We start from the raw sequence: 57,671 nt of genomic DNA, 5'->3' as shown, positions 1-57,671 counted from the left end.
CGATCGCCGGCGCCATACTCAACACCCGCGACCGGTTCGCCGCGCCGATGTGGGCCCCCGTGCTGAACAACGTCGTGGTCATCGTCGTCGCCGTGCTGTACCTCTTCGCCAGTGACGCGGGTGGCGACATCGACGCGGTGACCTCCGGCGACCTCGCGCTGCTCGGCATCGGCACCACGGCCGGCATCGTCGTGCAGTCGATCGTGCTGATCATCGCGGTGCACCGGGTGGGCTTCCGCTTCGTGCCGCGGCTCGGTCTGCGGCAGGCCAGGCTCGGCGAGATGGGCCGGGCCGGGGTGTGGACCCTGGCGTTCGTGCTGATCAACCAGGTCAGCTTCGTGATCATCACCAACCTCGCCACCGGCGCCGTCGGCAAGGCGGCCGCACAAGGCGCGGGAGACGTCGCCGGCATCGCGTCCTACAGCTACGCGTTCCAGCTCTTCCAGCTTCCCTATGGCATCATCGCCGTCTCGGTGATCACCGCGATGCTTCCCCGCATGAGCCGCCACGTGCACGACGGACGACCTGAGGCCGTCGCCGAGGAGTTCGCCTCCGGCGTGCGGCTGGTCTCCTCGGTCATCGTGCCGGCCGGTCTGCTGCTGATGGTGCTCGGCCCCGCCGTCACGGTGCTGATCTTCGGACACGGCAGCACGTCGGTGCCGCAGGCCATCGACATCGGCAACGTGCTCCAGGTGTTCGGTCTGGCGCTGGTGCCGTTCTCCGTCTACCAGTTGCTGCTGCGCGTCTTCTACGCCTTCGGCGACACCCGGACCCCCGCGCTGATCGCGCTCGGCAACCTCGCGGTGAGCGCCACCGTGAGCTTCGTCCTCTATCTCACGCTGCCTCCTGATCTCATCGTCATGGGGCTGGCGCTGGCGTTCACCGCCGCGTACGGCTGCGGCGCCGTGGCCGCGTGGATCCTCGCCGCGCGCAAGCTCGGCACTGGTCTCGGCGGCCGCGCGGTCGGCACCGCGCTCGCGCGCATGTACGTCGCGGCCGTCCCCGCGGCGGCCGTCGCGCTCGCCGCGCTGTGGGTGACGACGGAACTGGCGGGTATCAGCCCTCTGAGCTCCGCCGTCATGCTGGTGGCGGGAGGAGCGGCAGGTGGGCTGCTGTACCTTCTCATCTCACACCGCATGAGAATCGCGGAGATCAGTTCGATCATTGGACTTGTGGCGGGGCGGGTAGGCCGCTAGTCATAAGTAACCCGGAAGTCCGCTTCGCCGCGTTCAAACGGCAACACGGACCGGAGCCGCCGCGGACTACGATGGTGCCCGGTGCACGAGACGACCGGCATCCACCGGCCGACTAAGATCAGGAGGGGCGTGGGGGTATTCACCCGGACATCGCCCGCGACCAGGGAGAGGACCACCTCATGAGCGCCCCGGCCGTGGAGCCCGGCGGCCGCCTGGCCGACCGGTTCCGCCTGGAGGACCGCGTCAGCGAGTCGGCTGGCGCCACGCTGTGGAAGGCCATCGACGAGGTCCTCGCGCGACCCGTCTCCGTCCTGACGCTTTCGCAGGAGTTCCCGCGCGTCGCCGAGGTCGTGACCGCCGCGCGCGGCGCGAGCCGTCTCAACGACCCCCGCCTCACCCAGGTCTTCGACGCCACCGAGGAGAACGGCCAGGCGTACGTCGTCAGTGAATGGGTGACCGGCGAGACCCTGACCGATCTCGTCTCGTCGGGCCCGATGGCCCCCGAGCGTGCCGCCGCACTGGTGGCCGAGGCCGCCGAGGCGGTGGCGCACGCGCACGAGTCCGGCCTGTCCCACCTGTGCCTGACCCCCGACCGCCTCATCTGGACCGCCGGCGGCACCGTGAAGCTGCTCGGCCTCGCGGTCGACGCCACGTTGCGCGAGGTCGAGAGCGACGACGCCTCCCGTGAGGACGCCGAGGGCCTCGGCCGGTTGCTGTACACCGCGCTGACCGGCCACTGGCCCGGCGAAGGCGACACCGGCCTTCCCGCGGCGCCTAGGGACGACGGCAAGGTCTGCACACCGCGTCAGGTGCGCGCCGGGGTTCCCGGGTTCCTCGACGCCATCACCTGCCGCGCGCTGTTCCAGGAGCCGCGCCGCGGGCTGCCGCCGCTGTCCTCCCCCGCCGCCGTGGCCGAGGCCCTGGCCGAGGTGCCGCGACCGGCCCCCGTGCCGGTGTCGGCGATGCCGCCGGCGCTCAGCCTGCGCTCCGAGGCCCCCGACGATCTCGACGACCGCCGTCCGCCGCGGCCCCAGGCCCCACCGCGGCCTGCCGAACACGGCGGTCACGGCGCGCACGGCGGCCACGGTGGTCATGCCAGGCCGCGATCCTCCGGCGGTCCGCTCGGCCGCGCCGTGGTGGCGATCGTCATCCTGCTGCTCATCGCGGCGGTCGGTCTCGGCGCGTGGACGCTCGGCCGCAGCCTCGGCAAGCGCACGCCGCCTCCCGTCGCGTCCGCCACGCCGTCGTCCGAGGCCACCCCCGAGATCGTCGCGGTGAAGCCTTCCAGCGCCACCGGTTTCGACCCGCTCGGCGACGACCGCTCCGAGCACCCTGAGCTGGCCCGCCTCGCCGTCGACGGCAAGGGGTCCACCGAGTGGCACACCACCTCCTACCAGAGCGCGGAGCTCGGCAGGCTCAAGGAAGGCGTCGGCCTGCTGCTCGACATGGGCAAGGAGACCGCCATCTCCGATGTGGTCGTCTCGCTCGGCGACGCGCCGGGAGCCACGATCGAGCTGCGGGTCGGTGACGCCGCCGACCTCGGCGCGCTCCGCAAGGCCGCCAAGCAGGACAACGCCTCCGGCACGGTGACCCTCACGCCGGAGAAATCCGTCAGCGGTCAGTACGTTTTGATCTGGTTTACGCGCCTTCCAGCCTTTGAAGGGAAGTTTCGTGGCACCATCTATGACGTAGTCGTGCACTCTCCCGGACCGGCATAACAGGAACACACGTTGTGAACCCTCCTCCCGATAGTCCACCGGCGGTCGAGCACGCCGCACGGTCGGCGTTGACCGACGCCGACCTGCTGACGAGCCATATCGACGGCGATCCCCACGCTTTCAGCGAGATCGTCCGCCGCCACCGTGACCGCATGTGGGCGGTCGCCCTGCGCACGCTCGGTGATCCCGACGAGGCCGCCGACGCCGTGCAGGACGCCTTCGTCTCCGCTTATCGCAAGGCGGAGAGCTTCCGGGGCGACGCGGCTGTCACCACCTGGCTGCACCGCATCGTGGTCAACGCCTGCCTTGACCGCATGCGGCGCAAATCGATCCGTCCCGTGGCCGACGACGAGCTCGTCGAGGCCGCGGAACGGGACACCCCCATCCCCGACCAGACCGGGGACCGGGACGTCTCCATGGAGGTCTCGGCCGCGCTCAAGCTGCTGCCTCCCGACCAGCGGGCCGCACTGGTGCTGGTCGACATGATGGGCTATTCGGTCGAGGACGCCGCGCAGGTGCTCGGCGTACCCGCCGGCACGGTCAAGAGCCGGTGCGCGCGGGGCCGCGGCAAACTCGCGCCGATTCTTTCGCATCTACGGAACCGTTCCGACCTGAGTCGCGTCTCATCCCCCGAAGGGAGCAGAACTTCGTGACGGGTGATACGCACTACGACTTCGAGGTCCTGGCCGAGCTGGCCGAGGGTCTCCTCGACGTCACCACAGCGGCGCGGGTACGCGAGCATCTCGCGGTCTGCGACTCCTGTGGGGAAAGCCTCGCCGAGCTGGCGGCGGTCCGTGAGGTTCTCGCGGCCGTGCCGGTTCCCGCGATGCCGATGGGTGTCGCGTTGCGCATCGACAAGGCTCTGGCCGCCGAGTCCGAGTCCAGGACGGCGAGAGGCGGGCTACGGCTCGACGAGGCGCCTGACTGGGACCGCATCATGAGCGACTCCCCCTGGGAGACCGTTCCCGCGGCGACCGCGCCGGAGCCGGTGCTCACGCCGGCCCGGAGCTTGCAGTCGGTTCCGCAGGCACGTCCGGTTCCCGCCGCCGTGGCCATGGCCCCGGCCGCCACGGTGCCCCCGCAGGCGGGTCCTCCTCCGGGGACCACGCCGTTCGGCGTGGTGACCGACGACGGCTCTGTCGTGCCGGCAAGGAGCAGGCCGAGGAAGGCCTCCCGGCGGCGCGCCTGGCTCATGCCGGTGGCGGCGAGCGCCGCGGCGGCCGCCGTGATCGGCTCGGTCGGCTTGGGAAGCCTGCTGTCGGCGTCCGGGGAGAAGCCCTCGGGGCCCTCTGTGGCGCTGCCCGCGCCGGTCGCCTCCACGCCGGAGCGCGACCCGTATCAGGGCCCCGGTCGTGGTCTGTCGAGCGTCGACGACGGACCGACCCGCAACTACGCCATAGGCAAGAGCGACTTCAACTACTCCGACGCCGTGCTCGACGGCCCGCTGGCGACATACGTCGGCGCGACCGGCCCGGGTTCCGGCGGCGTCACCGCGGTGGACACCGGAGTGGAGAGCTGCGTGTCGCGGATCGCCGCTCAGGTGGGCCGCAAGCTCGGCGTCACCAAGGCGCCGAACCCGATCGGCGTGGACCAGGGCCTCTACCAGGGCAACGAAGCCACCGTGATCACCTTCTGGAAGGACCGCTTCCGTAACTCCGTCTGGGTGTACGTGGTGGACGGCAACTGCGCGGCCCTGCGCAAGCCCGCGGTGGGACGCTGGCAGTAGGTTCCCTCATCGGCTCGTCCGAAGCCCCCGGTGGTCCGTTCACCGGGGGCTTCTCCATTTCCGTCGCGTGGTCCGTCGCGGGATCCGTCACGAGGTCGGCGGCGGGGCCGCGGTGGCCGTGGCGGGTCGCGGCTCCGGCGGGAATCCCGGACGCCTAGGATCTGTTGACGCCACTGGCACCCTAGGAAATCGGAGTCGAGGCAGGCGCCGGCGCCCTGGAAGGGGGCCGGCCGGGCGACGGCCGCGGCAGGAAGGCGACAGCGTGAGCGACGTCCGTAATGTGATCATCATCGGGTCGGGACCCGCGGGGTACACGGCCGCGGTGTACGCGGCACGCGCCGATCTCAACCCGCTCGTGTTCGAAGGGTCCGTCACCGCGGGCGGCGCCCTGATGAACACCACCGAGGTGGAGAACTTCCCCGGCTTCCCCGACGGCATCCTCGGCCCGGAGCTGATGGACAACTTCCGCAAGCAGGCGGAGCGCTTCGGCGCCGAGTTGCTCGCCGACGACGTGGTCGAGGTCGACCTGCGGCAGAACCCCAAGGTCGTCAAGACCGTGACCGACACCTACCTGGCCCACACGGTGATCGTCGCGACGGGCTCGGGGTACCGCGAGCTCGGCCTTCCCGACGAGAAGCGCCTGTCGGGACGCGGAGTGTCCTGGTGTGCCACCTGTGACGGTTTCTTCTTCCGCGACCAGGACATCGCGGTCGTCGGCGGCGGCGACACCGCCATGGAGGAGGCCACCTTCCTCAGCCGGTTCGCGCGTTCCGTCACGGTGGTCCACCGCAGGGACGAGCTGCGTGCCAGCAAGATCATGCAGGATCGTGCGTTCGCCAACGAGAAGATCCGCTTCGCCTGGGACTCCGCCGTCACGGCCGTCCACGGTGACACCAAGGTCAGCGGCCTGACGCTGCGCAACCTGAAGACCGGCGAGGAGTCCGAGCTGCCGGTCACCGGTCTGTTCGTCGCCATCGGCCACGACCCGCGCAGCGAGCTGTTCAAGGGCCAGCTCGACCTCGACGACGAGGGCTACATCAAGGTCGAGGCCCCGACCACACGGACCAACATCGACGGGGTCTTCGCCTGTGGCGACGTCGTCGACCACACCTACCGCCAGGCGATCACCGCAGCGGGTACCGGGTGCTCGGCGTCCTTGGACGCCGAACGCTGGCTCGCGGACCACACCAGTTGACAAGGGGAACAACGTGAGCGAGATCAAGGCAGTGACCGACGCGACCTTCGACGCCGAGGTCCTCAAGAGCGACAAGCCGGTCCTGGTGGACTTCTGGGCCGAATGGTGTGGTCCCTGCCGTCAAGTGGCCCCCGTCCTGGCGGAGATCGCCAAGGAGCACGGCGACAAGCTGACCATCGTCAAGCTGAACGTCGACGAGAATCCGTCCGTTCCGCGCGATTACGGGGTACTCCAGATCCCCACGATGAACGTCTACAAGGGTGGAGAGGTCGTGAAGCAGATCATCGGCGCCAAGCCGAAGGCCATGCTGCTCCGCGAACTCGAAGGCGTCATCTAAGCCTGTTCTCCGACACGGGCCCGAAAAGCCCCCTGCTCGACGGCAGGGGCCCCGGGGTCACATGTGCGGTGACAAGGCCGGACGCCCCTGCGGCCGGGTGATCCGGCCGTACCACCGCCTCCCGGCGGCACCCACCCAGCGGAGCCCCCCGCGCCACCGGCGCGAGGGGCTCTGTGCGTTCCTCAGTGGCCGTTACCGGCGTGACGGTTGTGCCTGGAGGGGCACAGGCGGCGCTGAGCGCCTCTCAGACGGGACGAAGTGCACGTTCGGGGGTCATGGAACCCAGGAGTCGTTCCAGGGCCACTTCGACGTCCTCACGCCACGAGGCGGCCGTCTTCAGTTCCAGTCGCAGCCGCGGGAAGCGCAGATGCGGACGTACCGTCTTGAAACCAACGGCAAGCAGATACTCGGCGGGGAGCACGCAGCCCGGCTGCTCCCACTTCAGGTCGCCGAAGGCCTCGATGGCCCGCACCCCACGGCGCGTCAGGTCCTTGGCCACCCCCTGGACGAGCGTGCGGCCGAGCCCGCCGCCGGAGAACTCCGGGATGATGTGCGCCGTCATGAGCAGCACGGCGTCCGCGCTCACGGGTGACGTGGGGAAGGCCACCGAACGGGGGACGTACAGCGGTGGTGCGTACAGCACGAAACCAGCCGGGACCCCGTCGACGTAACAGATCTTCCCGCAACTGCCCCATTCGAGCAGCGTCGCGGAGATCCACGCCTCTTTCTCCAGCCCCGGATCCCCCGCCTGCTGGGCCCGCTCGCCGCTGACCGGGTCGAGCTCCCAGAAGACGCACCGGCGGCAGCGGCGCGGCAGATCGTCAAGGTTGTCCAACGTGACATTCACCAGCCGGCGCGACACCCCGGGCCCCCCATCCTTGCGAGACGGACGCGAGTTCACGGCAGAAAAGCGCACGAACTACGGCGTCTCCAAAGTGGCATGGTAGCCGAGTGACCCCCTGTTGCCGCGCTTACTCACGACGGACATGCGTGCCATGCCTGCCCTCCAGAGCGGCGATCGGCCCCCGCCACTCCGCCCCTTTCATGGTGAGAATTACCAAATGGGGTAGAGGCTGCTGCCGTACTCTGGTGTCTCGCAACGTCGATTCGACATCACTCACCACATCGCCAGGAGGTGGACCGTGACGCAAGAGCCGGATCACGGTCGGAGGACCGCGGCCCAAGGGTCGCGCATCGACGCCTACATCGACCGGTACGCCGCACGTGCCACCGGGATGGTCGCCTCCGAGATCCGAGCTCTCTTCGCCGTCGCGTCCCGCCCCGAGGTGGTCTCGCTGGCCGGCGGCATGCCGTACGTCACCGCTCTCCCCCTGGACACCGTCGGCGAGCTGGTCGCCGACCTCGTGGCCCAGCGTGGCACCGTCGCGCTGCAGTACGGCTCCGGCCAGGGCGACCCCCATCTGCGCGAGCAGATCTGCGAGGTCATGCGCCTGGAGGGCATCGACGCCGGCCCCGACGACGTCGTGGTCACCGTGGGGTCGCAGCAGGCGCTCGACCTCATCACCCGCATCTTCATCGACCCCGGTGACGTCGTGCTCGCCGAGGGTCCTTCCTACGTCGGCGCGCTCGGCACGTTCGCCGCCTACCAGGCGTCCGTGGTGCACGTCCCGATGGACGACCAGGGGCTGATCCCCGAGTCGCTCACCGAGACCCTGACGGCGCTCGCCGCCGCCGGCCGCCGCGTCAAATTCCTCTACACGGTGCCGACCTTCCAGAACCCCGCCGGCGTCACCCTCACCCTGGAGCGCCGCCGCCAGGTGCTGGAGATCTGCCGCCGCGCCGGCGTGCTCGTGGTGGAGGACAACCCCTACGGCCTGCTCGGTTTCGACGGCGAGCCCATGCGCGCGCTGCGGGCCGAGGACGCCGACAACGTCGTCTACCTCGGGTCGTTCTCCAAGACCCTCGCCCCCGGCTTCCGGGTCGGCTGGGCCCTGGCGCCGCACCCGATCAAGGACAAGCTCGTGCTGGCCATGGAGTCCGCGGTGCTGTCCCACTCCAGCTTCACGCAGCTCGCCGTGGGCCGATACCTGGAGACCCAGCCGTGGCGCGAGCAGATCAAGTCGTTCTGTGAGCTGTACCGCGAGCGCCGCGACGCTCAGCTCAACGCGCTGACGGCGCTCATGCCCCCCGGCTGCCACTGGACCCGCCCCGCCGGCGGCTTCTTCGTGTGGATGACGCTGCCGGAAGGGCTCGACTCCAAGGCGCTCCTGCCGCGTGCCGTGGCCGAGCGGGTCGCGTTCGTCCCCGGCACCGGGTTCTACGCCGACGGCTCAGGGGCCACCGCCATGCGGCTGTCCTACTGCTATCCCGAGCCCGACCGCATCCGCGAAGGCGTGCGGCGGCTCGCCGGGGTGATCCAGCAGGAACTCGTGATGCGCGACACGTTCGGCACCGGGTCGATGCGTCCCGGCCCCGGCGTCGACACACCGGGTCCGGATCTAGCCTGAAAATGTAATACGCTGCGGAAGCTCTGGCGGCCTGTCACGCGGGCCGCCACGAGCGGGTCCGACGACGCCAGAAAGGTCCTCCATGCTCGAACTCGGCCACGTACTGGTGCTGGCGGGCGGCCTGTCGTACGAGCGTGAGGTCTCCTTGCGCTCGGGCCGGCGGGTGTGCGAGGTGCTCAAGGCCGACGGGATCGACGTGGAGACGCGCGACACCGACGCCGCACTGGTGCCCGCGGTGCTCGCCGACCCGCCGGACGTCGTGTTCGTCACCCTGCACGGCGGCAGCGGCGAGGACGGCGCCATCCGCTCCGTGCTCGAACTCCTCCAGGTGCCCTACGTCGGGGCCGCGCCGGACGCGTGCCGCGTCGCGTACGACAAGCCGACCGCCAAGACCGTCGTGCGCTCCGTCGGGGTCCGCACCCCGGACGCCGTCGTGCTTCCCAAGGAGACCTTCCACGACCTCGGCGCCACCGCGGTACTTGGCCGCATCGTGGAGCGGCTCGGGCTGCCGCTGTTCGTCAAGCCGTGCCGTGGCGGGTCCGCGCTCGGCGGGTCCATCGTCCGCAAGGCCGAGGAACTGCCGGCCGCCATGGTGGGCTGCTTCGCCTACGGCGACACCGCGCTGATCGAGAAGTACATCGAAGGCGTCGAGGTCGCGGTGTCGGTGGTCGACCTCGGGGACGGCCCGGTCGCGCTTCCCCCCGTCGAGATCGTCGCCGACGAAGGCGTCTACGACTACTCGGCCCGCTACACCGCCGGTCACACCGAGTTCTTCGCTCCGGCCCGCCTGCGTCCCGAGGTCGCCGACGCGTGCGCGCGTCTCGCCGTGACCGCGCACACCGCTCTCGGCCTGCGGGACATCTCCCGCACCGACATCATCGTGGACGGCGAAGGCGAGCCGTACTTCCTGGAGGTCAACGTCGCACCCGGCATGACGGAGACCTCGTTGTTCCCGATGGCCGCCGCCGCGGCCGGCGAGGACCTCGGCGCCTTGTGCCGCGGCCTCCTGCTCGCCGCGCTGCGCCGCCGCTGACGTCCTCCGCCGCGGTTCCCCGGCCGAGCGGGGCATCGCGAGCAGGCGTAGCCTGTGCTGGTGATCGAATCCCGCTACGCCAAGAGCTTCGCCAGCGACAACCACGCGGGTGTGCATCCGGCTGTCATGGAGGCCATCACGGCGGCCAACACCGGTGACGCTCCCGCTTACGGCGACGACGAGTGGACCGCCGCTCTGGACGACCGGATCCGCGCCGAGTTCGGCGCGCACGCGTCCGGCTTCGTGGTGCTCAACGGCACCGGCGCCAACATGATCTCGCTCAGCATGATGCTCACCCGCCGGTACGAGGCGATCATCTGTCCGGAGACCGCGCACATCGCCACCCACGAGACCGGCGCCTCGGAACGCGTTCTCGGCGCCAAGCTGATCACCGTACCGGCCCCCGACGGCAAGCTCACCCCCGGCGACGTGACGAGCCGGCTCGACGTCCGCGGGAACATCAGCTACGTCCAGCCCAAGGTCGTCTCCATCTCCGAGGTGACCGAGCTCGGCACCTGCTACACCCCCGACGAGATCGCGTCCCTGGCTCAGGCGGCGCACGACAACGACATGCTTCTGCACGTGGACGGCGCTCGCCTGGCCAACGCCGCCGCCTATCTGGGCTGTTCTCTGCGCGCTCTCACCACCGACGCCGGGGTGGACGTGGTCAGCTTCGGCGGCTCCAAGAACGGCGGCCTGCTCGGCGAAGCGGTGATAACCCTTCGTCCCGAACTGGCCGAGGCTGCACCGTACCTTCGCCGCCAGACCCTGCAACTGGGCTCCAAGATGCGGTACATCTCGGCCCAGCTGACGACTCTGCTCACCGACGAGCTCTGGCTGAGGAACGCCGGCCACGCCAACGCGATGGCCCGCCGCCTGGCCGCCGCCGTGAGCGACCTCCCCGGCCTGGACATCCAGTACCCCGTGGAGTCCAACGCCGTCTTCGCCGCTCTCCCCCTGGAAGCGATCACCGCGCTGCAGTCCCGCTTCCTGTTCCATGTCTGGGAGGGCAGTGTCGTCCGCTGGATGACGAGCTTCAACACGTCCCCGGACGACGTGGACACGTTCGCTCGCGCGATCCACGACACCTTGAAGCCCTGAACCAGCCCTCCCCGTTTCACGTGAAACAAGGCCCTGGCACGCGGCGACCCACGTCTCGGTTTCACGTGAAACAGCAGGGCCATGCGCAGTACCGCGTCAAGGAACCGACCCACTACGGTCACCGTCCATGAGAACCCTCATCGTGGGTGGCAGCGGATTCCTCGGCGGCGAACTCGTCCGCCGATCCACCGCGGCAGGCCATGTGGTGACCGCGACCTACCTGACGCGACCAGGACCGGAGCCGGAGGTGACCTGGCGGCCGCTGGACGTCCGCGACCGTACGGCCGTCGCCGCGCTGGTCGGCGAGATCCGCCCTGATGTCGTCGTCAATGCGGCCTATCGCCAGACCGACTGGCTGACGACGGCCACCGGTCCCGGTCACCTGGCGGTCGCGACGTCCGCGACCGGCGCACGCCTCGTGCACGTGTCCACCGACGCGGTCTTCTCCGGCAAGGCGGTCACCTACACCGAGGATCGCGTACCGGACCCGGTGTCCCCGTACGGCGCGGCGAAAGCAGCCGCAGAGGTGGCCGTACGTCTGGCCGACCCGGCGGCCGTGATCGCACGGACGTCCCTGATCATCGGGAACGGCGACTCCCCGCAGGAGACCCTCGTACGCTCACTCGCCGCAGACCCCACACGAGGCGTCCTGTTCACCGACGACGTACGCTGCCCCGTGCACGTCGGCGACCTGGCCGCGGCCCTCCTGGAGCTCGCGGGCTCCGAGCGCGACGGAATCCATCATGTCGCCGGGCCTGACGCGATGAGCAGATACGAGCTCGGCCGCCTTGTCGCGGTCCGCGACGGCCTGGACCCCGACCGTCTGCCTTCCGGACGGCGTGCCGGCACCGATCTGCTCGGGCCGCTCGATGTGCGACTCGACTGCGCCTCGACACAGAGGCATCTGGCGACAAGGTTGCGTGGCGCCAGGGAGTTCCTGAAGTGATGTGCGGCCCTTGGTCCGTCGTCTGAGCCGACCCGCCACCGGGGGCACGCGTCGAAGTCGGGTCACCCTCACCCTGCCGGCGGCACGACCGCTGAACCCCGCTCGGACGAATCCGGCGGCTCCGCACGGGCAGACGCAGCATGGCGATGGACGAAATCAGTGCCAAGGAGGGACGAGGTGTCCGACGGACCAGGGACTTCGACCGGCGATCCGTTCGGTGGCCGGTTCCCCACCAGCCACGAACGCATGACAGGAGTGCCGTGGGACGCGTCGTACCACGACGGCCCGCCTCCCTGGGACATCGGCCGGCCGCAGCAGGCTGTCGTACGCCTGGCGTCAAGAGGTGCGTTCTCCGGTTCGGTGCTGGACGTCGGGTGCGGCACCGGTGAGCACGCTCTGCACATCGCTTCGCTGGGCCTGCCCGTCGTGGGTGTCGACGTGGCGGGAACGGCGCTGGCGGTCGCGCGGGCCAAGGCCGCGGCTCGGGGGCTCGGGGCCGAGTTCGTCACAGCCGACGCCTTCGGTCTGGGGGAGTTGCGGCGGACGTTCGAGACGGTGCTGGACTGCGGGTTGTTCCACAGTTTCGACGCCGTCGAGCGGCGTGAATACGCGGCGAGCGTCGCCTCCGTGACCGAGCCAGGCGGCACCCTGTACGTGCTGTGCTTCAGCGACGAAGGTTCCGGCACCGGCCCGCACCCGGTTGGCCGCGACGACCTTCCGGCGGCGTTCACCCGTGATGCCGGGTGGGACGTCACCGCCGTGGAGCCGAACCGGGTCGAGACAAGGATCCACGACGACGGCGCTCCGGCTTGGCTCGCGACGATCAGACGGCTCTAGCCGCTGGACCCGTCAGCCGGCCACCGCGTTCCGGTGCGGAGCTCAGACCTCGTCGCCGGAGTCGAGGGGAGTGGCGGCGGCAGGGGCCATGGTGGTGATGATGCGTTCCAGGTCGTCCAGGGTGGCGAACTCGACGACGATACGGCCCTTGTGGCGGCCCATGTCCACGCGGACCCGGGTCTCGAAGTGGTCGGAGAGGCGGTCGGCCAGCGACGTGAGCGCGGGTTCCGGCAGTGCCTTCTGGCGGCGGGCCCGCGGAGCCGGGGCCGCGGTGGCCTCTCCCAAGGAGACGATCTCTTCGACGGTGCGGACCGACAGTCCCTCGGCGACGATGCGGTCGGCGAGATGCTCCTGGGCCGCGGCGTCGCTCAGGCCGAGCAGGGCCCGTGCGTGACCGGCGCTGATGGTGCCGGCGGCGACGCGCCACTGGACGGCCGTCGGGAGGTTCAGCAGGCGCAGGGTGTTGGTGATGTGGGATCGCGAGCGTCCGACACGCTGGGCCAGTTGCTCGTGGGTCGCGCCGAAGTCGTCCAGGAGCTGACGGTAGGCGGCCGCCTCTTCCAGAGCGTTGAGCTGTTCGCGCTGAAGGTTCTCGATCAGCGCGTCGCGCAGCAGCGCGTCGTCCTGGGTGTCGCGCACGATGGCGGGAATGACCTTGAGGTCGAGCAGCTGGGAGGCGCGCCAGCGCCGCTCCCCCATGATCAGCTCGTACCGGCCGGCGCCGGTCGACCGCACCACGATCGGCTGGAGGAGGCCGACCTCCCGGATCGAGTCGGCGAGCTCCTGCAGCGCCTCCTCGTCGAAGATGTCACGTGGCTGGCGCGGGTTGGGGGTGATCGCTTCGAGCGGCACCTCCATGAAGTACGCGCCGTCGATCGGCTTGAGTCCGTTGTCCTCCTGCGGCGGTGCCGCGACCGTGCCGGGAGTCCGCACGTCGACGAGCGGCCCGGTGGGGATCAGGGCCCCGAGACCCTTCCCCAGTCCGACACGCCTCTGCTGGGCCACGACTCCTCCTCGCCCGACCGGTCTTTCGTGGGCTACCACCGCCCCCGACCGCGCCTCGTCTTCATTTTGACGTTCCACCGGATCGGCGCGGGCACGCTCCACAGGAGCGTACCGGCACCAGGCCGGATCACTTTCCGCTGACCGCCGCGCCTCGGAAGGCGATCTCACGCGCCGCGTCCATGTAAGCCATGGCGCCGCTGGACCCCGCGTCGTACGTGAGCACCGACTGCCCGTAGCTCGGCGCCTCCGAGACCCGCACGCTGCGCGGGATCACCGTGTCGAGCACCGATTCGCCGAAGTGGGACCTGACCTCGTCGGCCACCTGCGACGCCAGGCGGGTGCGGCCGTCGTACATGGTGAGCAGGATGGTGGACACCCGCAGCGACTGGTTGAGGTGGACGCGGACCAGCTCGACGTTCTGCAGGAGCTGGCTGACTCCTTCCAAGGCGTAGTACTCGCACTGGATCGGGATCAGCACCTCCTCCGCCGCCACCATGGCGTTCACGGTCAGCAGACCGAGGGACGGCGGGCAGTCGATCAGGATGTAGTCCAGCTCGATCGAGTCGAACGCCTCCAGCGCACGCTTGAGCCGGGCTTCCCTGGCCACCAGCGAGACCAGCTCGATCTCCGCGCCGGCCAGCCCGATGGTGGCGGGTGCACAGTAGAGGTTCGGCATGTCGGGAACCGGGCTGACGATGTCGCGCAGCGCCATGTCCTCCACCAGCACCTGGTAGACCGACGGGATGTCGCCGCGGTGCTCGACCGACAGTGCGGTGGACGCGTTGCCCTGCGGGTCGAGGTCGACGACCAGCACACGCTGACCGTGCATCGACAGGCCCGCCGCGAGATTGACGGCGGTCGTCGTCTTGCCGACGCCGCCCTTCTGGTTGGCTATCGTGATGATCCGCTGACGTGGCGGACGGGGCCAGTCGCCGTCCTGCCGGGAGGGGAGGTAGCCGATCGAAACGGGGGTTGACGGGGCTGTTTCACGTGAAACCACTGAGCTGAGCGCCTCTCGGACCAGCGGCGAATCGCCTGGGGTGTAAGGGGGCTGGGACACGGTCGTCGTCCTTTCCACCGGGGTGGATGGAATGGTGCCGGAAGGCCAGCCGAGGCCGGAGGGTCTCCCCTCCGACGCGACGACGGGACGATCCGGCCAGCCGAGGCCGGTGGACGTACCCGGCATGACCGTCACCTCTTCCGTCGGCGGCGTGCACCTTGCGCGCTCCGGGCGGGGCGTCCGGCGACCACCCGGACAAGAGTCGTGGGCGGAACGACCCTACCGCGCCCGACGGTGACAAGCTCGGCGGTCCGCACTCCATACGACCGTAATTGTTCTGAAGCGGCGTCCAGCTCCTCCGCCGCGCGCTCCCCCTTCATCGCCAGCAGCTGACCCCCCTCGCGCAGCAGCGGCATCGACCACGACAGCAGCCGGTCGAGCGGTGCCACCGCTCTGGCCGAGACGACGTCGAAGACCTGCTTGCCGGCCAGCTCCTCGGCGCGGCCGCGCACCACCTCGACATTGGACAGCTTCAGCCCGGCCACGCACTCCTCAAGGAAGGTCGTGCGTCGCAGCAACGGCTCCAGCAAGGTGACCGTGATGTCAGGCCGCACGATGGCCAGCACGATGCCGGGCAACCCGGCACCCGAGCCGATGTCCACAAGGCTCGCCTCCGCGGGGACCGCCTCGGCGACCACCGCGCAGTTGAGCAGATGGCGGTCCCAGACGCGTGGCACCTCACGCGGACCGAGCAGCCCTCGGACCACGCCTGGACCGGCCAGCATCGCCGCGTACGCCTCGGCGCGAGGCCACGCGTCGCCGGTGAAGACCTCTTGCGCCTCCGCGGGCGCTTCGGGCAGCTGTTCGCTTTCCGCCATCACTCACTCAACCAGACCGGTCACAACATCTTCCGCGTAAGGGTAACCGGCGCGGGCCACCACGACGTGATCGACGCGAGCGGCTGTGGACGGTCCGCATGGCTCCATCCGTCAACAAAGGGTCTCCGGACGGTCAGAACCTGGCCGTATTTCCGCCGGAAGCCGCACGACACCCATGCGAAAGCGGGGGAGAGGCACTACCAATGGAGGTGACGCATCGGGTTGCCCGGCTCGTTCGGCGGACGCCAGCGAACTACAGCGAACGTCGGCTCAAGGGCCGGGGAACCGGCAGGGGCCGCCGATCCCACGGGATCGGCGGCCCCTTGCACGTGCCGGACGGCTCAGGCGGGGAGCACCACCACGAAACGCTGCGGCTCCTCACCCTCGGACTCACTGCGCAGCCCCGCCGCGGCGACGGCGTCGTGCACGATCTTGCGCTCGAACGGCGTCATCGGCTGCAGCGACCGGGCCTCTCCGGACCGCTTGACGTCCTCGGCGGTCTTGGTGGCGAGCTTGCTCAGCTCGATCCGCCGGCCGTGACGGAAGCCGCCGACATCGAGCATCAACCGGGAACGCTCACCGGTGCGCCGATGCACGGCCAGCCGGGTGAGCTCCTGCAGGGCTTCGAGCACCTCGCCGTTCTCCCCCACCAGGTCGCCACCCTTGATGTCGACGATCGACACCAGGGCCCGGTCCCCTTCGACGTCCATGTCGATGTCGCCGTCGAGGTCGGCGATGTCCAGCAACCCTTCGAGGTAGTCCGCCGCGATCTCGCCCTCCTGCTCCAGGGCATTGATGTCCGGCGCGGCCTGCGGGGCCTGCCCCTCGTTCACTTCGGTCACGTCCGAACTCCCCTTCGAGACAACCGGCTAGGACTTCTTGCTTCCCGAGCGCTTGCTGCGCGGCTGCCGGGTGGGCTGCTGACGGATCACCTTGGGTGCGGGCTCGTCCACTGGCGCGTCCGCGGGCTCCTCGGCGGCGGGCTTGCCGGGCAGGAACCTGCTCAGCAACCCGGGCTTCGGCTCGGGCTGCACCACGTTGCCCTTGGCGTCGACGACCGGCATCGGGTGACGGCTGTAGAACCAGTGTTGCTGACCGAGCGTCCACAGGTTGGTGGTGACCCAGTAAAGAATAAGGCCGAGCGCGAAGTTCAGGCTGAAGATCGCGAACAGCGGCGAGATGTACATCAGGATCTTCTGCTGCTGCGCCATCGGGTTGTCCGGCATCTGGGCCATCGACCGGGTGACGCTCTGCCGCACGGTCAGGAAGGTCGTCGCGGAGCTGACCGCCACGAAGATGCCGAGAACGATCTTGGTGACGACCGGGTCGGCGTCGAGCGCCAAGATGTGCTCGGAGCTGGTGAAGAACGTCGCGGGGATCGGCGCGCCGAACACGTGGGCCGAACGAGCGCTGTTCACCAGTTCCTGGGTCATGCCGTACTTGGCCTGGTCCTCGGCGATGGCCCGCAGCACGGTGAACATGGAGATGAAGATCGGGAACTGCGCCACGATGGGCAGGCACCCGCCGAGCGGGTTGGCCCCACCCTCCTGGTAGACCTTCATCACCTCCTGGTTCATGCGCTGCTTGTCGTTCTTGTAGCGCTTGCGCAGCTCTTGAACCTTGGGAGCGAGCTCCTGCATCTTCCGCGACGAGCGCATCTGCTTCATGAAGAGCGGGAAGATCAGCAGACGCATCAGCACGGTCAGCGTGATGATGGTCAGGGCCCAGTTCAAGCCGTTGTCCGCGGGCAGGAACGTGCTGTAGCCCGCGTGGATCCACGCGATGACCTGGGCTACTGCTTCATATAGCCAATTCAGCCATGACAGCTCCACCGAGCTAGCTCCCTTGCGTTTCGTCGTCGGGCCGGACCCGGCGCGGAGGCACCGGGTCATAACCCCCCGGGTGGAAGGGGTGGCAACGCCCGATTCGCCTGATGGTCAGCCACAGCCCTCGTAGTGCGCCGTGCACGGCGATGGCGTCAAGCCCGTAGGCACTGCAGGACGGCTCGAACCGGCATCGCGGCCCGAGGAGCGGGCTGATGAACGCGCGGTAGAACCGGATCGGGACGAGCAGAACGCGGGCCGCCGGTGAGACCGGCCCCGCCTGACGTGGGGCGGGCACGGTCACGACCGCCCGCCGGTGACTCGCCCCGGGGGGATCCTGGGCTCGGGCACCCCACTCACCGCCGCTCATCTTGGTCCATCCGTCGCGGCCGGGCGATCGGCCCGCCGTGCCGGCGGCCGATCAATCGCTCCAGGACGACATCCAACTCGGCGGCGAGAAGCTCGCTACGCGCGGACGCCGCCTGGGGATTGGCGCGTACAACAAGCAGGCTACCTCGCGGTAGGGAGTGGAGGCGGTCTCGCATGAGATGTCTCAGGCGGCGCTTGACGCGGTTGCGCACCACCGCGCCGCCGACCGCCTTGCTCACCACGAACCCGACCTGCGGGGGATCCGCCAGGTCTCCGCGATCGCTCAGGTGGGCGACCAGGGTGGGGCGTCCGGCACGCCGTCCTCCCTTGATCGCCGTGACGAACTGATCTCCGCGGCGCATGCGGAAGGCGGAGGACAACACGACAGGACCTGCTCTCAGAGTGACAAGGGCCCGGATACGGCTTTCGCCCGCCGGCGGGACCGGCGGGCGTGCGGACCGAGGGCCCGGGTGCTCCGCGTCGTCAGGCGGAGAGCTCCGAGCGGCCCTTGCGGCGGCGGGCGGCGAGGATCGCGCGACCCGCACGCGTGCGCATGCGCAGCCGGAAGCCGTGGGTCTTCGCGCGGCGACGGTTGTTCGGCTGGAAAGTACGCTTGCTCACGAGTGGGCTCCAGGCTGGATTTTCGCCCGCACGGCGTGCGGACGAGTGACACACAGGGCTTGGCCTGCCGGATGCACGGGCACGCCAAAGTGCCGTCGCGCGACAAGCCGACCGTCGTACGTTACGGGGCCGGTGGCCCAAAGGTCAAACCAGAACGGCGATGCCGCTTGCCCCGCTGGGGTTATCCACTATTCCACAGCCCCGTTATCCACCGGGGACCCTTCATCCACAGGATGTGCATCGTGTCTCACCGAACCTGCCACTAGTCTGTGGACAACGTCTTGAACAGGGATGTGCACAGCGCTACTGTCGGCCCTCCGAACCTTCCCTCTACCTCGCAGATACGCACCGTCGCGCATCACGAGGGCTGTGGACATCGTGTGGAAACGATGTGGATCAGCGGAAGGCGCCTGCGGATAACGCTGTGGGGACAGCCGCGAGGCGGGGCGCCTGCGGAGTTCGCTCTCGCGGACGCACCTGTGGACAACGAACCGCGGCGAGCGTGCGGGGGCCGCGTCAATGGGAGGAAGGGCCGAAGCCATGGATGGTGTCGACCTCGGCCCGGTCTGGGCTCGGGCGCTTGGGACCTTCGCGGACGGCAGCGTCCCTCCGCAACAGCGTGCGTGGCTCACCATGACCCGTCCGTTCGGCCTGGTCAACGACACGATCATCTTGGCCGCACCCAATGACTTCGCCAAGGACGTCCTCGAGACCAAGCTCAGACCGCTGATCGCTCAGGCGCTCTCGCAGGAGTTCGGCCGGCCGATGCGCGTGGCGGTCATGGTCGACCCGATGGCAGGCGCAGGTGAGGTCCCGGCCCCCCGGCAGGACACTTATCCACAGGCGCCGTCCGGCGGCTATCCACAAGGTGGACAACCCACTACCGGGTACGGATCCCCTGGTGGACAGGCATCTGGCGGCCGTGCGCCGTACCAGAGCCCCTCGTCGTCCACCGATTATCCACAGGGTCGCCCACAGCCTCAGCCGTTCACCTATCCCTACGGGGGAAACTCCGAGGGCTCCTACGGCTCCACGGACGAGCCCGCTCAGCCGTACCTGCCTGATGAGTACCAACGGCCGGAGAACTTCGCGCACCAGGACGATTTCCCTGGCAGAACCGGCGGCGACTCACCCCAGGCTCCGCCACCGGCCGCACCCGGCGAGCCTTCCCAGGGGTTCCCCCCCGCACAGAACGGTGGATATCCGGCGGACGCCTCGTTCACCGGCCGTCCCGAGGGCCGGCCGCCGCATCCGCGTCAGGACTCCGACGAGTTCGACCGTCCTGTGCAGAACCGCTGGGACGGCCAGAACCGTGACCGGGCCGCAGCGAAACCGAGCGAACCGGCCCGGCTCAACCCCAAATACACCTTCGAGACCTTTGTCATCGGCGCCTCCAACCGCTTCGCGCACGCCGCGGCCGTCGCGGTGGCGGAGGCACCGGCCAAGGCGTACAACCCGCTGTTCATCTATGGCGACTCCGGTCTCGGCAAGACGCACCTTCTCCATGCCATCGGCCACTACGCGCAGCGGTTGTACGACGGCGCGCGGGTGCGGTACGTCAGCTCGGAGGAGTTCACCAACGACTTCATCAACTCGATCCGCGACCACAAGGCCGACGGTTTCCGCGCGCGCTACCGGGCCGTCGACATCCTGCTCGTGGACGACATCCAGTTCCTGGAAGGCAAGGAGCAGACGCAGGAGGAGTTCTTCCACACCTTCAATACTCTGCACAACGCCAACAAGCAGATCGTCATCTCCAGCGACCGGGCCCCGAAACAGCTCGTGACGCTGGAGGACCGGCTGCGCAACCGCTTCGAGTGGGGCCTGATCACCGACGTGCAGCCTCCTGAGCTGGAGACGCGTATCGCGATCCTGCGCAAGAAGGCCATACAAGAAGGGCTGGCCGCGCCGGGAGACGTGCTGGAGTACATCGCCAGCAAGATCTCCACGAACATCCGCGAGCTGGAAGGCGCGCTGATCCGGGTCACCGCCTTCGCCAGCCTCAACCGTCAGTCGGTGGACCTGCAGCTCACAGAGGTCGTACTCAAGGACCTCATCACCGAGGACTCCAGCACCGAGATCACCATCGCGACGATCATGGCGCAGACCGCGGCGTACTTCGGGCTGTCCATCGACGACCTGTGCGGCGGCTCGCGCTCGCGCGTGCTGGTGACGGCCAGGCAGATCGCGATGTACCTCGCGCGCGAGCTCACCGACCTGTCGCTGCCGAAGATCGGCCAGCAGTTCGGCGGTCGCGACCACACGACCGTTATGCACGCGGAACGCAAGATACGTTCCCTGATGGCGGAGCGGCGCTCGATGTACAACCAGGTCACAGAACTGACAAACCGCATCAAGCAGAACTCTCGCATCGCCTGATGATCCACAGCCTGTGGATAACTCTGTGGATCGCTGACCGCACGGGCGAAAGTACGGAACACTCGCGAAACCCGTGATCAACCAAGCGCACGGCCGACAAAATCCATCCCAGAACCTGTGGACAAATCTGGGGACATCCTGGGGAGAACTTGGGGACAACTCGTGGACAACCTGTGGACGCCCTGTGAACGCGTTGGAACCCCAGGTGAAATGCCCCTTATACCCCGTGGATAACCGGTGGAAACCTCAGGGATAACAGTGGATAACCAGTGGACGACGGACCCCCGATCTGTGGACGCACTGTGGACAGCCCGTGGCCGTCCACAGACGGGCCTCGGATATCCACCGTCCATGCACAGGCCCGGTGGACAACGTTCGGGCCCTGACCTGCGAAGACGTTAAGCTTCCACATATCCACAGCCCCTATGACTATGACCACCTGTATCTCCTACAAAGAACTCAAGACCCATAGAAGGGTTCCGGCGCATCGCTCGCGCGGGACAGTGAACACTTGGGTGCACGGCACCGAGCGCACACCAGGCGGGCGGAGCCGGCACAAGCGATCAACAACGACAGCCGACACAGCAGGAGGCGGATACCCGTGATGTTCCGGGTCGAGCGAGACGTACTCGCGGAGGCGGTCGCGTGGACCGCACGGAGCCTGCCGGCACGGCCCTCGGTGCCGGTGCTCGCGGGCATGCGGCTGGAGGTCACCGAGCAGCAGCAGCTCAAGCTCTCGGGTTTCGACTACGAGGTGTCCGCCGAGGTGACCCTGGAGCTGCAGACCGGTGACCCCGGCCTCGTCCTGGTCTCGGGCCGACTGCTCGCCGAGATCACCCGTGCGCTTCCCGCACAGCCTGTGGACTTCGTGGTGGAAGGCGCCAAGGCCGTCGTCACCTGTGGAAGCGCCAGGTTCACCCTGTTGACGATGCCTGCCGAGGACTACCCGTCCCTGCCCGCGATGCCTCCCGCCGCCGGCCGTGTCGGCAGCGACGTGTTCTCCTCCGCCGTCGCACAGGTCGCCGTCGCCGCCGGCAAGGATGACACGCTCCCCATGCTCACCGGCGTCCGGATGGAGATCGAGGGAGACACCGTCACCCTGGCCGCCACCGACCGCTACCGCCTCGCCGTACGCGAGCTGAAATGGCAGCCGGGCCAGCCTGACTTCTCGGCCGTCGCCATGATCCCCGGACGCACACTGGCCGACACCGCCAAGTCGCTCACCACCGGCGCCGAGGTCGAGATCGCCCTCAGCTCCACCGGCGGCACCGGGGAAGGCATGATCGGCTTCTCCAGCTCCGGCCGCCGCACCACCACGCGCCTGCTCGACCCCGAGTTCCCCAAGTACCGCTCACTCCTGCCCACCGAGTTCTCCGCGCACGCCGACATCCCGACGTCGTCCTTCGTGGAGGCCGTCAAGCGCGTCGCGCTGGTCGCCGAGCGCAACACCCCGGTGCGCCTGGCGTTCCGCGGCGGCGAGGTCGTGCTGGAGGCCGGCAGCGGCGACGAGGCCCAGGCGGTCGAGGTCCTTCCCGTCGAGTTCCAGGGCGACGAGATCAACATCGCGTTCAACCACCAGTTCCTGCTGGAGGGCCTCGGCGCGATCGACTCCGACATGGCACGCCTGCAGTTCACGACGTCCACCAAACCGGCCATCCTCACCGGTGGAAAGCCTGTGGACGACGGCGGAACCCCCGACTACCGGTACCTCATCATGCCGATCAGGTTGTCCAGTTAGGATCCGGTCGACGGGGCATGCTCCCGGCCGGTCGGGGTACGCGAGCCGTACGCCGGTGAACCACGGACGACCTCGACGAGGGGTGGCGCAGATGCAGATCGGCATGGTCGGGCTCGGCAAGATGGGCGGCAACATGGCCGAGAGGCTGCGCCGCGCCGGGCACGAGGTGGTCGGGTACGACCGTGACCCGAAGGTCGGCGACGTCGCGAGTCTCGAGGAGCTGGCCGCGCGGCTCGTCGCTCCCCGCGTCGTGTGGGTCATGGTTCCCGCCGGCGAGCCCACCAGGAGCACCGTCATGCGGCTCGGCGAGTTGCTGTCCCCCGGTGACGTGGTGGTCGACGGCGGCAACTCCAACTATCTCGACGACAGAAAGCATGCCGACGCGCTCGCCGAGCACGGTGTCGGCTTCGTCGACGTCGGCGTGAGCGGCGGGGTGTGGGGGCTGGAGAACGGCTACGCGCTGATGGCCGGCGGCGATCCACAGCATGTGGAAAAGCTCCAGCCGATCTTCCAGGCACTCAAGCCCGAGGGTGAGGACGGCTACGTGCACGCCGGCACGGTCGGCGCGGGCCACTTCGCCAAGATGGTCCACAACGGCATCGAGTACGGCATCATGCAGGCGTTCGCCGAGGGCTGGGAGCTGCTGGAGGCCACCGACGTGGTCACCGACGTCCCCGGCGCGTTCCGCAGCTGGCGCACCGGCACCGTGATCCGTTCGTGGCTGCTCGACCTCCTGGTTCGCGCGCTCGACGAGGACCCCGACCTGGCCGAGCTGAAGGGCTACGCCGAGGACTCCGGCGAGGGCCGCTGGACCGTCCAGGCCGCCGTCGACCACGCCGTCCCCCTGCCGGCGATCACCGCGGCCCTGTACGCACGCTTCTCCTCCCGCCAGGAGGACTCCCCCGCCATGAAGATGGTCGCGGCCCTGCGCAACCAGTTCGGCGGCCACGCGGTCTCCTCGGCCGAGGGCATGCGGGCCAAGGGCGCCGACGCACCCGGCGCCGACGTGAACCCGCCGCACGCCTGAACGCCGGCGGGGGCTGCCGTTGTCGGAGCGTCCCACTAACCTTCTTGGGTGCGTGTCGCCCATCTGTCGCTGACCGACTTCCGGTCCTACTCCACCGTGGAGCTGGCCCTGGAGCCGGGGGTGACGGCGCTCGTGGGGCCGAACGGCCAGGGCAAGACCAACCTCGTCGAGGCCCTCGGTTACGTCGCGACGCTCGGCAGCTTCCGGGTCGCGACGGACGCGCCGCTGGTACGGCAGGGTGCGGGCCGCGCGGTGATCCGTTCGGTCGTCGTCCGCGACGACCGCCGTGCACTGGTGGAGCTGGAGATCAACCCGGGCCGCGCCAACCGCGCACGCCTCAACCGCGCGCCGGTGCCGCGGCCGCGCGACGTGCTCGGGCTGCTGCGCACCGTGCTGTTCGCCCCTGAGGACCTCGCGCTGGTCAAGGGTGACCCGGCCGAGCGCCGTCGGTTCCTCGACGATCTGCTGGTCGCCAGAGCCCCGCGTTTCGCCGGTGTGCGCGCCGACTACGAGCGGGTGCTCAAACAGCGCGGCGCACTGCTGCGCACCGCCGCGCAGAGCCGTCCAGGACGCCGCAGGGGGGCCCGCCGCGACGAGGCCGATGCCGCGTTCGCCGCCGCCGGCGCCGGCGACCCCCTGAGCACTCTGGAGGTCTGGGACGCTCAGCTCGCCCGCTTCGGCGCCGAGCTCCTCGCCGCGCGCCTCGACCTCGTCGAGGCGCTACGTCCCTTCGTCGCGCGCGCCTACGCCACACTGGCCCCGTCGTCCGCTCCGGCGGACATGGAGTACCGCGCGACCACCTTCACCGCGCAGGCGGAGGACGAAGGGCCGGAGCACGCCACGGATCAGTCCTCGTCGTCCACAGGCCCGCGCGGTCCTGTGGCCGACCGCGCCGCGCTGGAGGACGCACTGCGTGCCGCGCTGCTCGAGGTCCGCCAGGCCGAGCTCGAGCGTGGTGTCACCCTGGTCGGCCCGCACAGGGACGATCTGCTGCTGCGGCTCGGCCCCCTCCCCGCGCGCGGGTACGCGAGCCACGGCGAGTCCTGGTCGTTCGCGCTGGCGCTGCGCCTCGCCGCGTACGACCTGCTCAAGGCCGAGGGGGGTGACCCTGTGCTGATCCTCGACGACGTGTTCGCCGAGCTGGACGCGCGCAGGCGCCGCAGTCTCGCCGAGATGGTGGCCTCCGCCGAGCAGGTGCTGATCACCGCCGCGGTGGCCGAGGACGTACCCGAGCAGCTCGCGGGCTCCTGGTTCGACGTCGCGGAAGGAAGTGTGAACCGTGTCCGCTGAGCCGCGGCCCGAGACGCCGGCCACTTCCGGGACCACCGCAGCCAAGGGGGCGGCCCTCGCTCGCGAGAAGCTCGCGCAGGCCAAGGCCGACGCCGCCAAGCGGGGGCAGCTTCCCCGGCGCGAGCCCCGGCGCCGTTCGTCCCCCCGCAGGGACGCCGCCGATCCCCAGCTCCTCGGCGGAGCCATCCGTGACCTTCTGTCCGACCGCGGCTGGGAGCAGTCCGTCGCCGTCGGGGGAGTCTTCGGCCGCTGGGCCGAGATCGTCGGGCCCGACCTCGCGGCGCACACCAAGCCCGAGACCTTCGCCGACGGTGAGGTGCTGGTCGTCGCCGACTCCACGGCCTGGGCCACCCAGCTGAGGCTGCTCGCGTCCAGCCTGGTCAGGCGCCTGAACGAAGAGCTCGGCGACGGCACCGTGGTGCGTGTGAAGGTGCGGGGCCCGCAGAACGGCCCGAAACCCGGAGGTGGGCTGCGGGTCACCGGGAGCCGCGGCCCTCGTGACACCTACGGCTGACGTCACGTCAAGTGGCGCGACTCCGGCCGATGAGAGGCCGCCGACCCCGCCGGAACGGATCAGATTCGCGGTGGCGGGGCCGACCCCCTCTCCGGTGGGGGGGTGCTGCAAGGGGGGGTCAGTGGCCGACAGGCCACCACAGCGGCCGTCAATGCCACCTGAACCGCGGATGACCGGTAGAATGAAATCGGATTCCGGACACGTCCGCATGCGGGTCACCCCGGCTTACTGGCCGATCCCCCGGGTGGTCGCATCGAGGCACTCACGACGGTGACGGGCACGGCACGGGCAGCCACATGATGGTGCCCATGCCGCGTGTCCGCGGCAGGAGGATTTCGCACTTGTCCTACGATGCTAGCTCTATCACCGTTCTCGAAGGTCTTGAGGCGGTTCGCAAGCGCCCCGGCATGTACATCGGGTCGACGGGTGAGCGCGGGCTCCACCACCTCGTCCAGGAGATCGTCGACAACTCCGTCGACGAGGCGCTCGCCGGATACGCCGACCACATCGAGATCACTCTTCTCGCCGACAACGGCGTCCGTGTCAAGGACAACGGCCGCGGCATACCTGTCGGCATGGTCCCCGGCGAGCAGCGGCCCGCCGTCGAGGTCGTCATGACCGTGCTGCACGCCGGCGGCAAGTTCGACAGCAAGTCCTATGCCGTCTCAGGCGGCCTGCACGGCGTCGGCGCGGCCGTCGTCAACGCGCTGTCCAGCCGCCTGCAGATCGAGGTCAAGACCGACGGCCACCACTGGCGGCAGACCTACGTCCGAGGCGTCCCCGAGGCGCCTCTGGCCAAGGGGGAGCCGGCCGAGGAGACGGGCACCACGACCACGTTCTGGGCCGACGACGAGATCTTCGAGACCACCACGTGGAGCTTCGAGACGCTCTCGCGCCGCTTCCAGGAGATGGCGTTCCTCAACAAGGGCCTGACGATGATCCTGCGGGACGAGCGGCCCGAGTACGTCAACGGCGAGCCCCGTGAGGTGACCTACCACTACGAGGGCGGCATCGCCGACTTCGTCCGTCACATCAACTCGAAGAAGGAAGCCGTCCACTCCTCGGTGATCGACTTCGAGGCCGAAGCCGAGGGCATCTCCGTCGAGATCGCCATGCAGTGGAACGCGTCCTATACCGAATCGGTCTACACCTTCGCCAACACGATCAACACCGCCGAGGGCGGCACCCACGAGGAAGGCTTCCGCTCGGCGCTGACGTCCATCGTCAACCGCTACGCACGTGAGCAGAGGTTCCTCAAAGAAGGCAAGGACGACAACCTCACCGGTGACGACGTCCGAGAGGGCCTGACCGCCATCATCTCGGTCAAGCTGGCCGACCCGCAGTTCGAGGGCCAGACCAAGACCAAGCTCGGCAACACCGAGGCCAAGTCGTTCGTGCAGAAGACCTGTAACGACTCCCTGCGCGACTGGTTCGACCGCAACCCCGGCGAGGCCAAGGACATCATCAACAAGACGCTCCAGGCTTCGCGTGCGCGCATCGCGGCGCGCCAGGCCCGCGACCTCACGCGCCGCAAGTCCCTGCTGGAGGCCGGCTCCGGCCTGCCGGGCAAGCTGGCCGACTGCCAGTGGACCGAGCCGGAGAAATGCGAGCTGTACATCGTCGAGGGTGACTCGGCCGGCGGCTCGGCCAAGGGCGGCCGTGATCCGAAGTTCCAGGCGATCCTTCCGATCCGCGGCAAGATCCTCAACGTCGAGAAGGCCCGCATCGACCGGGTGCTGAAGAACAACGAGGTCCAGGCCCTGATCACCGCGCTCGGCACCGGCGTGCACGCCGAGTTCGACATCTCCAAGCTCCGCTACCACAAGCTGATCCTCATGGCGGACGCCGACGTCGACGGCCAGCACATCACCACGCTGCTCCTCACGCTGCTGTTCCGCTTCATGCGGCCCCTCATCGAGGCCGGTCACGTCTACCTGTCCCAGCCTCCGCTGTACAAGATCAAGTGGGACCGCCGCGGCGAGGACGCGAGCTACGCCTACTCCGACCGCGAGCGCGACGCCGTCATCCAGGCCGGCATCGAGCAGGGCAAGCGCGACCCGCGCCTTCACGACGGCGTGCAGCGCTTCAAGGGCCTCGGCGAGATGAACGCCTCGCAGCTGTGGGAGACCACCATGAACCCGGAGACCCGGGTCCTGCTCCAGGTCACCCTGGACGACGCCGCTCAGGCCGACGAGATGTTCACCGTGCTCATGGGCGAGGACGTCGAGGCACGCAGATCATTCATCATTCGCAACGCACGGGATGTCCGGTTCCTGGACGTGTAGCAGCGCAGGCCTGACAGACTGACTCTTCTTCGAAAAGGACGCATCACCCGTGACGGAAGTCAACATTCCTCCTGGGACACCTGCAAACCGCATCGAACCGGTCGACATCCAGTCCGAGATGCAGCGCAGCTACATGGACTACGCGATGTCGGTCATCGTGTCCCGAGCCTTGCCGGACGTGCGCGACGGCCTCAAGCCGGTGCACCGGCGTGTCCTGTACGCCATGTACGACGGCGGCTACCGCCCCGACCGCGGCTACTTCAAGTGCTCCCGCGTGGTCGGTGACGTGATGGGCTCCTACCACCCGCACGGTGACACGTCCATCTACGACACCGTCGTGCGGCTGGCCCAGCCCTGGTCGCTGCGGTACCCCCTCGTCGACGGCCAGGGCAACTTCGGCTCCCCCGGGAACGACCCGGCCGCGGCCATGCGGTACACCGAGTGCCGTCTCGCGCCGATCGCCATGGAGATGCTCCGGGACATCGACAAGGAGACCGTCGACTTCCAGCCCAACTACGACGGACGTTCCCAGGAACCGGTCGTCCTGCCGTCCCGGTTCCCCAACCTCCTGGTCAACGGCTCGGCCGGCATCGCCGTCGGCATGGCCACCAACATCCCGCCGCACAACCTGCGCGAGGTGGCCGAGGCCGTCCGGTGGTGCCTGGACAACCCCGAGGCGTCCGAAGAAGAACTGCTCGAAGCCGTGATCGCCCGGGTCAAGGGCCCCGACTTCCCCACCGGCGCGCTGATCGTCGGCCGCCGCGGCATCGACGACGCCTACCGCACCGGCCGCGGCTCCATCACCATGCGGGCCATCGTCGAGGTCGAAGAGGACCCCAAGGGCCGTCAGTGCCTGGTGGTCACCGCGCTGCCGTACCAGGTGAACCCGGACAACCTCGCGCTCACCATCGCCGAGCTGGTCAAGGACGGCAAGGTCAGCGGCATCGCCGACGTCCGCGACGAGACCTCCTCGCGCACCGGCCAGCGCCTGGTGATCGTCCTCAAGCGCGACGCCGTCGCCAAGGTCGTGCTGAACAACCTGTACAAGCACACCCAGTTGCAGACGACGTTCGGCGCCAACATGCTCGCGCTGGTCGACGGCGTGCCGCGCACCCTGCGGCTCGACCAGTTCGTCAAGTACTACGTCGGCCACCAGATCGAGGTCGTGGTCCGCAGGACCCGCTACCTCCTGCGCAAGGCCGAGGAGCGGGCCCACATCCTGCGCGGGCTCCTCGCGGCCCTCGACCGCCTCGACGAGGTCATCGCCCTGATCCGCCGCTCCCCCTCGGCGTCGCAGGCCGCCGGCGGCCTGATGGAGCTCCTGGAGATCGACGAGATCCAGGCCGGCGCCATCCTCGACATGCAGCTGCGCAAGCTCGCCGCACTGGAGCGCCAGCAGATCACCGACGAGTACGACTCGCTGATGACGCAGATCGCCGACTACCAGGAGATCCTGCTGTCGGAGTCGCGGCAGCGCCAGATCGTCTCCGACGAGCTCACCGAGGTCGTCAACAAGTTCGGCGACGACCGCCTCACCGAGATCATCGCCTACGACGGCGACATGTCCATCGAGGACCTCATCGCCGAAGAGGACATGGTCGTCACCATCACCCGCGGTGGCTACGCCAAGCGCACCAAGACCGACCTCTACCGTGCGCAGAAGCGCGGCGGCAAGGGGGTGCGCGGCGCGCAGCTGCGGCAGGACGACATCGTCGAGCACTTCTTCGTCACCACGACACACCACTGGCTGTTGTTCTTCACCAACAAGGGCCGCGTCTACCGCATCAAGGCGTACGAACTCCCCGACGCCGGCCGCGACGCACGCGGGCAGCACCTCGCGAACCTTTTGGCCATGCAGCCCGACGAACATGTCATGGAAGTCCTCGACCTGCGTGACTACCACGTCTCGCCCTACCTCGTGCTCGCCACCCGCAGCGGCCTGGTGAAGAAGACCAGGCTCGCCGAGTACGATTCGCCGCGCTCCGGCGGCCTGATCGCCATCAACTTGCGCGAGGACGACGAGGTCATCGCGGCCCGGCTCATCTCCGAGAACGACGACCTGCTGCTGGTCTCCACCGGCGCCAAGTCGATCCGCTTCACCGCCTCCGACGACGCGCTGCGTCCCATGGGCCGCGCCACCAGCGGCGTCATCGGCATGCGGTTCATGGACGGCGACGAGCTCCTCGCGATGAACGTCATAAGTGACGGCCCCGACGTGCTTATCGCCACCGAAGGCGGGTATGCGAAGCGGACGCCGGCCGACCAGTACCCCGTGCAGGGAAGAGGCGGGCAGGGTGTGCTGACTGCGAAGATTGTCAGTGCTCGTGGCAAGCTGGTCGGAGCAGTCATGGTGAGTCCCGAGGACGAGGTGTTCGCGATCACCTCGGCCGGCGGGGTCATCCGGACCAGTGCGGGCGAGATCAAGCAGTCCGGCCGCCAGACCATGGGAGTGCGCTTGATGAACCTCTCGGACGGAGACAGCGTGGTTGCGCTCGCCCGCAACGCAGAAGCGCTGGAAAGCGCCGAAGCGCTGGACAACGCCGAAGCACTGGACAGCGAGGACACCGTGGGAGATGACGCGCGATGAGCCCACAGTCCAACTCCGGCGGCACCGGCAAGCCCCCCGGCTCGACCAGCCGCAAGCGTCCCCCCGCCAAGGGCTCCCGCACCTCGGCGAACTCGCCGACCCGTGACCAGGTCACGGAGAGCGTAAACAAATCGGACGGCACCCCCGTGGGACGTTCACCTGCGGACCCGACTGATGACAGGCTGGTCGTCGTGTCCAACGACGATGCCGCCACCTCGCCAAAGAGCGCCGGCGACGAACCCGCCGACCCGACCCTGCGCATCCGCTCGTCCGCCGTCCCGTCGGACGACCCATGGACCCCCGCCGGCCCCACCCGCGCACTGAAGAAGCCCACCGACCCCCGCGCCTCAACCCCCAACGGCGCAGGCGACCCGCCACCCCCCGGCGCTCCAGGCTCACCCACCGCCAAAGCCGGCCCCGGCAACCTCGGTAGCCCTGGTGTCGGTGTCGGTGTCGGCAACACCGGCGGCCCCGGTTCCGGCCCGCGCGGCTCGGCATCCGGCCCTTCCGCCTCCGGCAACACCGGCACCCCAGGCTCTGGCGGCCCGGGATCGCGCGGCTCGGCATCCGGCCCCGGCGCCTCCACCCCCAGCGGCCCGACATCCAGAGGCCCCGCCTCCGGCCCCGGCACCCCAGGCACGGCACCCCGAGGCCCCGGCTCCGCCGCCTCGGCCTCCAACCCCCCCGGCGGCCCTCCCGGCTCCAGGGACTCGGCCTCCCGAGCCGCCGGCCCTGGCGCTCCGGGACCGGCGTCCGGCCCAGGCACCCCAGGAGCCCCACCCCGCCCCGGCGACCCCGCACGCTTCAGTGAAGGCCCGCGTCCCGACCCGGCCGCCACGTCCCGTGCCCCCGCCGCCGACACCTCCGCCGGCGCCCCACCCCGCCCCGGCACCCGCATAGGCGCCGGCCCCACCGCTCGCCCCACAGAAAGCCGCCCCGACGCCGCCACGCGTCCCGCAACCAAGCCCACCAAACCATCCAAACCCTCCGGACTAGGTTCGATGTCCGCCTTGGCCTCATCCACAGAACCCGCCACCCGCACCGACCAGCGCGACCGCCCCTCCGCCAAGGCCCCCCGCAAAGCCCACCTGGTGCTGCGCCGCATAGAACCCTGGTCCGCGATGAAGTTCAGCTTCGTCGTCTCCCTGGTCTGCTTCGTCGTCCTGTTCGTAGCCGTAGCCGTCCTGTACGGCGTCCTGTCCGCCCTGGGCGTCTTCGACTCCATAGTCAGCACCGTGACCCAGCTGACCGTCCCAGACGGCAACACCAGCGCGGGCCTCGACATCAAGAGCTGGTTCGAACCCGTAAGAATCCTCGGCTACACAGCCCTCCTAGGCGCCGTCAACGTAGTCCTGATCACCGCACTCTCCACCCTCGGCACCGTCATCTACAACGTCGCCTCCGACCTGGTAGGCGGCGTGGAGGTGACCTTCAGCGAAGCCGAATGACCCACCCCTCCCCACCCCTGAAGGGACCGGGGAGCCCCAGGGGAAGATCAACCGTTGAGGGCTCGGTCAGGCGCCCTCAACGGTCCCCCCAACCTCCACCACAAGGTAAGCTTTCCGGTGTCGGAAACCGATTCGCCTCCTCCCCGAGGAAGCGATAGTGTTCTCTGCACCACCGCAAGGGGCTATAGCTCAGACGGTTAGAGCGCTTCCCTGATAAGGAAGAGGTCCCAGGTTCAAGTCCTGGTAGCCCCACCCAGCTAGAGGCCCTATTCCGATCACGGAACAGGGCCTTTGACGGCAACGGGGACGGCAACGTCACTCGTTTCCGCCTCCGAACAGCTCTCCTGAGATCCTGCTGATCGCTTCCCTGTGACTGTCCTGGTCCCCGTGCGTGTAGATCTCCATCGTGACCGAGATCCGCGCATGCCTGAACGTGGGTCGGTCGCGGCCGGTGCACCAGGCGGTGACACATGGGTTCAGCGGGCCCGGCTCTCCACCCCCGGCCATGTGCAGGAGATGGCCGGCGCCGGGGCGGCGGGTCGTGGTACGGCGACGCCGGCGCCTGTTACGACGCCGGAGCCGGTGAACCTTCGCCGGACAGCGCACTAGCTGGACGGGGTGCGGAGGCAGGTGGTGATGGGGGTGTTGTCGGCGCCGCTGGTGGTGGTGCCCTGGAGGCCGAAGGTGGTGGAGGCGTTGGGGGCCAGCGCTCCGTTGTAGCTCGCGTTCGTGATCGTGTACGGGTTGGCGAAGTCGTTGAGGCTGGCGTTCCAGACCCGGGTGATCTGCTGACCGCCGGGGAAGGTGAGGGTGACCGTCCAGCCGGTGGTCGCGGTGGTGCCGGTGTTGGTCACGACCACCTTCCCCTGGAACGCGCCGGGCCAGTCGCCGGCCGGGCTGTACACGGCCGTACAGCCCCTGGTCGGGCATGCCGGGACGTAGACGGTGACCGGTGAGGTGAAGGCGGAGTAGTTGCCCGTCGCGTCACGCGCCCGCACCTGGAAGCGGTAGACCCCAACACCGGACTGGGTGAACGACGTGGTCGTCGTGGTGCCGACCAGGGCGAACGTGCCGCCGGTGGCGCCGGGTGCACGCCAGATCTCGTATCCGATGACGCCCACGTTGTCCGTCGAGGCGGTCCAGGTCAGCGTCACCGAGCCGCAGGTGACGGTCGCGGTCGGCGTGCCTGGCGTCGTGGGCGGCTGCGGCTCCGGCGTCATCGTCGGGCAGGGGGGCGGCACGACCCGAACCGGCTCGGTGAAGGCGGAGGTGTTGCCGGCCGCGTCGCGTGCCCGCACCTCGTAAAGGTACAGCCCCATGATCGGCTGGGTGTACGAGGTCGCCGAGGTCGTCCCGACCGGGACGAACGTGCCGCCGCTGTAGGGCGCGCCGTACACGTCGTAGCCGGTGACCCCCACGTTGTCGGTGGAGGCGGTCCAGTTCAGCGTCACCGACAGGGGATTGCATCGGACCGTGCTGCTCAGCCCGGTGGGAACCGTCGGCGGGGTGGTGTCGGCGAGCGGCGCGATCCTCGCCGGAGCCGTCGCCGACAACGCCGGCGTGGTCGCCCCGAGCCCGGCCAGTGCGGCGAGGGCCGCGAGAACGATGGAGATGACTCGCCGTTGCATGGTGGCTCCCTGGCGGCCAGGAGGCGGAGCGGTGGCCCGCATACCGATCGACGCGCTACACAGACGGTAGAAGTGAGTGTCGCGGCCTGTCGACAACGCGACCAGGCGGGTCGCGAGGATGCAGGTCGCGGATGCAACTTTCAGCCCGCCGGACCCTGACGGCGCCGATCGGCGGAGCCCGCCCGTGCCGCCTGACTCGCACGACACCGGTCTGCGGGCGGCGCATCCACCGGGTGGCGAAATCCCAATCCCGGTCGAGGGTAAGCGGGCCCTGCGGGCTCCAGCGCTGTCGCTCACTCCGGTGTCGCGTCCCCGCCTGCCGGAAGCTCATCACGGGTAGAGGGATCGAGCTGACAAGGAAGAGGTCCCAGGTTCAAGTCCTGGTAGGCCCACCAGCCCGAACGCCTCGCACTGATCATGGTGCGGGGCTTTTTCGTTGCGACCACTACTGCGACGGGCCTACTCGTACGGTCGTCGAGCTTCGTGACGGCGTGGTGCCGATCAACACCGTGTGCTTCGCCCTCGTCGAGATCTGACCGCCGGCAGGATCGGCGTTCCGCGTGGGGTTCCGGCGGAACGCCGATCTGTTCGGCTACGCCGCCGGGTCGGCGTTCACGGCGACCGCGACGTAAGCGATCCGTGGAAGTTCGGCACGGAAGCCCTCATCGGTCTCGTAGACGGTCAGTGTTCCGGCGGACCGTACCTGCTCGGGGACTGCTTCCAGGGAGGCGAAGTCGTCCTTCGTGTAGCGCAGACAGGTGGTGACCAGGTGCTCGACCCAGTTCAGGACCTCCTCGTCAGTGGTCGGGCCGTCCGGGGGGGTGAGGCCGTACGCGTTGCGCACGTACCAGAGCATGCGGTTCCTTGCGGACGCCGCGTCGTCGGCGGTGATGGTGATGGGGTCGTAGACCCGGACGGTTCGCACGTCGGTGAAGCCGGCGGCTGTCAGGTCCTTCTCGAAGTCGGTCGCGGTGAAGTGGGTGTACTGGTGGCCGGTGGGGCTGTAGGCGTCGACGATCTGCTCGAACCAGTGGGCCATGGGGGTGCCGGTCTCGAAGTCGTGGACCACCAGGCGGCCACCGGGACGCAGGACCCGCTGGGCCTCCGCGTAGCAGCCGTTTCTCTCCTCCACCGGGATGTGGTGCGCGCCGTACGCCACCAGCACGGCGTCGAACGCGTCGTCGTGGCACAGCAGGAACTGCGCGGGCTGGCGTACGGCAGGCAGGCCGTAGTCGAAGGCCTGCGCGGCCATCTCCGGCGCGACGTCGCCGGTCAGGATCCAGTCCCTGTCGGTACGCCATTGGGGCAGTTCGCGCGTGACCCGCACCAGGGTGCCGCTGCCGCCGAGGACGTCGAGGAGCCGGAAGCCCGCGGGCAGGCGGTCCACGCCGGTGAGGCCGGTCGCCAGTTCCAGCAGGTTGCTCATCCCGGTGGCCTTCACGCTGCTGCGTTCGTGTGCCCGCCGGAACGAGTCGCCTCTGCCGCCGGAGTCGTCGGAACCGAACTCGTTGGTCGTGGTCCTCCCGAGGTCGAGGATCGCCTCCCCGCCGGGACGCCGCAGCCACAGCGCGGACGCCATCTCGGGGAACCTCTCGGCGAACAGCCGCTCGAACTTCTCGACCGTCAGGCCGGGCAGATATTCCATCGCGGTCTCTCCTTCATGGGACGACTGGCTAAGAGACGAAGTCGAAGTAGGCGTTGGCGGGGTAGTCGTAGCCGGGCCGTTTGTGCCGTTCCTTCGGCACGGGGAAGCCGGCCTTCAGGTACACGCTCAGCAGGAACGCGCCTTCCTGTGTCTCGATCCCGAGTTCGCGCAGCAGGTCCTCGTCCACGTCGGCGGGCCGGCGCGCGTACTCCACGAGCGTGTTCTTCAGGCCGCTGCCGTCAGGCATGCGTGCCTTGGGACGGTTCGCGATGTACGGCGGGAGGTCTCCCTCGAAGGCCTGCCGCAGGATCCACTTCTCCACCCCGCCGCGGAGTTTCAGGTCCATGGGGAGGTTGTAGGAGAACGTGAGGAGGTCGCGGTCCATGAACGGGACCCTGGTCTCGACGGAGTTCATCATGCTGGACCGGTCGACGCGCTGCAGGTCGGTACGGTGCAGGTTGCCGACCCGGTAGCGCATCAGGCCCACCGGGTCCTCGTGGGTGCGGAAGATGTCGTAGCCCGCCAGCACCTCGTCGCTGCCTTCGCCGCACAGCGCGACCTTGAAGCCGTGCCGGCTGACCTGGTGGTAGGCGAAGTTGCCGAAACAGGCGTCGAACACGTCGATCGCCTCGAAGTGCTCGGAGCCGTACACGACGTCGGGGATGCTCTCGATGAGCGCCTCCCGGTCCAGGCCCGCCACGATGTGCGGGACGCCGAACTCCTCGCAGTACCGCCGCGCGACCGCGATGTCGGCGGCCCCGGGGAAGCCGACGGTGACCGCGGTGACCCGCGGGTGGTATTTGCGCGCCACGTGCAGCACCGCGGCGCTGTCGATGCCGCCGCTGAACATCACGGCGATCGGCAGATCCGTCTGGACCTGTTTCCTGACGGCCTCGTGGAACAGCGTCCGGTACGTCGCGACGGCCTCGTCCGGCGTCAGGTCCGGCGGTTCGGTCTCCAGGTCGGCGTACCTGGTGACCACGCCGTCCCGCATGCGTGTCCCCGGCGCCATGGTGATCACGTCGCCGTGGCCCCACAGGCACTTCTGCTCCGACGCGAAGGAGTAGACGCCGTCGCGTACGGCGTAGTACAGCGGTTTGATCCCGATATGGTCCCTGGCGGCGAGGAAGGACCCCTGCCGTCCGTCGTACAGCACGAAGGCGTACATGCCGTCGAGGCGGCCCACGAAGTCCGCACCCCACTCCAGGTAGGCGTGGACCAGCACCTCGGTGTCGGAGAACGTCCGGAAGACATGTCCGAGGTCCTCGAGTTCGCGGCGCAGGTCCAGGTAGCCGTACAGCTCGCCGTTGAACACCACCCGCACCTGGCCCGTGGCGTCGGCCTGCGGCTGACGCGCGTGCTCGCGGTCGACGATGGCCAGGCGGTTGGTGCCGAGCGCGACGCCGGGCCCGGCCCACCGCTCACCGAAACACTCGGCGTCTCCCCTGTGCCTGATCCGGCCGAGCATCGAGAGCAGCTCCTGCTCCCTGCGCCGTACGGCGCTCTCGCTCTCCGCGCCGGCGCGCGGGTCGATCATCGCTGCGATTCCGCACATGCCGGCCTCCTAGACCGTGACCGTCACGCCGAGGCGACCGAGGTCGTCGAAGAACTTCGGGTAGGTCTGCCCGGCGTACTGGGGGTTCCTGATCGTCAGCCCGTCCTCGCTCCGGAGCGCGACCAGCGTCATCGCGAACACCACGCCGTGGTCGTAGTGGCTGTCCACGACCACGCCGCCGCGCACACCTTCGGACGAGCCGTGGACGATCAGCTCGTCGCGCCGCTCGTCGGCGTCCACACCCGCCGTGCGCAGCTCGTGGCGGAAGTCGCTGATCCGGTCGCACTCCTTGTAGCGGAGATGCTCGATGTTGTAGAAGCGGCTCGTGCCGTCGGCGTGCGCGGCGAGCGCGGCGAGGGGCAGCACGGCGTCGGGGGCGATCGAGCCGTCGAAGTCCATCGGCTTGAGCGGCCCGCCGCCGCGGACCGTCAGCGTCGTCCCGTCCTGGACGAGATCGACGCCGATCTCCCGCAGGTAGTCGAGGACCCCGCCGAGCTCCTCCAGCACACAGTTCTCCAGGCGGATCTCCGACTCGACCGACGCGGCGAGGGCGAGCAGGGCCGCGGTGCTGGCGGGGTCGCTGCCGACGACGTGCCGCGCCGGCTGGAAACGCTGCCGTCCGTCGACGTGGAACTCCATCAGGTCGTCGGAGGCCCGCACGTCCACGCCGGCGTTACGCAGGACGTCCAGCGTGGTCCGCACCATGGGCCTGGCCTTGAGCTGGTCCTTCACCGTCACGGTCAGCTCCTCGCCGAGCAGGCCGCCGAGGTAGAGCAGGCCGCTGAGGAACTGCGAGCTTCTCCTTCCGGAGATCGCGACATGGCCGCCGTGCGTGGCGGAACCGTCGAGCGTGATGGGGAGACGGTCGTCGGGGCCGGTCGAGGTGCACAGCACGCCGAGTTCGCGCAGCGCACCCACCATCTCGGAGTTGGACCTGCGGCCGAGCGACTCGACGTACGGCGTGATGAACGTGACGTCGCGCGTGAGCGCGGTGGCCCCCATGAGGAGGCGCAGCACGATCCCGGAGTTCCCCGGGCACAGTGTGGTGCCGGCGGTCAGTTCCTCCGGGCCGACGATCTCGACGCCGGTGCCGGTGTCGGTGATCTCCGCGCCGAGTGCTCGGCAGCAGTCCATCATCGCGCGCACGTTGTTGCTGGTCGCGACGTTGACGACGTGGCTGCGTCCCGGCGCGAGCGCCGCCGCGAGTACGGCGCGAGCCGAGGAGCTCTTGGACGCCGGAGGGGTGATGGCGCCGGCGAGCCGGTTCGCCGGCGCGACGTGGATCTGGTTGTACTGCAGGGCATCCATGGTCACATCAACGCCTTGGTAGCGGTCGGGACGGGTTCGAGGTGCTGACGGCCGGACGGGTCCCAGTGGACGCCGAGCCGGGTCAGGACATCCAGGTAGCCGGGGAAGCTGGCCGGCAGCAGGTGAGCGCCGTCGACGACCGCACCCATGCGGCAGCCGAGCGCCGCGGTGGCCAGGCTCATGAAGATCCGGTGGTCGCCGTGACCGTCCACGGCGACACCACCAGGCGGGCTCTGCCTGCCTGTCGTGGTGAAGCCGTCGAGCAGCCCGTCGGCCCGGTGCAGGGGGGTCAGCTGGCATCCCAGGCGGCCGAGTTCGGTGAGCATGACCGACACCCGAGGACATTTGTGGTTGTTGACGTGCGCGACGTCGCGCACGGTGACCTTCGCGTCCACGAACGGCGCGATGGCGGCGAGGGTCGGGACGACGGTCGGCATGTTCCTGCCGTCGATCTCCACCGACGCCGCCGCCGGTCCGGTGTGCCGCAGGCGCAGGGTCCGTGCCACCGGGTCGTGCCGGCAGTGGACGCCGAGCGCGCCGAGCACCTCCATGAACTCCTTCTCGGAGCTCAGCCCCGACGGCCGGTAGCCCGCCACGGTGACGTCCGCGTCGCGGACCACCGCCACCGCACCCGCCACGTACGACAGCGCGGTGAAGTCGGACGCGATCAGGTGCACCTGTGACCGGTACGCGCTCGGTGTGACGAGGAACGACGGGCCCGATCGTTCCACCGCGGCACCCTGTTCCCGCATCATGGCGAGCGTCAGGTCCACGTAGCCCTCACCGACCGGTTCGCCGTCGTACCTGATCCGCACCTCGCCGTCGGCGAGCGGCGCGACGAGGAGCGCGGCGGTGAGCGCCTGTGAGCTGTGCCGAGGGTCGATGAGGGTCTCTCCCGCCAGGCGGGACCCGCCGCGCACCTTGATCCGCAGGTGCGTGGCGTCGCTGACGTCGTCCCACCGCGCGCCGAGGTCGGTGATGAAGTTCAGGTACCGGGTCACGGGCCGCGCGCGCATCGACGCGTTGCCTTCGATCACGGTCTCGCCGGGGATGAGGCAGGCCACCGCGGCGAGCGTGCGGAAGTTGAACGCGGAACCCGCCGTCGTGACCGGTGTGGCCGGCGGGCCGGCCGACCGTCCTGTGCCGGTGACGACCAGCCTGGCCTCGTCCTCGTGCACGACGTCGGCGCCGAACAGCTTGGCCGCCTCGAACAGATCGCGGGACTCCGAGGACCACGCCGGGTTCACGATCACGCTCGGCGCGTTGGCGAGCAGGCTGAGCAGGACGGCACGCTGCATGTGCGGCTTGGAGTGCGGAATCCGTACCTCGCCGCGCACGCCGTGCCGTACGGGATGGATGTGGACCTTTCCCACCTGAGCGGTGCTCACCCGGCGATCACCGCCGTGGCCGTGATCTCCACGAGGAAGTCGGGCCGGACCAGGGCCGCGAGCACGGTCGTGTTGACCGGCGCGATGTCCTGGAAGTACGCGCGGTGCGCGCGTGCGTAGTCGTCGAAGTGCGCGCGGTCCGACAGGTAGGTGACCGTGCTCACGACGTCTTCGAGGTCGGCGCCGAGTTCGCGCAGCGCCGTCTGGATCTTCCTGATGATGAAGTCGGTCTGGGTGTAGGCGTCGTCGCCGTGCACGCGGTCCTCGCCGTCGATGGCGGCGGTGCCGGCGACGAAGACCTGGTTGCCGATCCGGACACCTCGGGAGTAACCGAGCCTCGGCTCCCACGTGGACGGGCTGGAAACCGATCGCCTGCCGGTGCGGGCGGCTGTTGGTGATGGCACAGCGTCTCTCCTCAGATGGTTCTCGATGGACGTGCTGTCACGTGCGGGAAGTGCGGGCCCTGCGCGGACCCTCGCGTTGGGACAGGTGTACGACGGTGACGATGACCAGGCAGAACACGGCGAGCGACAGGATGGGACTGGTCAGCAGCACCAGAGGGACGTCGACGCCGAGCCAGCGGGGTACCGCGGCCCCGACCCCGACCAGGGCCTCTCCGGTGATCAGCCCGGACCACAGCAACGTGGACCTGTCGTTCGCCGCTTCGAGGGCCCGCGCGCCGCGCCGGCGGGTGAGGCGGCGCAGCACCCCGGGCAGCAGGGCCCCCGCGAGCATCGGAACGGTCAGGCTGAGCGGCAGGTACATGCCGATGGCGACCGGCATGACGTACAGACGGGTGGAGCGTCCGGTGCGCCGCAGCACCGTGTCGGCCGCGATGATCACGACCGCGGCGACGGCGCCGGTCCACAGCATCGGGTAGGGGAACGCGCCGGTGCCGAACACCATGTCGGCGAGGTTGGCGAACAGGACGGCCTGCGGTGCCTGCAGCGCGTCCGCCTGGTCGGTGCCGAGACCGTAGGCCTGTACCAGCAGCACCACGATCGGCGCGACCACGAACGTGAACACCACCACCCCGGCGAGCTGCGCGATCTGCTGCCTGCGGGGCGACGCGCCGAGAAGCGCACCGGTCTTGAGGTGTTGCGCCGTGTCGCCGGCGGTGGCCGACGCGGTGCAGACGAACGCCGCGACGAACAGGACACCGGCCGTCAGGCCCGCGTCCCTGCCGAGCTGGAGCGCCATGAATCCGAGCGCCGTGATCAGCAGCGCGCAGATCGCGAAGGCCGAGCTCGGGTTGTTCGAGTTGCCGATCAGCCCGACGGTGTAACCGGAGACCGAGGTGAAGACGAACACCAGGACCAGCACGACCACCGTGGAGACCAGGCCGACGAGGTCCGAGCCGGTGGCCACGCGCATCAGCAGGAACGTGCACACCGCCGTCACGGCGACGGCGATCGCCGTGCCACGCGGGGAGACGTCGTCCTGCCGCGTGCGGCCGTCCGCCTTCTGGCGCAGGCCCGCGAAAGCCCACCTGAGGCCTTTGCCGATCACCTGACGGGTCTCCACGACCGACCACAGCGCGGCGACGATCATCGCGCCGAGCCCGATGTACCGCACCTGCGTGCTCCAGGTGTCCCAGGCCAGGCCGACCAGGTCACCCCTGGCGGGGCCCGCGACCAGAGGTATCGCGACCAGCCACGACAGGACGCTGCCGAGCACCATCGACGCCGAGTACTCCAGCCCGACGATGACCCCGACGCCGACCAGCGCGAGCGACATGTCCACCCCGCCGTACACGACGCGTCCCGCGACCCTGACCGCCGCCTCGACCGTCCCCGAGATAACCTGGACGACGCTCACCAGCGCCTTGAACAGGGCACCCGCGAGCACGGCGAGAGCCATCGGCGCGAGGCTCCGCGCACCATCGCTCCCCGCGCGCGCGATCTTGGCGGCGGCGGTGCTCTCGGGGAACGGCAGTTCCGGTGAGCCGAGGGTCAGCGTGCGGCGCAGCGGGATCACGAACAGCACGCCGAGGATCCCGCCGAACGCGCACACCAGGGTGATCTCCCAGTAGCTCAGGTCGTCGCGCACGCCGGCCAGCACGAGCGCCGGCATGGTGAACACGATGCCGACCGCGAGCGCCTCACCCGACGACGCGATGGTCTGCGCCAGGTTGTTCTCCAGCACGGTGGCCCCCCGCATGGCCACCCGCATGATGCCGGTGCACAGCACCGCCGCCGGGATGGCGGCCGAGATGGCCACGCCGGAGTACAGGGCCAGGTAGGTGATGGCGGCGGTGAGCGCCATCCCGACGCCTAGCCCGAGGGCCACCGACCGTGCCGTCAGCTCACGCGGAACGGTGGCGGCCGTCCTGCGCGTACGCATCGTTCCGCCTGTCACGCGACGACGACCCTCATGCGGGAATGCACCGTGGCGGTGTCCCTGTCCAGCTGCTCCTGGTCCTCGTTGACCAGCCACACCAGGGCCCACGCGCTCGCGAGGTCGGTCGTCACCGGCCAGTCGCGGCCCACGTCCGCGATGATCCGCGTCTCGGCGTACGAGGGGAGCCGGCCGACCTCGTCGAGACCTTCGTAGCCGGTGACCCGTCCGGCGTGGTCGTTGACGAGGCAGCACACCGCGTAGTGCCGGTCGAAGCGGTACGGCCCGGCCGGCGGCGTGTGCTCGCCGAGGAACAGCCGCACGGTCTCCTGGTAGCAGTTCAGGCCGGAGCAGCGGTGGATCATGCGCGGTGTCCCCGCACCCGGCAGCCGGTTGTTGACCTCGATGACGCGAAGGCCGCGTGAGGTCATCTTGAACTCGGTGTCGTTGATCCCGATACGCACGCCGATGGCCGCGTTGGCGGCCTGGATGTGCGGCAGCACCTCGCTCACCAGCGGGTCGTCCAGCGGCATGGACCGGATCGTGCGGTAGATGCTGGCCCGGCCGTCGCGCTGGAGCTTCTCGTACCGCGCCAGGGACACGACCTCGCTGTGGCCCGTGCCGTCGTGGAGGAGGTTCATGAAGTACTCGTCGCCGTCGAGGTACTCCTCGGCGAGCACGGTGTCGTACCGGTTCCCGTCCGGGTCCGGCACCTGGGTGATGACCTCGAACGCCTTGACGACCTCGTGCTCGTCGGCGCAGACGAACACGTGACACGAGCCCGTCGAGGCGTTCGGCTTGAGCACGACCGGATAGCCGCGGCGCTCGGACCAGGCGAGGACCTCGCCGAGGTCCCCGGACTCGAACCAGCCGGCGCACGGCACGCCGTGCCGGTCCCAGTGCGCCTTCATGGTCGCTTTGTTGAACCTGGCGGCGACGGTGTCCGCCGGGTTTCCCGTGAGGTTCAGCGCGTCGGCGAACAGGTCGCTGTACTCCAGCGCCATCTGGTCCCCCGGCACGACCGCCGCCACCCCGTGCCTTCGCAGGCGGCCGATCGTGTCGGCCATGTCCCGGTGCCTGAAGACCTCGACGTAGTCCTCGTCACGCAGTGACCGTGCTGTGTACGGATCCGCGAAATCGCGTGTCAGAACACCGACCGCGGAGAGCCCCATAGCTCTTATCTCCGCCCCGTACGGCGCTCCTGCCGCCACCGGGTCCACCACCGCTACCACTCGCTCAGCGGTCATCGGTCCTTCAGCCTCCCAGCCTCGCATCAGCACCTCATTTCCGCGCGGCCAAGCATGCAGGGCAGGACATTGGCAACGCGTTGGCAACGCATTGGTGGTGCTTGAGTGACCAGGTCACAGGCCTGATAGCGGAGGCGGCGCCGGCGTTCGAGCAGCCGGTGAATAGCGCAATTTCGCGGCATACCGGTAGCGCGTGAAACGCCTACGCTGGCATTCGAACCCGCATCGACAATTGGGGCACCATGGCAGCCCGGTTCCGTCTGCTCGGCGATATAGAGGCCACCATTGACAGGCGGCCTATTATTATCGGTTATGGTCAACTGAAATGCGTTCTGGCGGTGCTGCTGATCGAGGCGAACCGCACGGTCCCCGTCGACGAGCTGATCGACCGCGTGTGGGGCACACGCCGGCTGCCCCGGCGGCCGCGCGGCGCGGTGCAGCACAGCGTGACCCTGTTGCGCCGTGCGCTCGCGTCCGCTCAGGACGTCACGATCGCCTGGCGGTCGACCGGCTACCAGCTCACCTGCGACCCGTCCGCGGTCGACGTACGACGGTTCCGCTCGCTGCTCGGCAGCGCTCGCGCGACCGGCGACGACGAGCTGGCCGCGGCTACGTTCGAGCAGGCGCTCGAGTTGTGGCGCGGAGAGCCCTTCACCGGCCTCGACACCCCGTGGATCAGTTCGTTGCGCAGGACGCTGATCCATCAGCGTCAGGCGGCGCGACTGGACCTCACCGACATCCAGTTACGCCGCGGGCTGCACACCGCGCTCCTCGCCGACCTGCGCGACTGGGCCGAGGACGACCCGCTGGACGAACGCCTGGCCGGTCAGTACATGCTCGCCCTGTATCGCAGCGGTCGTCAGGCCCGCGCGCTGGAGCACTACGCGCACGTACGCCGCTGCCTGGCCGAACAGATGGGTGCCGACCCCGGGCCGCTGCTGCAACGGCTGCACCGGCAGATCCTCACCGCCGACCAGGCGCTGGTCACGCCGGCCGCCGTCCCGCACGCGGCCCCGCGGAGCGGCCCCACGCCGCCGCCGGTCACGCCGGTGGCGTGCACGCTGCCGGCCGACCTCACCGGTTTCGCCGGCCGGGGCACACAGGTGCGCGAGATCATCGCCAAGGCCACCGAAGCGGCGCACACGGGCCGCATGGTCGCCGTCCACGCCGTCGACGGCATGCCGGGGGTCGGCAAGACGGCGCTGGCGGTCCACGTCGGCCATCTTGTCGCCGACCTGTTCCCCGACAGGCAGCTCTTCGTGGACCTGCACGCGCACACCGCGGGACGGCAGCCGACCGAGCCCGCCGACGCGCTCGGCGTCCTGCTGGCCGCCGACGGGCTGGATCCCCGTGACCTCCCCGAAGGGCTGGAGGAACGCGCGGCGATGTGGCGGGACCGGATGGCGGGCAAACGCGCGCTGCTGATCCTCGACAACGCCGCAGGCAGCGACCAGGTGGCGCCACTCCTGCCCGGCGCGGCGGGGAGCCTCGTACTGATCACCAGCCGCCGTCACCTGGGTGACCTGCCGGCCGCGGTCGACACCGTCTCACTGGCGACCCTGCATCCCGACGAGGCGCAGCAGATGTTCCTGCGTCTGGCTCCGCGCGCGGCGAGCGAGCCGGCGCGGGTCGGGGAACTGGTCGCCATGTGCGGTCACCTGCCGCTGGCGATCTCTCTGCTGGCCCGGTTGTTCACCAAACACCGCGCCTGGAGCATGGGGGACCTGATCGCCGAGACGGCCGCCAGACTGCTCGTCGTCACGGCGGAGAACCACACCGTCGGCGCCGCCTTCGACCTGTCCTACCGCCACCTGACCGCCGACCGGCAGCGCGTCTTCCGCCACCTCGGCCTGCACTCCGGCGTGGACATCGACACCTACGCGGCCGCCGCGCTGACCGGGCTTCCCCATCACGAGGTGGTCGCGCACCTCGACGCGCTGCAGGGGGACCATCTCGTCAACGAACACGCCTTCCGGCGGTACCGCATGCACGACCTCATCCGTGAGTACGCGCGTGTGCTCGCCGCCGCCGATCCCGCCGGCGAACGCGAACAGGCCGTGGAACGGCTGCTCGACTACTACCAGCACACCGCGGCACGCGCTGACACCCGCCTGGCCCGGCTCAGCCGTCCCACGGTCACCCCGGTGCCGGCGGTGCCGGCCGCGGCACCCGAACTGCGGACGAGGGACGAGGCGCGACGATGGCTGAACGACGAGCGCGGCAACCTGCTCGCGTACATCGAGAAGGCGGCCGAACGCCGTCCGGCCCGGATGGCGGCACTCACCGCGGCCGTCGCCTCCTATCTGCGTGCCGAAGGTCCGTGGTCCCTCGCCTCCGACCTGCACCGCGCGGCTGTGGACGCGACAGCGCGCAGCGGTGACCGGTGCGGTCACGTGATCGCCATGACCGACCTCGCGGGGATCCTCTGCCTCATGGGGGACCACCCGGGTGCGACGGACCTGCTGCGCGAGGCGAGGGACATCTGCCGGGAGGCCGGAGACCGGCGCGGTGAGGCCCACGCACTGCACGAGCTCGGTGTGGTCAGGACCCTGACCGGGTGCCACGCCGCCGCCAACCGGATGCTCCGGCAGGCGCTCGACCTCCACCGAGAGGTCGGTGAACGCCTCGACCAGGCTTCCGACCTGCACATCCTCGGTGTCGTCGGGTGGCTGAGCGCGGACTACGGCGGTGCGCGGGTGCTGCTGTGGCAGGCGCTCGACATCTACCGCGAGATCGGGGACCGGCACGGCGAGGCCGTCGCGCTCACCGATTTCGGCACCCTCCGGTTGCTCACAGGGGACACCTCCGGTGCGGACGTGGACCTGTCGCGGGCCCTCGCGATCTGCCGGCAGGTCGGCGACCGGCTCGGTCAGGCCAACGCGCTCGTCGCGCTCGCGACGGCACGGTGGCGTGGCGGCGACCGGCCGGGTGCCACCACGATGCTGCGGCAGGCTCTCGGCATCTACCGCGAGATCGGTGACCGCCGCGGGCAGGCGGCGGCACTGAACCGGCTCGGGGTCGTCCGTTCGCTGAGCGGGGATCTGCGGGAAGCCGCGGAATTGCTGCGCAGGGCCCTTGAGATCCATCGGCGGATCGGCGACAGGGACGGTGAGGCCGAAACCCTCAACAACACAGGCTCTCTGTCGCTGACGTGCGGCGACCCGGCGCAGGCCCGCCTGCACCACGGTGCGGCGCTGCGGCTCGCGCGTGCCATACCCAACAGGCTGGAGGAGGCCCGTGCTCTGGAGGGTGACGGCAGAGCGGCCGAGGCGCTCGGCGAGCGTGACACCGCCGCGAGGCTGCTCCGGCAGGCGCTCACGGTCTACGAACGCATCGGCGCTCCGGAGGCGGGCAGGCTCGCACCGGAGCTCGACACCCAGTCGGCGTACACGTGGACGCGCGCGACCCCTCCGTGCCGGGAGGCCGGCCCAGAGGACGACGGTGCACGCGAGGTCTCGTGGGCCGGGGTGCGCCGAACCTTCCGCATGGGGTGAGGCGCGAGCCGTGATCCGGCCCTCTCGTGTGCGCGGGGCACTCAGGTGCGTCCACAGGGAGGACTGAGTAGGTGTACTCATGCCGGTACGGCGGCGACGGCCGAGCCTTGAGAGTATGACGAAACCAGTCCAACCGACCATGACGACCGTTTACTACATGCAGTGCGTCCTGTCGTTCTGCCTCGCGCTCGGCAGCGTCGTCATCGGCATCCTGTACCTGCCGGTCGACACGTGGGTGCGTGCGTTCCTTGCCGTCGGTGTGCTGTACACGGTGACCTCGTCCTTCGTCCTCGCCAAGTGCGTACGCGACCGCCAGGAGATCACCCACGTGACGAGCCGCGTCGACCAGGCCAGGCTCGACAAACTGCTCGCCGAGCACGACCCGTTCAAAGTGGAGAAGATCTGACCGGTCCCCCGCACGGGGGCGGGGACACGGGACAGGGAGCGGGGACGGCGTGCGGCGTCAGTCCCCGTCGATCCCGCGCTCAAGCGCGTACCTCATGAGCTCACCGCGGTTGTGGAGTTGCAGCTTGCTCAAGGTGTTCTGCACGTGGTTCTGCACCGTGCGGTGGGACAGCACGAGCCGCTCCGCGATCTGCCGGTACGACAGACCCTTGGCGACCAGGCGCAACACCTCGGTCTCCCGTTCGGTCAGCCGGGGGCCGTCGCTCGGGGACGGCCGGGTGGCGAGCCTGCGGTACTCCCCGAGGACCAGGCCGGCCAGCCCCGGCGTGAACACGGCGTCGCCTTCCAGGGTGCGCCGCACGGCGTCGAGGAACTCCTCCCTGCTCGCCGATTTCAGGAGATATCCCGAGGCGCCTGCCTTGACGGCCTCCAGCACGTCCTGCTGTTCCCCGCTCGCCGACAGCACCAGGATCCGCGGCGCGTGATCGGCCGCCGACAGCCCGCGTGCCACCTCGACCCCGGACAGATCAGGCAGACGCAGATCGAGGACGACGACGTGCGGCCGTACCGCACCGGCGACGCGCAGCGCCTGCGCGCCGAGGCCGGTGGTGGCCACCACGTCGTATCCCGCGTCGGTGAGGTCGCGCGCGACGGCGTCCCGCCACATCGGGTGGTCGTCGACCACCATCACCCTCACGGCCTCCACGTCCGCCACTCTAGGCCGCGCCATCCGGTACGCGGACCCCGATCGTCCTCGGGAACCGGGACCGTCAGCTCTATCTCGGTGCCCTGACCGGGATGCGACACGACGCTCACCGTGCCGCCGAGGTCGGCCATCCGGCCGCGGATCGACCTGGCGATGCCGAGCCGTCCCTCCGCCTCGGCCTCCCGCAGGCGTCCGTCGGGGATGCCGGGCCCGTTGTCCCTGACGGTCACGATGACGGTGCCTTCGCCGCTGTCGGCGAGCACCCAGGCCCGCGCGTCCGCGCCGCAGTGCCGCCTGACGTTGTCCAGCGCCGCTCCGGCCGCCGCGGCGACCTCGCGCGCGTGCGCCGCGGGGAGCAGCAGCGGGGCCGCGGGGGTGGACACGGTGACCGACGCCGTGCCGAGGCGGCGCAGCAGCGCGCTCACATCGACCAGGGCCCGGCTGCTCTCGGAGTGCTCGTCAGGCGGGGCCGGTTCGCTGCGGATCAGCTCGCGCAGCGCCACCTCCTGCTCCCCGGCGAGCCTGCCGAGCTCGGCGGCCGCACCGCCGATCTCCTGGCCACGCCGTTGCACCAGGGCCAGGACCTGGAGCACCGAGTCGTGGATGCCCCGCGCGAGCCGTTCGCGTTCCCGGCCCGCGGCCTCGATCTCGACGGCCCGCTGCAGCCGCGCCTCGGCCTGCTTGGCGAGGCGGGCCACATGGCCGACCACCACACCGGCCATCAGCATCAGCACGGCCCCCTTGAGAAGGACGCCGAAGTCGAGCTCACGCGCACCGCGCACCCACTGGTCGGCGGCCGACAGCACGATCGCGGCCGTCGCGCCGGCGCGGCGTCCGCCGTACACGGCCCAGGCGAGCACGGGTCCGCCGACCCAGGTGGCCGTCACCGGCATGACCCCGGACGGCCCGGCTTCGGGCCCTTGGACGTACCGCGAGGCGAGCAGGCACACCACGGTCACGAGCAGGTCGGTCGCCACGAGCACGCGACCGGGCCTGCTGGCGTACCAGTAGGTCGCGCCGGCCGTCCACAACGCCATGACGGCGAAGACGGCCCAGCCCGCCACGGGACGTGCGTACCCTCCGGCGGACAGCAGCAGGACGGCGGCGTAACACAGCGACGCGACGCGATAGACCGCGATGGCCCGCCAGAACGGCCGCTCAATCCCCATGAGGACCGCTCTCCTGCGCGCCGGGACGCCGGAGCGCGACCCGGCACGAGGACGTGCGGCGCCTACTCGGGCTTGTGGCAGACCGCTTCCACGTTGTTGCCGTCAGGGTCGCGGACGAAGGCCCCGTAGTAGTCGGGGTGGTACTCAGGCCACAGACGCGGCTCATGCAGGACGGCGGCGCCGTGACCCACGGCCGCGTCGAAGAACGCGCGAACCGACGCGCGGTCCGCCGCGGCGAAGGCGATGTGCGACTCCCTGAACCCCTCGCCGGTCTCCTGCGCGCTGATCCAGAACATCGGTTCGGATGGTGGGCCGTACCCGATGGCGACGCCGAAATCCATGACCCGGCCGCTGCCGAGCGGGGTGAGCACGGTGTCGTAGAACGAGGAACTGGCCGCCATGTCGGCGCACTGAACTCCGAAGTGATCGAGCATGCCGTCATGGTGGCGCACGCCACCGACATTTTCCTCGCGGCTCCGCCGGTCACGGCTCGCCGTTCTCCACGGCCTCCTTGAGCGCCGCGAGGGTCCGCTCGTGCGCCGCCACGCCTTGGCTGACGGTGAACCCGATGAGCAGCGCGTTCGCCTCGAAGGTCATGCGCTCGGCCACGCGGGTACGGCCGTCGCCGAGGTCATGGAAGACCGCTCTCTGGTGGGTGACCACACCCGGCGCGGTCCACGTGTCGACCTCGTACCACAACCCCGCCGGGTCGATCCGCTGCCGCGCGCGGATCCTGCTGTTGATCGGCACCCCCGCCACCGGGATCCGCTCGACGGCGGTGAACTCCAGGTGGCGGGTGCCGTCCTCGTACCGATCGCCGTGGACGTCGATCTCCCGCAGGAAGGGATGCCTGCCGATGTGGTTGCCGACCTCGGAGAACACCGAGAACACCCGCTCGGCAGGGGCGCCGACCTCACAGGACAACTCCTTGGTCACCCGGCGGCGGAATCGCATCGGCGCCTCACGTTGCTCCGACAAGGGGGTCTTAGTGACTTATACCGTACGAACCCCCGGCTCAGCGTGCGTCCCGTACCTGGTTCACATAGGCCACCAGACCGGTCAGCTGCTCGGCCGTCCACGGCAGCGCGCGGCTCAGCTCACCGCTGTTGCCGCTCCACATCCGCCGTGCCGCGACCTTGGTGTCCTCTCCTCCGTGGAACGCCGCACCGACCGCGTCCCAGCGTTCCACCAGCTCGCCGACCCGCGGATCGTCCACCGGTGTCCCGTTCGCGACGTGCGGCAGGAGCTCCTCCACCAGCTCCACCCATCGCGTCCTCGCCGCCTCGACGGCCTCGGGGCCCATCTCGTCCCGGCGTGCCGCCAGCCGTGACCGCTGCTCGGCGGTGAAGTGGTTCTCCAGCATCGACATCATCTCCAAGGTCGTCATGAGATCTTCCGGATCGGGCTCCGGCGCCGCGTGGAGCCTGCCGAGCAGACCGTGGATCTGTTCGCGCAGCTCCGCGATCCGAGCGGCGTGCGCGTCCAGCTCGCGCAACTGCGCGTCGAGCAGGTCCCGCATGTGTGCCGGCTCGGCGAGAGCGTCCGCGATCTCCTCAAGGGAGAGCCCGAGCGCGCGCAGGGCACGCACCCGGTACAGCCGCCGCAGATCGGCGCCGGTGTAGCGGCGGTGGCCCGCCGCCGTGCGCTCACCGGCGCTCAGCAGGCCGATCTCGTCGTAGTGGTGCAGGGTGCGCACGGTCAGGCCGGTGGCCCGCGCCAGCTCGCCGATGCTCCACCGCCGTCCGGCGCCGTTCACCTCGATCACGTCATCGACGCTAGGACCTCACGTCGCGTCAGGTGCAAGTGCTCGTTTCCTGCGGCGTGAGATGGCCACCCCGACCAGGCAGAGCGCGCCACCGGCGAACGTCAGCGGGCCGGGGACCTCACCGAGCGCCACCCAGGCCATCAGCACCACGAGGGCGGGCACGATGTAGGTGGTGGCACCCATCGCGCCGGCGGTGGTGCGGGCCAGCGCGTAGGCCCACGTCGTGAAGGCCAGCGCCGTGGGGAACACGCCGAGGTACAGCAGGTTCAGCGTCGCGGCCAGGGGAGCCGTGGTCACCTGCGACGCCAGTTGCCCCGCGAACGGCAGGCAGGTCACCGCGCCGATCACGCAGCCGAACGTCGTCACCTGCAGCGCCGACGCGTGCCGCAGCGCCGGCTTCTGCGCCACCACCGCGGCGGCCCACGACGCCGCCGCGACCACGCACAACGCCACGCCGAGCACCGACGACCCCATGTGCTCCGACGTCGAGATCCCCACGATCGCCGCGCCGGTGAACGCGACCGCCATGCCGAGCAGCAGCCGCCGAGGGAACCCCTCCTTGAGGAGCCACCCGCCGAGCAGCGCGATGAGCAGCGGGCCGATGTTGACGACCATCGCGGCCGTGCCGGCGTCGACCTCCTGCTCCCCCCAGTTGAGCGCCACCATGTAGACGCCGAACCACAGCACACCGGACACCGCGATACCCGGCCATGCCGCGCGCGGCGGCAGGCCCTCACGCCGTACCAGGAGGATGACGCCGAGCGTCAGGGCACCCGCGAGAATGCGGCCGAGAGCCAGCGCGCCGGGGGAGTAGCTGTGCACCGCGCTGCGGATCGACACGAAGGCCGAGGCCCACAGCAGCACGGTGACGGCCGCGGCCGCCAGCGCTCTGCGGCCGGTGCGCTCGTCGGTCCCCGCGGTCGTGTTCGTGGCCATGGGGCGACCCTATGGCCCGTGACGGTTCCGCTCCCATCGAATTACCGCCGGCGGTCGTCCACAGGCGGGTCCTGGCCCGTCCGGCCTTTCTGGCAGGATCGGCCCTGCGTTGACCGAGGACGGAAAGGAGAGGCCGATGGAGCCAGCACAGGTGGACGCCTACTTGGCGCGGATCGGCGCGGAGCGTCCCACGTCGCCGAGCGAAGAGGCCTTACGTGACCTGCAGGTCGCGCACCTGACGGCGGTGCCGTTCGAGAACCTCAGCATCCATCTCGGCGAGCCCATCGAGCTGCGTGAGGACGCGCTCTTCGACAAGATCGTCTCGCGGCGGCGAGGCGGGTTCTGCTACGAGCTCAACGGCACGTTCGGCGCGTTGCTGCGGGCCCTCGGGTACCGCGTGTCCCTGCTGTCGGCCCGGGTCTTCGACGGCGAGCAGCCCGGTCCGCCGTTCGACCACCTGGTGCTCCGCGTGGACGTCGATGAGCCCTGGCTGGTCGACGTGGGGTACGGCCGGTTCAGCGACCACCCTCTGCGCCTGGACCACGAAGGCGATCAGCACGATCCGACCGGGGTCTTCTCCATGGTCCGCCACGGTGAGTACGGCGACATCGACGTCGTGCAGGACGGTTCCCTGGAGTACCGCGTCGACCCCCGGCCGTACGAACTGCGGGACTTCACGCCGACCTGCTGGTGGCACCAGACCTCGCCGAAGTCCCACTTCACCCGGTCGCTCGCCTGCTCACGCCGCACCGATGACGGACGGGTGACGCTGAGCGGCCGCACGCTCATCGAGACGTCGGCCGCCGGTGAGCGCACCGAGCACGACCTCGGGTCCGACACCGACGTGCTCGCCGCGTACGAGACCTACTTCGGCATGACGCTCGACCGGGTCCCCGAGCTCGTCCCCGTGGAGCCCGAGGAGTCGAACGGAAGCCCCACGTAGTTCTCCGCCAGCGTCGTCGCCGCCGCACGCGAGGAGGTCACCTGGTCCAGGTGCGCGAGCTGGAGCCGCCGGCCGTACGGGTCGTCGGTGTCGAAGGTGTGCAGCAGCGTCGTCATCCACCACGAGAAGTGCTGCGCGCTCCACACCCGCTTCAGGCATGCCTCCGAATAGGAGTCCAGCAGATCGGCGGAGCCGGTCGCGTACCAGCGGGCCAGCGCGTCGGTCAGCAGACGCACGTCCGCGACCGCCAGGTTGAGGCCCTTGGCGCCGGTCGGCGGCACGATGTGCGCGGCGTCCCCGGCCAGGAACAGGCGGCCGTACCGCATGGGCTCGGCGACGTAGGCCCGCATCGGTGTGACGCTCTTGTCCAGGATCGGCCCGGTCGCGAGCTCGAAGTCCGGCACGGTCTCCAGCCGGGTCCTCAGCTCGGCCCACACACGGTCGTCGGGCCAGTTCGCGATGTCCTCGTCCGGAGCCACCTGCAGATAGAACCGGCTGATCTCCGGCGAACGCATGCTGTGCAGCGCGAACCCCCGGTCGGTGCGCGCGTAGATCAGCTCCTCGGACGACGGCTTGACCCGGGCCAGCACCCCGAGCCACGCGAACGGGTAGTCCCGCCGGTGCTCGCTCAGCACCCCCGCCGGGATCGACGGCCGCGTCACCCCGTGGAAGCCGTCGCATCCGGCCACGAAGTCGCAGTCCAGCCGTTCGCCGCCGAAGGTCACGTACGGCCGGTCCGTGGCGGCGTCGTGCACCGCCGCGTCGGTGACCTCGAACCTGACGTCCCCGCCGTCCCGCAGCCGCGCCGCGATCAGGTCCTTCACGACCTCCTGCTGGCCGTACACCGTGATGGCCCGGCCCGGCACGAGCTCCTCGAACGCGATGCGGTGCCCCCGGCCGCCGTACCGCAGTTCGATGCCGTGGTGCGGCATGCCCTCACGCAGCATCCGGTCCCCCACCCCGGCCGCGACCAGGGTGTCCACCGTGCCCTGCTCCAGCACCCCGGCACGCACCCGGCCTTCTGCGTACGCGCGGTCGCGCGACTCGAGCACCACCGAGGTGATCCCCCGCAGGTGCAGCAGATGGGACAGCAGCAGGCCCGCAGGGCCGGCCCCGATGATCGCGACTTGGGTCCGCATGACTACGAGCATGCTGCGGCCGGGCCGTACCTAACGAGCCCTTGCTTCCACTGGGTGGCATCCGGTGCCACAATTTCCCGCACACTTCCCCACCACAGGAGGACTGCGGTGTCCGGTGGCTCACGTGAGCCGGGACGGTCGGTCACGTCCCGCGTGATGGCGGTCCTGTGCGCCTTCGACGCCGACCACCGGCGCCTCACCCTCACCGCCATCGCCGAGCGCAGCGGCATGGCCCTGTCCACCGCGCACCGCCTGGTACGCGAACTGGAGGCCTCGCACGCGCTGACCAGGGACCCCGACGGCCGCTACCACATCGGGTCCCGCCTGTGGGAGCTCGGCCAGCTCGCGCCGAGCCGCCTGCGTGAGGTGGCGCACCCCTGGCTGCAGGAACTGTTCGCCGCCACGGGGGAGAACGTCCACCTCGCCGTCCGCGACGGCATGGAGGTGCTGTACGTCGTCAAGGTGTACGGCGTCAACGCGGTCCCCATCGTGTCGCGCACCGGAGCGCGCCTCCCCATGCACGCCACCGGCGTCGGCAAGGCGCTGCTGGCACACGAACCCGACGGGTTCATCGCCGCCTACCTCACCCGCGAGCTGGAACGGCCCACCCCGCACACCGTCACCGAGCCCGGCAGGCTGGCCCGCGACCTCGCGGCCGTGCGGGCCCAGGGGTACGCGTTCACCAGCGAGGAGATGACGCTCGGCTCGTGCTCCGCGGCGGCGCCGATCATCGTCGACGGACGGCCCATCGCCGCCGTCGGCATCGTGGTGTCGTCCCGGCGGGCGCGCGAGCTGCCCCGGCTGGTGGAACCCCTGCTGACCGGGGCACGTGCGATCGCGCGCGCGTACGGCGTGGACACCTCCGCCGCGGCGCCGTGACCGGGCTCAGCCGGCTCGACCGGCTCAGCCGGCGAACAGGTCGCGCAGGTGGCGCAGCTGGATGTCGATCTGCCTGCCGCCGCCGCCTTCATGGCCGTTCCACGGCCACACGGTGATGTCCTTCTGGCCGGCCCACAGGTTGTAGGCGGCGTAGACGGTGGACGGCGGGCAGATCAGGTCCATGAGGGCCACCGAGTACAGGGCCGGCACCTCTCCCCTGGCGGCGAAGTTCAGCCCGTCGAAGTACGACAGCGTGCGGAACACCCGCTCGGCGCTGTCCCGCTGCGTGGAGAGGAACCGCACGATCTCGTGGTAGGGGTCGGCGTCGGTGATCTCCACCGCTCTGCGGAAGTGCGTGAGGAACGGCACGTCGATGAACGCCGCCACGACCTTCGGCTGCAGCGCCGCGACCGCCTGCGCGATGGCGCCACCCTGGCTGCCCCCCGCCACCACGATGCGGTCGGCGTCCACGGCCGGATGCGCGGCGGCGACGTCCACGGCCCGCACCGCGTCGGTGAACACACGGCGGTAGTAGTAGTGCTCCGGGTCGAGGATGCCCCGCGTCATCATGCCGGGGGCCTGCATGTTCTGGCCACCGTACGGATCGGCCGTGGAGCCCGGGCTGTTGTGGTGCTGCGCACCCTGACCACGGGTGTCCACGACCAGCGCCGCGTACCCACCCGCCGGCCACACCAGGTGGTCGTGCGGCAGGCCGCGGCCACCGCCGTACCCGATGTACTGCACGACACACGGCACCCCCGTGGCGCCGCGCGGAACCATCATCCACGCGTTGATCGGATGACCACCCCACCCGGCGAACGTGGTCTCGAACACCTCAACACCGGCCAGCGCCGCGTCGTACGGCCTGAAGTCGGCCGAAAGCGGGTGGACGGACGCCTCGGACAGAGTGTTCTTCCAGAAGCTGTCGAAGTCAGCGGGCTCGTCCCGCTCCGGCCGGTACTCGCGAAGTTCTTCCAAAGGCAGGTCGAACAGGGCCATCATCTCTCCGTTTACGTCAGGGCCGATACGGGGCCGTACGAGCTGCTCACGGGTCGAGTACCGCGTTCGCATGGTAGCGGCCAGAGCAGTACCAGGTCGATTGTCGGAAATGATGCCCTATGACCGTTCGTGTACCTGACGTGAGGTGTCAGGTACAGCCGCCAGGATGAGCCTCGAACCTCACGACGACGAAGGAGAACCCGTGCCACGCGCCACCGGCGGCTTCCACATCGACAGCTGGGACCAGGACACCATCGACGACCGGGAAGGTGCCACGATCGGCCGGGTCCACATCACCAAGACCTTCCACGGCGACCTCGAAGGCACCAGCACGGCCGACCTGCTCACCGCCACCGGCCAGGTGGACGGCTCGGCCGCCTACGTCGCCTTCGAACGCTTCACCGGCACCGCGCACGGACACAAAGGCTCCTTCGTCCTGCACCACACCGCCACAGGCTCAGGCGGCACGCGGTCACTGAGCTGGACGATCCTGCCGGACTCCGGCACCGGTGACCTGAGTGGCGTCACCGGCGGCGGCGACATCGCCATCGAGGAAGACGGCACCCACACCTACGTCCTCGACTACGAACTCCCCTGACCCCCGCCGGCCGTCCACAGCCTGTGGACGGCCACCCGCGTAACAGGATTCACCCCTACAGGGCCTGGCGAGGAGCAGGGAAAAGGCGTAAAGAGGTCTCAGAGGGAGGCCTCCGCGTCCATCGCGCCGCGCCGAGACGCGTGGCAGACGCCGGGAAGACGGTTCCCTATCGGAAGATTGGCGACAACCGCTTCTCGTGCGGCCAAAGGTGCGACACGATCCCTTGCTAGGCTGCAATCATCTGTAGGAAACCCGGCGTCGTCTCAGCCTGCTGAGACCGTTGAGAAGTGGGGTTGCACCGTGAAGAAGCTGATCGTCCTCGCGATCCTCGCAGCCGGAGGCCTGCTGGTCTGGCGCAAGGTGAAAGCCGACAGGGCCGAGCTCGACCTGTGGACCGAGGCGACCGGCGGCGACAACTGACCACCGGCTGACGATGCGGTGCATCGATGCTCACGGTTCACAGTGAGGACGCCGGCATGACCGCCCCGTCCATCAAACTGGCCTGCCTCGACCTGGCCGGCACCACGATCGGCGACACCTCCATGGTGGAACGCGCCTTCGCCGAGGCGATAGCCACCCAAGGCATCGTCCCCGGCACCAGCGCGTACGCCCGCGCCATGGTCCACGTCCACCACTCCCGAGGCAACCCCAAGATCGAGGTCTTCCGCGGCATCTTCCCCGGCAACGAGCCCCAGGCCCAAGCCGCCAACCTGACCTTCGAACGCTCCTACCAGGGAGCCATAGACCGCGCCGGCCTCTACCCCGTCCCCGGCACCCTGGAAGCCCTGGAAAAACTAAGAGCCGCCGACATCAAGATCTGCCTGATCACCGGCCTCAGCCGCGCCACCCTGGGCCGCGTCCTCGCCACCGTAGGCTGGATGGACAAGGTAGACCTGGCCCTCTCCCCCGAAGACGCCGGCCGCGGCCGCCCCTGGCCCGACATGATCCTGACGGCCCTCCTCCGCCTCAAGATCGGCTCCGTCCGAGAGGTAGCAGTAGCAGGCGACTCAGAAAGCGACATGTTGAGCGGCTCAAGAGCCGGCGCCCGCATAGTCGCCGGCGTCCTGACAGGCGTCCACAGCCAAGAACGCCTACTGAGAGGCGGCGCCACAAGAATAATCAACTCCATAGCCGACTTCCCCGACCTCGTCCTCGACACCACCCCCACCCCAGTAGCCACCACATCCAGGTAAGCTCTCCCTACCAAGGGGCCTTAGCTCAGCTGGCAGAGCGCCTGCTTTGCAAGCAGGAAGTCAGGGGTTCGAATCCCCTAGGCTCCACCCCAGGTCAAAGGCCACTTCCCATGATCGGGAAGTGGCCTTTTCCGCTGTGTACAGCACGGAAGTACAGCAACGGCTACGAATCCAGCCGGTCACCCAGCTTCTGAAGTGCCTTGCGCGTCTCCTCCGAGGACACCTCGCTGTAGACGTTCATCGTGACCGAGATCTGGCTGTGCCGGAGGATCTGCATCGCCACGCGCGGATGAACATCGAGCGCGACGAGCAGGGACGCGCAGGTTTTGCGGGTGGCGTGCACGTGGACCCTGCGCACCTTGGCCTTGTCACAGGCGCCGGCGAAGCTCCGCCGACGTCGGCATGCTCGTTGTCCTCATCGGTGTCACCCTGACTCAACGAAGTAGCCACCCGCACCGCCGGAGGTAATCCCGATGGATCACCAGAACACGCACTCCGTCAGCGTGGCAGGCGTGATTATCGACGACCGAGGCCGAGCCCTCCTCACTCAACGCCGAGACAACGGCCACTGGGAAGCCCCCGGAGGAGTCCTCGAACACCACGAAGACATCCTCACCGGCCTACGCCGAGAAGTCCGCGAGGAAACCGGTCTGGACATCGACCCCATCACCTTCACCGGCGTCTACAAGAACATGACCCGAGGCATCATCGCCCTCGTCTTCCGCTGCAAAGTCATCAGCGGCACCCTCACCGAAACGGACGAAGCCCGCTCATTCCGCTGGGTCACCGCCGACGAGGCCCACGCTCTCGCATCCG

At 69.6% G+C, this 57,671-nt stretch carries 52 protein-coding genes, 2 tRNA genes and 1 pseudogene (1 of these 55 running past the window's edge); 29 read left to right on the top strand and 26 right to left on the bottom strand.

The genetic code is table 11. The features are described 5' to 3' along the window. From murJ to trxA, 6 genes are all read left to right on the top strand, one after another. Nucleotides 1-1,196, top strand: partial view of a murein biosynthesis integral membrane protein MurJ gene (gene murJ, locus BJ992_RS00270; RefSeq protein WP_184977940.1) — the 3' portion only. The gene continues 427 nt to the left of window position 1, outside the view; 1,196 of the gene's 1,623 nt are visible here — the last part of the coding sequence; the start codon falls outside the window, past its left edge; the stop codon is at nt 1,194-1,196. 179 nt (nt 1,197-1,375) lie between these two features. Then, nucleotides 1,376-2,914, top strand: coding sequence for a protein kinase family protein (locus BJ992_RS00265; protein WP_184977939.1), 1,539 nt, complete (start codon nt 1,376-1,378; stop codon nt 2,912-2,914). A gap of 68 nt (nt 2,915-2,982) precedes the next feature. Continuing rightward, nucleotides 2,983-3,567 (top strand): RNA polymerase sigma factor SigM, encoded by a 585-nt coding sequence (gene sigM, locus BJ992_RS00260; protein WP_221474620.1) that lies wholly within the window; start codon nt 2,983-2,985, stop codon nt 3,565-3,567. Beyond that, nucleotides 3,564-4,640 (top strand): anti-sigma factor family protein, encoded by a 1,077-nt coding sequence (locus BJ992_RS00255; protein ID WP_184977937.1) that lies wholly within the window; start codon nt 3,564-3,566, stop codon nt 4,638-4,640. Before sigM ends, BJ992_RS00255 begins: the two co-directional genes overlap by 4 nt. A gap of 262 nt (nt 4,641-4,902) precedes the next feature. Next, nucleotides 4,903-5,835 (top strand): thioredoxin-disulfide reductase, encoded by a 933-nt coding sequence (gene trxB / locus BJ992_RS00250; protein WP_184977936.1) that lies wholly within the window; start codon nt 4,903-4,905, stop codon nt 5,833-5,835. Between the two features lie 13 nt (nt 5,836-5,848). After that, entirely contained in the window at nt 5,849-6,172 is a 324-nt protein-coding gene (gene trxA / locus BJ992_RS00245) for a thioredoxin (RefSeq protein WP_343072426.1), read from the top strand. 244 nt (nt 6,173-6,416) lie between these two features. Here the strand turns inward: trxA and BJ992_RS00240 are convergent, their stop codons facing one another. Continuing rightward, complete coding sequence (locus BJ992_RS00240) at nt 6,417-7,019, bottom strand: GNAT family N-acetyltransferase (protein ID WP_425503632.1); 603 nt, start codon at nt 7,017-7,019, stop codon at nt 6,417-6,419. A gap of 388 nt (nt 7,020-7,407) precedes the next feature. Between BJ992_RS00240 and BJ992_RS00235 the strand changes: the two genes are divergently transcribed. From BJ992_RS00235 to BJ992_RS00215, 5 genes are all read left to right on the top strand, one after another. Next, entirely contained in the window at nt 7,408-8,640 is a 1,233-nt protein-coding gene (locus tag BJ992_RS00235) for an aminotransferase-like domain-containing protein (protein WP_184987370.1), read from the top strand. Between the two features lie 82 nt (nt 8,641-8,722). Then, on the top strand, nt 8,723-9,673 hold the full coding sequence (locus BJ992_RS00230; protein ID WP_184977934.1) for a D-alanine--D-alanine ligase family protein: 951 nt from the start codon (nt 8,723-8,725) through the stop codon (nt 9,671-9,673). A gap of 60 nt (nt 9,674-9,733) precedes the next feature. Further along, nucleotides 9,734-10,774, top strand: a complete 1,041-nt coding sequence (locus tag BJ992_RS00225) for a threonine aldolase family protein (protein ID WP_343072425.1) — start codon at nt 9,734-9,736, stop codon at nt 10,772-10,774. A gap of 127 nt (nt 10,775-10,901) precedes the next feature. After that, on the top strand, nt 10,902-11,720 hold the full coding sequence (locus tag BJ992_RS00220) for an SDR family oxidoreductase (RefSeq protein ID WP_184977933.1): 819 nt from the start codon (nt 10,902-10,904) through the stop codon (nt 11,718-11,720). A gap of 177 nt (nt 11,721-11,897) precedes the next feature. Then, nucleotides 11,898-12,557 (top strand): methyltransferase domain-containing protein, encoded by a 660-nt coding sequence (locus BJ992_RS00215; protein WP_221474619.1) that lies wholly within the window; start codon nt 11,898-11,900, stop codon nt 12,555-12,557. A 42-nt stretch (nt 12,558-12,599) separates the two neighbouring features. On the opposite strand, the gene BJ992_RS00210 is transcribed toward BJ992_RS00215, so the two are convergent. The 8 genes from BJ992_RS00210 to rpmH form a co-directional block, all read right to left on the bottom strand. Further along, nucleotides 12,600-13,562 (bottom strand): ParB/RepB/Spo0J family partition protein, encoded by a 963-nt coding sequence (locus BJ992_RS00210; RefSeq protein WP_184977932.1) that lies wholly within the window; start codon nt 13,560-13,562, stop codon nt 12,600-12,602. Nucleotides 13,563-13,689: 127 nt separating this feature from the next. Next, complete coding sequence (locus tag BJ992_RS00205; RefSeq protein WP_343072958.1) at nt 13,690-14,523, bottom strand: ParA family protein; 834 nt, start codon at nt 14,521-14,523, stop codon at nt 13,690-13,692. 230 nt (nt 14,524-14,753) lie between these two features. Then, nucleotides 14,754-15,440, bottom strand: coding sequence for a 16S rRNA (guanine(527)-N(7))-methyltransferase RsmG (rsmG, locus tag BJ992_RS00200; RefSeq protein WP_184977930.1), 687 nt, complete (start codon nt 15,438-15,440; stop codon nt 14,754-14,756). A 341-nt stretch (nt 15,441-15,781) separates the two neighbouring features. Then, a complete protein-coding gene (locus BJ992_RS00195) occupies nt 15,782-16,282 on the bottom strand; it encodes a Jag family protein (protein WP_343072424.1) in 501 nt (166 codons plus the stop codon). Between the two features lie 27 nt (nt 16,283-16,309). After that, on the bottom strand, nt 16,310-17,272 hold the full coding sequence (gene yidC, locus BJ992_RS00190) for a membrane protein insertase YidC (protein WP_184977929.1): 963 nt from the start codon (nt 17,270-17,272) through the stop codon (nt 16,310-16,312). A 4-nt stretch (nt 17,273-17,276) separates the two neighbouring features. Then, on the bottom strand, nt 17,277-17,561 hold the full coding sequence (yidD, locus tag BJ992_RS00185) for a membrane protein insertion efficiency factor YidD (protein WP_343072423.1): 285 nt from the start codon (nt 17,559-17,561) through the stop codon (nt 17,277-17,279). A gap of 58 nt (nt 17,562-17,619) precedes the next feature. Then, nucleotides 17,620-18,015: a ribonuclease P protein component gene (rnpA, locus tag BJ992_RS00180; protein WP_184977927.1), complete on the bottom strand. Its 396-nt coding sequence runs from the start codon at nt 18,013-18,015 to the stop codon at nt 17,620-17,622. 100 nt (nt 18,016-18,115) lie between these two features. Further along, complete coding sequence (rpmH, locus tag BJ992_RS00175) at nt 18,116-18,253, bottom strand: 50S ribosomal protein L34 (protein WP_013885212.1); 138 nt, start codon at nt 18,251-18,253, stop codon at nt 18,116-18,118. A gap of 540 nt (nt 18,254-18,793) precedes the next feature. Between rpmH and dnaA the strand changes: the two genes are divergently transcribed. The 9 genes from dnaA to BJ992_RS00130 all read left to right on the top strand — a co-directional run bounded on the left by dnaA (nt 18,794) and on the right by BJ992_RS00130 (nt 31,773). After that, complete coding sequence (gene dnaA, locus BJ992_RS00170) at nt 18,794-20,632, top strand: chromosomal replication initiator protein DnaA (protein ID WP_184977926.1); 1,839 nt, start codon at nt 18,794-18,796, stop codon at nt 20,630-20,632. 601 nt (nt 20,633-21,233) lie between these two features. Continuing rightward, nucleotides 21,234-22,370, top strand: a complete 1,137-nt coding sequence (gene dnaN, locus BJ992_RS00165; RefSeq protein ID WP_184977925.1) for a DNA polymerase III subunit beta — start codon at nt 21,234-21,236, stop codon at nt 22,368-22,370. Between the two features lie 82 nt (nt 22,371-22,452). Beyond that, a complete protein-coding gene (gnd, locus tag BJ992_RS00160; protein WP_343072422.1) occupies nt 22,453-23,397 on the top strand; it encodes a phosphogluconate dehydrogenase (NAD(+)-dependent, decarboxylating) in 945 nt (314 codons plus the stop codon). A 48-nt stretch (nt 23,398-23,445) separates the two neighbouring features. Continuing rightward, a complete protein-coding gene (gene recF, locus BJ992_RS00155; RefSeq protein WP_184977923.1) occupies nt 23,446-24,687 on the top strand; it encodes a DNA replication/repair protein RecF in 1,242 nt (413 codons plus the stop codon). Then, the gene (locus BJ992_RS00150; protein ID WP_184977922.1) at nt 24,677-25,201 is read left to right on the top strand and encodes a DciA family protein; all 525 of its coding nucleotides are present in this window, start codon (nt 24,677-24,679) and stop codon (nt 25,199-25,201) included. Before recF ends, BJ992_RS00150 begins: the two co-directional genes overlap by 11 nt. A 341-nt stretch (nt 25,202-25,542) precedes the next feature. Then, on the top strand, nt 25,543-27,486 hold the full coding sequence (gene gyrB / locus BJ992_RS00145; RefSeq protein ID WP_246496478.1) for a DNA topoisomerase (ATP-hydrolyzing) subunit B: 1,944 nt from the start codon (nt 25,543-25,545) through the stop codon (nt 27,484-27,486). Nucleotides 27,487-27,535: 49 nt separating this feature from the next. Continuing rightward, nucleotides 27,536-30,073 carry a DNA gyrase subunit A gene (gene gyrA / locus BJ992_RS00140; RefSeq protein ID WP_184977920.1) on the top strand — a complete coding sequence of 846 codons (2,538 nt, stop codon included), beginning with the start codon at nt 27,536-27,538 and terminating at the stop codon, nt 30,071-30,073. Next, entirely contained in the window at nt 30,070-31,521 is a 1,452-nt protein-coding gene (locus BJ992_RS32410; RefSeq protein ID WP_246496476.1) for a DUF3566 domain-containing protein, read from the top strand. Before gyrA ends, BJ992_RS32410 begins: the two co-directional genes overlap by 4 nt. Nucleotides 31,522-31,699: 178 nt before the next feature. Further along, nucleotides 31,700-31,773 (top strand) — tRNA-Ile (locus BJ992_RS00130). Between the two features lie 353 nt (nt 31,774-32,126). Here the strand turns inward: BJ992_RS00130 and BJ992_RS00125 are convergent. From BJ992_RS00125 to BJ992_RS00090, 8 genes are all read right to left on the bottom strand, one after another. Beyond that, nucleotides 32,127-33,149: a cellulose binding domain-containing protein gene (locus tag BJ992_RS00125; protein WP_184977919.1), complete on the bottom strand. Its 1,023-nt coding sequence runs from the start codon at nt 33,147-33,149 to the stop codon at nt 32,127-32,129. Nucleotides 33,150-33,741: 592 nt separating this feature from the next. Continuing rightward, nucleotides 33,742-34,794 (bottom strand): class I SAM-dependent methyltransferase, encoded by a 1,053-nt coding sequence (locus BJ992_RS00120; protein WP_184977918.1) that lies wholly within the window; start codon nt 34,792-34,794, stop codon nt 33,742-33,744. Between the two features lie 28 nt (nt 34,795-34,822). Continuing rightward, nucleotides 34,823-36,349, bottom strand: a complete 1,527-nt coding sequence (locus BJ992_RS00115; protein ID WP_184977917.1) for an asparagine synthetase B family protein — start codon at nt 36,347-36,349, stop codon at nt 34,823-34,825. 9 nt (nt 36,350-36,358) lie between these two features. After that, the gene (aroA, locus tag BJ992_RS00110) at nt 36,359-37,657 is read right to left on the bottom strand and encodes a 3-phosphoshikimate 1-carboxyvinyltransferase (RefSeq protein ID WP_246496855.1); all 1,299 of its coding nucleotides are present in this window, start codon (nt 37,655-37,657) and stop codon (nt 36,359-36,361) included. A gap of 2 nt (nt 37,658-37,659) precedes the next feature. Further along, complete coding sequence (locus tag BJ992_RS00105) at nt 37,660-39,045, bottom strand: 3-phosphoshikimate 1-carboxyvinyltransferase (protein ID WP_184977915.1); 1,386 nt, start codon at nt 39,043-39,045, stop codon at nt 37,660-37,662. Next, nucleotides 39,042-39,449: a Rid family hydrolase gene (locus BJ992_RS00100; RefSeq protein WP_184977914.1), complete on the bottom strand. Its 408-nt coding sequence runs from the start codon at nt 39,447-39,449 to the stop codon at nt 39,042-39,044. The genes BJ992_RS00105 and BJ992_RS00100 overlap by 4 nt, the downstream gene beginning before the upstream one ends. A 37-nt stretch (nt 39,450-39,486) precedes the next feature. Beyond that, the gene (locus tag BJ992_RS00095; RefSeq protein ID WP_184977913.1) at nt 39,487-41,388 is read right to left on the bottom strand and encodes an OPT family oligopeptide transporter; all 1,902 of its coding nucleotides are present in this window, start codon (nt 41,386-41,388) and stop codon (nt 39,487-39,489) included. An 11-nt stretch (nt 41,389-41,399) separates the two neighbouring features. After that, on the bottom strand, nt 41,400-42,449 hold the full coding sequence (locus tag BJ992_RS00090; RefSeq protein WP_184977912.1) for an ATP-grasp domain-containing protein: 1,050 nt from the start codon (nt 42,447-42,449) through the stop codon (nt 41,400-41,402). 518 nt (nt 42,450-42,967) lie between these two features. Between BJ992_RS00090 and BJ992_RS00085 the strand changes: the two genes are divergently transcribed. Further along, entirely contained in the window at nt 42,968-46,123 is a 3,156-nt protein-coding gene (locus BJ992_RS00085; RefSeq protein WP_184977911.1) for a tetratricopeptide repeat protein, read from the top strand. 115 nt (nt 46,124-46,238) lie between these two features. Next, complete coding sequence (locus tag BJ992_RS00080; protein ID WP_184977910.1) at nt 46,239-46,529, top strand: YiaA/YiaB family inner membrane protein; 291 nt, start codon at nt 46,239-46,241, stop codon at nt 46,527-46,529. A gap of 57 nt (nt 46,530-46,586) precedes the next feature. On the opposite strand, the gene BJ992_RS00075 is transcribed toward BJ992_RS00080, so the two are convergent. From BJ992_RS00075 to BJ992_RS00050, 6 genes are all read right to left on the bottom strand, one after another. Next, nucleotides 46,587-47,216, bottom strand: a complete 630-nt coding sequence (locus BJ992_RS00075) for a response regulator (RefSeq protein ID WP_221475061.1) — start codon at nt 47,214-47,216, stop codon at nt 46,587-46,589. A 5-nt stretch (nt 47,217-47,221) separates the two neighbouring features. Continuing rightward, nucleotides 47,222-48,403 (bottom strand): MacS family sensor histidine kinase, encoded by a 1,182-nt coding sequence (gene macS / locus BJ992_RS00070; RefSeq protein ID WP_184977908.1) that lies wholly within the window; start codon nt 48,401-48,403, stop codon nt 47,222-47,224. 62 nt (nt 48,404-48,465) lie between these two features. Further along, nucleotides 48,466-48,837, bottom strand: coding sequence for a VOC family protein (locus BJ992_RS00065; protein ID WP_184977907.1), 372 nt, complete (start codon nt 48,835-48,837; stop codon nt 48,466-48,468). A 49-nt stretch (nt 48,838-48,886) separates the two neighbouring features. After that, a complete protein-coding gene (locus tag BJ992_RS00060; protein ID WP_184977906.1) occupies nt 48,887-49,357 on the bottom strand; it encodes an SRPBCC family protein in 471 nt (156 codons plus the stop codon). Nucleotides 49,358-49,418: 61 nt separating this feature from the next. Then, a complete protein-coding gene (locus tag BJ992_RS00055; protein WP_184977905.1) occupies nt 49,419-50,168 on the bottom strand; it encodes a MerR family transcriptional regulator in 750 nt (249 codons plus the stop codon). Between the two features lie 18 nt (nt 50,169-50,186). Continuing rightward, complete coding sequence (locus tag BJ992_RS00050) at nt 50,187-51,104, bottom strand: DMT family transporter (RefSeq protein ID WP_184977904.1); 918 nt, start codon at nt 51,102-51,104, stop codon at nt 50,187-50,189. Nucleotides 51,105-51,240: 136 nt separating this feature from the next. Here BJ992_RS00050 and BJ992_RS00045 point away from each other — a divergent pair, with 136 nt between their 5' ends. Then, nucleotides 51,241-52,047: an arylamine N-acetyltransferase family protein gene (locus BJ992_RS00045; RefSeq protein WP_184977903.1), complete on the top strand. Its 807-nt coding sequence runs from the start codon at nt 51,241-51,243 to the stop codon at nt 52,045-52,047. Here the strand turns inward: BJ992_RS00045 and BJ992_RS00040 are convergent. Further along, a complete protein-coding gene (locus tag BJ992_RS00040) occupies nt 51,969-53,186 on the bottom strand; it encodes a 4-hydroxybenzoate 3-monooxygenase (RefSeq protein ID WP_184977902.1) in 1,218 nt (405 codons plus the stop codon). The two genes, BJ992_RS00045 and BJ992_RS00040, sit on opposite strands and share 79 nt — an antisense overlap. Before the next feature lie 108 nt (nt 53,187-53,294). Between BJ992_RS00040 and BJ992_RS00035 the strand changes: the two genes are divergently transcribed. Next, entirely contained in the window at nt 53,295-54,065 is a 771-nt protein-coding gene (locus tag BJ992_RS00035; RefSeq protein ID WP_184977901.1) for an IclR family transcriptional regulator domain-containing protein, read from the top strand. A 24-nt stretch (nt 54,066-54,089) separates the two neighbouring features. Here BJ992_RS00035 and BJ992_RS00030 read toward each other — a convergent pair whose 3' ends face one another. After that, a complete protein-coding gene (locus tag BJ992_RS00030; RefSeq protein WP_184977900.1) occupies nt 54,090-55,064 on the bottom strand; it encodes an acetylxylan esterase in 975 nt (324 codons plus the stop codon). A 166-nt stretch (nt 55,065-55,230) separates the two neighbouring features. On the opposite strand from BJ992_RS00030, the gene BJ992_RS00025 reads away from it, so the two are divergent. From BJ992_RS00025 to BJ992_RS00015, 4 genes are all read left to right on the top strand, one after another. Then, on the top strand, nt 55,231-55,662 hold the full coding sequence (locus BJ992_RS00025) for a DUF3224 domain-containing protein (protein WP_184977899.1): 432 nt from the start codon (nt 55,231-55,233) through the stop codon (nt 55,660-55,662). A gap of 300 nt (nt 55,663-55,962) precedes the next feature. Then, complete coding sequence (locus BJ992_RS32405) at nt 55,963-56,082, top strand: DLW-39 family protein (RefSeq protein WP_343072420.1); 120 nt, start codon at nt 55,963-55,965, stop codon at nt 56,080-56,082. Nucleotides 56,083-56,138: 56 nt separating this feature from the next. After that, a complete protein-coding gene (locus tag BJ992_RS00020) occupies nt 56,139-56,855 on the top strand; it encodes an HAD family hydrolase (protein WP_246496475.1) in 717 nt (238 codons plus the stop codon). A gap of 14 nt (nt 56,856-56,869) precedes the next feature. Continuing rightward, nucleotides 56,870-56,942, top strand: a tRNA-Ala gene (locus BJ992_RS00015). A gap of 76 nt (nt 56,943-57,018) precedes the next feature. Here BJ992_RS00015 and BJ992_RS00010 read toward each other — a convergent pair. Beyond that, a pseudogene (locus tag BJ992_RS00010) lies at nt 57,019-57,234 on the bottom strand (tyrosine-type recombinase/integrase); the annotation flags it as partial. Nucleotides 57,235-57,328: 94 nt separating this feature from the next. On the opposite strand from BJ992_RS00010, the gene BJ992_RS00005 reads away from it, so the two are divergent. Continuing rightward, a partial coding sequence (locus tag BJ992_RS00005) for an NUDIX hydrolase (protein ID WP_184977897.1) occupies nt 57,329-57,671 on the top strand: 343 nt, incomplete at its 3' end.

Source organism: Sphaerisporangium rubeum (assembly GCF_014207705.1).
In the GTDB taxonomy this organism is placed as follows: domain Bacteria; phylum Actinomycetota; class Actinomycetes; order Streptosporangiales; family Streptosporangiaceae; genus Sphaerisporangium; species Sphaerisporangium rubeum.
Note: the sequence above shows the minus strand (reverse complement) of the source record. Positions and strands in the feature narration are given on the sequence as shown.

What these genes read in the sequence shown, in the direction of transcription:
- dnaA (WP_184977926.1), top strand. Translation starts at nt 18,794, where the DNA reads ATGGATGGTGTCGACCTCGGCCCGGTCTGGGCTCGGGCGCTTGGGACC.
- BJ992_RS00125 (WP_184977919.1), bottom strand. Translation starts at nt 33,149, where the DNA reads ATGCAACGGCGAGTCATCTCCATCGTTCTCGCGGCCCTCGCCGCACTG.
- BJ992_RS00265 (WP_184977939.1), top strand. Translation starts at nt 1,376, where the DNA reads ATGAGCGCCCCGGCCGTGGAGCCCGGCGGCCGCCTGGCCGACCGGTTC.
- BJ992_RS00075 (WP_221475061.1), bottom strand. Translation starts at nt 47,216, where the DNA reads ATGGTGGTCGACGACCACCCGATGTGGCGGGACGCCGTCGCGCGCGAC.
- BJ992_RS00045 (WP_184977903.1), top strand. Translation starts at nt 51,241, where the DNA reads ATGGAGCCAGCACAGGTGGACGCCTACTTGGCGCGGATCGGCGCGGAG.
- BJ992_RS00090 (WP_184977912.1), bottom strand. Translation starts at nt 42,449, where the DNA reads ATGGCCGACACGATCGGCCGCCTGCGAAGGCACGGGGTGGCGGCGGTC.
- BJ992_RS00050 (WP_184977904.1), bottom strand. Translation starts at nt 51,104, where the DNA reads ATGGCCACGAACACGACCGCGGGGACCGACGAGCGCACCGGCCGCAGA.
- BJ992_RS00065 (WP_184977907.1), bottom strand. Translation starts at nt 48,837, where the DNA reads ATGCTCGATCACTTCGGAGTTCAGTGCGCCGACATGGCGGCCAGTTCC.
- BJ992_RS00235 (WP_184987370.1), top strand. Translation starts at nt 7,408, where the DNA reads ATGGTCGCCTCCGAGATCCGAGCTCTCTTCGCCGTCGCGTCCCGCCCC.
- BJ992_RS00230 (WP_184977934.1), top strand. Translation starts at nt 8,723, where the DNA reads ATGCTCGAACTCGGCCACGTACTGGTGCTGGCGGGCGGCCTGTCGTAC.
- BJ992_RS00080 (WP_184977910.1), top strand. Translation starts at nt 46,239, where the DNA reads ATGACGAAACCAGTCCAACCGACCATGACGACCGTTTACTACATGCAG.
- BJ992_RS00060 (WP_184977906.1), bottom strand. Translation starts at nt 49,357, where the DNA reads ATGCGATTCCGCCGCCGGGTGACCAAGGAGTTGTCCTGTGAGGTCGGC.
- BJ992_RS00120 (WP_184977918.1), bottom strand. Translation starts at nt 34,794, where the DNA reads ATGGAATATCTGCCCGGCCTGACGGTCGAGAAGTTCGAGCGGCTGTTC.
- BJ992_RS00030 (WP_184977900.1), bottom strand. Translation starts at nt 55,064, where the DNA reads ATGGCCCTGTTCGACCTGCCTTTGGAAGAACTTCGCGAGTACCGGCCG.
- BJ992_RS00025 (WP_184977899.1), top strand. Translation starts at nt 55,231, where the DNA reads ATGAGCCTCGAACCTCACGACGACGAAGGAGAACCCGTGCCACGCGCC.
- BJ992_RS00040 (WP_184977902.1), bottom strand. Translation starts at nt 53,186, where the DNA reads ATGCGGACCCAAGTCGCGATCATCGGGGCCGGCCCTGCGGGCCTGCTG.
- BJ992_RS32410 (WP_246496476.1), top strand. Translation starts at nt 30,070, where the DNA reads ATGAGCCCACAGTCCAACTCCGGCGGCACCGGCAAGCCCCCCGGCTCG.
- BJ992_RS00020 (WP_246496475.1), top strand. Translation starts at nt 56,139, where the DNA reads ATGACCGCCCCGTCCATCAAACTGGCCTGCCTCGACCTGGCCGGCACC.
- rsmG (WP_184977930.1), bottom strand. Translation starts at nt 15,440, where the DNA reads ATGGCGGAAAGCGAACAGCTGCCCGAAGCGCCCGCGGAGGCGCAAGAG.
- macS (WP_184977908.1), bottom strand. Translation starts at nt 48,403, where the DNA reads ATGGGGATTGAGCGGCCGTTCTGGCGGGCCATCGCGGTCTATCGCGTC.
- BJ992_RS00115 (WP_184977917.1), bottom strand. Translation starts at nt 36,349, where the DNA reads ATGTGCGGAATCGCAGCGATGATCGACCCGCGCGCCGGCGCGGAGAGC.
- aroA (WP_246496855.1), bottom strand. Translation starts at nt 37,657, where the DNA reads ATGGATGCCCTGCAGTACAACCAGATCCACGTCGCGCCGGCGAACCGG.
- BJ992_RS00220 (WP_184977933.1), top strand. Translation starts at nt 10,902, where the DNA reads ATGAGAACCCTCATCGTGGGTGGCAGCGGATTCCTCGGCGGCGAACTC.
- BJ992_RS00095 (WP_184977913.1), bottom strand. Translation starts at nt 41,388, where the DNA reads ATGCGTACGCGCAGGACGGCCGCCACCGTTCCGCGTGAGCTGACGGCA.